We start from the raw sequence: 57,671 nt of genomic DNA, 5'->3' as shown, positions 1-57,671 counted from the left end.
AGTAGTGAGAATAATGGTAACGCCTTGCTGATTTATCTCTTTTAAAAATTCCCACATCGAACGGCGCAGTTCAATATCAACACCTGCCGTGGGTTCATCTAAAATCAGCAGCTGTGGTTTATGCATTAACGCACGTGCAATCATTAAACGGCGCTTCATACCACCTGATAAGGTACGCGCTTGCTTATCTTTTTTATCTGCAAGGCCAAGTTGTGCAAGCAATTCATCAGCACGCTTATGTGCTTCTGCGCGTGGCACGCCATAGTAACCGGCTTGGTTCACTAAAATTTGGTTAAGTGTTTCAAACTGACTAAAGTTAAATTCCTGTGGTACTAACCCTAAATTAGTTTTAGCCTTGCCAAGGTCAGTATCAATATCATGACCAAATACTTTTACCGTGCCTTTAGTTTTATTAACAAGTGAAGAAATCACGCCAATTGTGGTTGATTTGCCAGCACCATTTGCACCTAACAGTGCAAAAAAGTCGCCTTTTTCAACCGTTAAATCAATTCCTTTAACAGCTTGAACACCGTTACTGTAGGTTTTTTCTAAACCAACAATTTCGAGAGCTTTTGTCATTGTGTTTTGCGTTCCAATTTTGGATGGGTTAATTAGCAGCCGTAGCCCCAACGTTTAGCTAACGTATGCTCAATAGATAAATGATCTAAAATGCGCGCCACCATAAAGTTAACCAAGTCTTCAATTGAACTTGGGTTATGATAAAACCCAGGTGCTGCAGGCATAATAGTTACACCGAGTTGCGCCAACTTATGCATATTTTCAAGGTGAATAGCACTAAGCGGTGTTTCACGCACCACCAGCATTAATTGGCCTTTTTCTTTGATCACCACGTCCGCGGCACGCTCTAATAAGTTGTCAGATGCGCCATGACTAATCGCCGACACCGTACCTGCGCTGCATGGGCAGACAATCATCTTTTTAGGTGCAGCACTACCGGATGCTACAGGGCTAAACCAGTTATCTTTACCAAAGGCTTTAAGTTGATTTGGCTTAGCATTGAATAAATTAGATAGTTGCTCAGTTGCCTTTTCTTCATTGCCCGATAATTTCACATCTGATTCCGTATCAAGCACCACACGGGCAGCACTTGATACCAAAACAAATACTTGGTGATTTAACGAAATGAGCGTTTCAATTAGTTTTAAGCCATATGGCATGCCTGAAGCACCGCTAAGTGCAACGGTTATGGTTTCATTAAATTCATGGTTTTGCGTCATAAAAAGCCTATTTGTTGGCGAGCGCATCTAAAATACGATTATGAATATTTTCAAAGCCACCGTTACTCATTACCAATATATGGTCGCCGACAGTTGCTTTTTCAAGTAGCGTTTTAATGATCTCATCTGTGCTGTTAAAACATAGAGCACCAGCGTTATTGGCAGCCTCTTTGAGTGACCAGCTTAGGTTCTCTGGCTCAAATAAAATCACATCGTCGGCATTTTCAAGCGACGCTAATAATGTATTTTGGTGCACGCCCATTTTCATTGTATTGGAACGTGGTTCTAATACGGCAAAAATACGCGCTTGGCCCACTTTTGCTCTGAGACCTGCCAAAGTCGTTTTAATAGCAGTTGGGTGATGAGCGAAATCATCGTAGAGCTTAATGCCCGCAACCTCGCCTTTTAATTCCATACGGCGCTTTGGCGAAATAAACTCAGCCAGGGCCGCAATTGATGTTTCAACAGGAATACCTACATGACGTGCTGCTGCAATCGTCATTAAAGCGTTTTTAACATTATGTTCGCCAATTGCTTGCCAACTCACACGGCCAACGATATCGCCACCAAGCAGTACATCAAACTCACTGCCATCTGCGTTTATAAGTTGATAATCCCAGTCATTGCCAAGTTGTTCTTGCTCACTCCAACAACCTTTATCTATCACTTGCTGAATATTCGTATCATCACTTGGCCAAATTACTTTACCTTGCCCAGGTACAATGCGTAATAAGTGGTGGAACTGCTTTTGAATTGCCGCTAAATTTTCAAAAATATCAGCGTGGTCAAATTCAAGGTTATTCAAAATTAAGGTGCGCGGCAGATAGTGCACAAACTTGCTGCGCTTATCAAAAAACGCGGTGTCGTATTCGTCAGCTTCAATGACAAAAAACGGTGTTTTACCTATGCGCGCCGACAGGCCAAAGTTTTGTACTACACCACCAATTAAAAAACTTGGATCAAGACCTGCGTATTCTAATACCCATGCAAGCATACTTGCAGTGGTAGTTTTACCATGGGTGCCCGACACCGCTAGTACCCACGCATCTTGCAGTACATTTTGCTTTAACCACTCAGGGCCCGAAGTATATGGAATACGATTTTCAAGCACATATTCAACGCATGGATTACCACGGCTCATAGCATTGCCAATCACCACAATATCTGGTTGTGGTTTTAACTGAGCAACATCGTAACCTTGAATTAGCTCAATGCCTAAAGACTCAAGTTGAGTACTCATTGGTGGGTAAACGTTTTGATCTGAGCCTGTAACTTTATGGCCCAAGGATTTTGCAATGGCTGCGATGCCCCCCATAAAGGTGCCGCAAATACCTAAAATATGAATATGCATTGTTGTTGATTCTTGTCGTATAAATTCGATATGAGCTTTAAATAGATTAACAGTTCAATAAAAAAGCCCATTAGATTTCGCTAATGGGCTTAGTATGCCATAACTTACTATTTAGGTGTTAAATAGGTGAGCCCGGCGGCATCGGCAATGGCTTAAAGTGACCTTGCCACTTACCCTCTTCTAACGATTTAAATAAGATATTCGCAAGATATTTCTTAAAGTTATCATTAGAACGGGCAAATTTACGGGCTATAAATTCAATTTGCCCTGCTAGTTCAGCCTGTACTTCAGGGTCAGTTTTATCACTTAATGCAGTTTTTACTAAATGATATGCCGTTACCATTTGAATGCGCAGTGCAACTTGATGCAACATGCCTTGCTTTTGGTTACTGAAAAACACTTGCTCACTAAGTTGAAATAACACATTGCGCGCGCTCAACTGTTTACTATCTCGCATCGATTGGAAATGTAAACGATTTAGACGCTGTGAATTTAACAGTAAAGACAGTGAATGATTTGCTGAAACTTCCGGTAATGCTAATGGGTCAAGTGTTAAACCGGTGCGGCCAATTAAGCTTTCGCGGGTTTTGTATTCTCCATACGCTTTTGGTGTAATCACATTGAGTACGTGCTCAGGCACCACTAACTGGTCCGCTTCAAGCGTTGTTAATAGGGCACTTAGTGCTTCTTTTTGTTTAGCAACATCAACAAGCTTGTTACCATTAAAAGTATCACCACTTCGTAATTCGTAGTCGTAATCAACACCCGCAATCAATTTAACTGCTGCTTCTGTTTGATAACGATGGAATAAATAAAGTGGAATAAACACCTCTTCTAGCTGCGATAGCGCCGTGCCATTTTTAATATTATGAATGCCAAACTTCGATATCGCTTTTTCGCGAATAGAAAGCACTCGTTGTAGTTCAACGCTTGGGTTTTCACCGTTATCCCATAAATGTGCTGTTGGATGGGCACCACCTTTCGCGCGTGCATCGCTATCGGAAATAAACTCAAGGCCCAATGATTTATTTTCCGCTAAGATTTTTGCAAGCTCTTTTGCTTCGCTCAAAATTGGAAAATCTGAGTAGCCATATTTTACAACTTGAATATCCCACACACCTAAGCCTTTGCCATAGCCGTTTTCAGTATTAAAGCTGCCATCATCATTAAAGCTCACTAACGGATGCGGATAATCCATCACCGATGCGCGGTCTTTTACTGATGCAGAGAAGTTATGCGCAATACCTAAAGTATGACCTACTTCATGGGCACTCAACTGGCGAATACGGTCAAGCGCCATCGCATGTAATTTTTCTACTGTTTCATCGCCTTTTAAATAAGGTGCAGCAAGCGCTTCTGCAATCAAAATATCTTGGCGTACACGGAGTGAACCAAGAGTTACATGACCTTTAATAATTTCACCTGTGCGTGGGTCGATAACACTTGAACCATATGACCAACCACGGGTTGCACGATGCACCCATTGGATTACGTTATAACGAATATCCATCGGATCTGCATTTTCAGGTAGCATTTTTACTTGGTATGCATTTTTATAACCTGCCGCTTCAAAGGCTGCTTGCCACCATTTTGCACCATCTAGTAAAGCTGTTTTTACCGGATCGGGCACACCAGGATCGAGGTAGTAAACAATCGGTTTAACGGCTTCTGAAATTTCAGCCGTAGGGTCTTTTTTCGCTAAACGATGTTTTGGAATATAACGCACATACATAGACTCTGATAAGGGCGCTGCATAGTCTTTGTATTCTTCGCTCCAAAAACCCGATTGCGGGTGGAATTTACGTGGTTTAAAGCCATCGTCCGGTAGCTCTATAAACGAGTGGTGTAAGTGGACTGAAATTGAATACGGATCGGGTGCAACCTGTTTTACATATTTACCCGGCTTTGTGCCATTAAAGCTAACAATCGCTTCTAACTCGGTATTTTTAGCAAACGACTTTGAACGCGGCATATAAACAGCACTTTTACTTTTATCTAAGCTAAAGTTACCTTGATTTCGACCCGCTAAAGTTCTTGAAACGCCATGTACATCGGATAATAAATACGGTGTGTAATCAATTAAAGCGCGCTCATTGCTCGCAGCTTTAATTTCAAAACCGTGCAATACGCTTGAAGCAAATGCTTCACGAATACTTTGCAGCTCAGCTTTGTTAGTACTGTTTGCACGGTAGTAAGTATTATTTTGTTTTAATAAAAGTTTGTTACCATGCTTTTCGAACTGCACAATTTTAGTATCGCCCAGCTGACCGCGATCAAGACCAATATCATTTGACCCCAGGCCGTAAGGCATGCTTAATTGCAGCAGAAATTCATGGTTTAATTTATTTACTTCTAAGTAAACCTTGCCCGAAGCATTATCGTAATAAAAGGTAAAATAACCCGGATATCGATTCATTTCGCGAGTAAATGATTCAATGGGTTTCAGGGTTGCCTGCGCTTTTGGTATACTTAACAGTAACAAAGCACAGATCAGCAGAAATGGTTGTACTAATCTTTGCATCTTTCTTTGTTATTTCATTATCAATGGTGCATGGTGCTTAAATCATACACAAGCTAATGCACAATTGTATACAAATTTAACTGAGCGCTGCCGAAAGGTTGCCTGTTGCCACCCTCTCACTTTATGTGGCAATAAGCTATTAGTCAGGAATATAAAATGCGTAGACTTCCACCAGTATTGATCGAAGACGGCTGTCCTCGTGATCTTTTATCATTGATCAGAACGATTCTTGCTGCTTGTAAAGAAATTTCATTCCGCGTAAGCCAAGGTGAATTATCAGGTGTTTTAGGTTCAACCTTAGACGAAAACATTCAAGGTGAAACACAAAAGAAGCTTGATGTTTTATCGAACCAATTACTTAAAGATATTCTACTTGAATCTGGCTATGTAAAAGCCATTGCATCTGAAGAAGAAGATTATACTGTTGCTGGCAACCCAGATGCTGAGTATATAGTTGCATTTGACCCACTTGATGGTTCTTCAAATACCGATATTAACTCGTTAGTTGGCACTATCTTCTCAATTATGAAAGCGCCAAAAGACAAAGCTGCTGATGATCAAAGCATTTTCATGCAAGCGGGCAAGCACCAAGTGGCTGCAGGTTATGTACTCTACGGCCCTTCAACTATGTTGGCGCTCACCATTGGTAAAGGTACGCGTTTATTCACATTAGATAGAACGCACGGCAGTTTCTTACTTACTGAAGATAAAGTAGCTATTCCTGAAGATACTAAAGAATTCGCAATTAATGCATCAAATCAACGCCATTGGCTAACACCAATGCAAAACTATATTGCTGATTGCCTTGCAGGCGAAGAAGGCCCACGCAAGAAAAACTTCAATATGCGTTGGATTGCCTGCATGGTAGGTGATGTGCATCGTTTATTATGTCGCGGCGGTTTATTTACTTACCCTGAAGACACGAAAAATCCAGAAAAGCCATTCAAGCTGCGCTTACTTTATGAGGCAAACCCAATGGCAATGCTAGTAGAGCAAGCAGGCGGTGTTGCGTATGCTGGCCTTGATCGTATTTTAGATATTGAACCGCAAGAAATTCACCAGCGCGTTGCTGTTACTATGGGTTCAAAAAATGAAGTGGAGATTTGCTTGGATTATCACAAGTAAGCACTCTTTATTTTGAGTAATAAAAACCGCGATTTACGCGGTTTTTTTAATTTAGAAATCTCATATTTTGAATCAAGCTACTTTTTGGCAGCTGGTGTAATCAACACTTACTTTAATAGCTAATTCTTGCTGTGATTGTGTGATGACATCTTTTGCATGACATACACATTTACCACATTGACTACCTACACCTAAACAGCCACGCACATCACGGATAGAATCCATACCATCGGTTACGGCCTGTTTAATCTGTTTTTCAGTAACTGCATGACAAATACAAACGTACATAATAAGTGAGTGCTTTCAAAGTTAATTACACCACAAATTTTAATGCTATTGAGAATAATTTTCAATAATATTAATAACTGTAAAAACAGCTATTTACAAAAAAGCATTAATAACTCTCTTTTTTCCCTTCAAATTTGCCCATGCTCGGCAAACGAATGAGTATTACCGGCAGCAATTATAATGTGATCTAAAATACTCACATCAATCAAACCAAGCGCATCTGAAAGTCGCTTTGTAATTAATTTATCCGCCTCGGAGGGCTCAGCAATACCACTTGGGTGGTTATGTGCCAAAATCACATTTGCCGCATTGTATTTAAGCACTGTGGTAACGACCTCTCTTGGGTAGACAGAAGCTGCATTAATAGTACCTTGAAACAGATTAACCGATTTAATAAGCCGGTTTTGGCTATCAAGCAGCAGCAAGTAAAAAAATTCTTTGTGCTCTTTTTGTAATTCGCATTTTAAATAGTTAATTACCGAATAAGGCGAATCAAATACAGCTTCTCGCTGAAGTTGCTCAGCAAAAAAACGCTTACTTAATTCAAGCACAGCTTGCAACTGTACATATTTTGCGGGCCCCAGCCCTAATTGTTGGCAGAATGAATCACATTCCAATGAAAAGAGCTGACCAAGTGAGCCTTGTTGTTTAAGTAACATATCGGCTAACTCAATGGCGTTCAGCCCTTTAATGCCAGTACGTAAGAAAATCGCCAGCAGCTCGGCGTCGGTTAAACTAGTAGCGCCTTTACTTAATAACTTTTCTCTTGGTCTTGCCTCAATGGGCATTTGATTTATTTGCATTTAACGGTCCATGTTAACGTTTGAAATCATTTTATTAGTATAGCCAGCCTCGCCAAAAATTATGGAAAATGGTATGGTTTAGCTAATTTAAAACATGTCATTAAATATTATGTCGAAGAAAATTGTATTGGGAATTACGGGCGGTATTGCTGCTTATAAATGTGCCGAATTAACAAGACGTTTAACCGAAAACGGTGCACAAGTTAAGGTAGTAATGACTGACTCTGCACAACAGTTTATTACCCCACTCACCATGCAAGCAGTATCCGGCAACCCAGTTTCGACATCTTTACTTGACCCTGCAGCAGAAGCGGCGATGGGTCACATTGAATTTGCTAAATGGGCTGACCTTATTTTAATTGCACCAGCCAGTGCTAACACCATCGCCAAAATGGCGCATGGTATGGCCGACGATCTTTTAACCACCTTAGTACTGGCAACACCAGCTAAAGTCGCGATTGCACCGGCAATGAATCAGCAAATGTACGCACATCCTGCAACACAACAAAACCTACAAAAACTTAGTGAATATGGTGTCTCTATTTGGGGACCTGCCAGCGGCGAACAAGCTTGTGGCGATGTAGGTAAAGGCCGAATGCTTGAGCCAAATGACCTAGTTGAATTGTGTTTAATGCGTGAAGATACACTACTGCTTGCAGGTAAAACGGTGACTATCACAGCCGGCCCTACCCGTGAAGCGCTTGATCCTGTGCGTTTTATCTCAAATCACAGTTCAGGAAAAATGGGCTTTTCACTGGCGCGTGCAGCAAAAGCGATGGGGGCCAAGGTAAACCTAATTAGTGGTCCTGTTAATTTAACCACACCAAGTGAAGTTAATCGTTTTGATGTTGGAAGTGCACAACAGATGCATGATGCTGCCATGGAGTTAGCTGTTAATTCAGATGTATTTATAGGCTGTGCTGCAGTTGCCGATTACAAGGCAACGACAACTGCAAATAATAAAATTAAAAAACAGGCCGATACCATGACTATTGAGCTCAGCAAAAACCCTGACATTATCGCGTCAGTTGCAGCGCTTGAAGAAAACCGCCCGTTTACAGTCGGTTTTGCCGCCGAAACAAATGATGTTGCTAACTACGCTAAAGGCAAACTAAAAAATAAAAATCTCGACATGATTTGTGCCAACGATGTGTCTGATTCTAGCATTGGTTTTAATAGTGAAAACAACGCGATGACACTCTTTTGGCCGGAGGGCGAACGCCATTTATCGCTGCAATCAAAACAGCAAATTAGCCATTTAATATTAAAAGAAATCGCATCAAAACTGGCGGCAAAAAAGTAAAAAAGCTGGCATCTAAAATCAGAAGTAATTAAGATAAACGGCTCTTGAGGTTGATAATAATGATAAGAAGTAAGGGATAAAAATGCCTGCCACAAAACGTAGTAATCGCAAGGAAGAAATTTTACAAGCACTTGCGCAAATGCTTGAAACCAGTCCGGGACAACGCATCACCACGGCAAAACTAGCATCTGAGGTAGGTGTTTCTGAAGCGGCGCTATACCGCCACTTCCCAAGCAAAGCACGTATGTTTGAAGGATTAATCGAATTCATTGAAAACGCGCTGCTTTCAAATATCAATATTATCTTAGAAAAAGAAAAAGACACCCATAGCCGTATTCACAATATTTTATTGCTACTTCTCAGTTTTGCTGAAAAAAACCCTGGTATTACACGTATTCTTACTGGTGATGCACTGCAAGGTGAGCAAGAACGGTTACGCGAGCGTATTCAAGGCTTATTTGAAAAGCTAGAAACACAACTTAAACAAGTGTTACGCGAACGCAAATTACGCGAAGGTAAAACGTTTACCCTTGCAGAAGAGCAACTTGCTAACCTTTTGCTTGCTTACGTTGAAGGTAAAATGAACCAATTTGTGCGTTCTGATTTTAAAGCAAAACCAACCGCGCAATTTGACGCGCAGTGGTCACTTTTCACCTTAGCTTGGCACTAATACCCTCGCGTTGAAGTAAACGTTTTACTTCAACGCACTATTTTGCGACTTATCGCATTCCCTTTCTTCTTTTTGGTTTCTGTTTACACTAGAGCTAACAATTAGCACTAGGTAATCATTAATGAAACTCGCGTTTACACTTTCAAGCTTAGCGTTAGCAACCAGTTTTGCATTAAACGCCAGCGAACCTCTTCAATTTAAAGACGTATTTGATTTTAAATACGCAAAATCAACCCAACTTTCAGAGCAAGGGAATTTACTCGCGTTTAGCGCAAGCCCTTATCGTGGTAACAGCGAAGGACAGGTTTATACGCTTAACAACAAGGCACTGCTCGCAACCGTCGAACGCGGCACATCTCCAGTGATTAATAAAAATGAGAAATGGGTCGCATTTACTGTTAAACCAGACTTACTTGCCAGTGAAAGTGCATCAAAAGATAAAAAGAAAAAGCTCAAAAATGATTTATCGTTAGTAAATAGCGAAACAGGCAAGGTTATCACCTTTGAACGTGTTGAAGATTTCGTTATTTCAAATGATGGTAACTGGCTGGCTTATCGCACCGAAGTTAAGAAAAAAGATGAAGCCAAAAACGATAAAAAAGAAGATAAAAATTCAAAAAGCAAAGACGATAAAGACGCGAAATTAAAAGCGGATAAAAAAGATAAAGTTTACACTCTTAACATTGTGAACTTAACAAACGATAAAACGCATTCAATTGAAAACGTGCTTACTTACGCCATTGCACCAAGTAGCACGCAACTTGTTGTGAGCCAAGTAAGCAAAGAAGGCGATAAAAACGCCATTAGCCAAATCGCTCTGCCAAATTTTGAAATGAGCAGCTTATTTACTGAGCCTGGCGTTGTAGCTAACAAACTCGCATGGCATCCAACCAATGATGTTCTAGCGCTTTCGGTAGGTAATTACGTTAATGATGATAAGCGTCGTCGTGAACATTCACTTTACTTATGGCACAGTGAAAACAACCAGTTAAAACAAATCGAAACGCCTATCGAGAATTGGTTTATCGGTAAAACGGCTAAATTAAAATGGTCTGAAACTGGCGAGCGCCTTTATTTTGAGACGCGCCCAATGCTTTCGGCCAAAATTGAAAAGAAAAAATACAAAGCGCAAAACGACCTTTATGATTACGATGTAATTCGTGACCAAAAAGGTTTAAAAGTATGGCACCACAAAGATGCCGAAATAAAGCCGCGTGAAATTAAGCAATGGAATGAAAAGAATAAAAATCGCCATTACCAAGCGGTATTTCATTTAAACAGCGATAAAGCCGTACAGCTCGAAACTGAGATTGTAAGGGATGTAAGCCTGCATACAGAAAAGCAATTTTTACTTGGATACAGTAATAAACCGCATCTTCACAAAATTATGTATGACGGTTTCTTTGCGGATTACTATGCAGTAGATACTAAAACCGGCAACAGCGTTAAAATTAACGAAAATACCCGCGCACGTCCGACGCTTTCACCTAATGGTCAATTTGCTGCTTACTTCGATAAAGGCCAAGTTCAGCTTAAATCACTCAAAGACGCCAAGCTTAATGCGATAACCAAAGGCATTCGTGCAACGTTTGGTGACGACCAACATGATTATCCAAGTGAACAACCTGGCTATGGTTTTGCAGGCTGGAGCAGCGATAACAGTACCCTTTATGTCTATGACAAATATGACATTTGGGCATTTGATGTAAACACGCAGCAAGGCGCGCGTTTAACTCATGGTTATAAAAGCGAAACACGTTATCGCGTTAAAAACTTAGATAAAAACAAACTATCTTTTGATTTAAACGATACGTTATTGCTTTCAAGCTTTAACCTAAATAACAAACAAACAGGGGTCGCTAAACTTAATTTAGCCAACAACCAGCTTGAGCAACTTTTAGCTGGTGAAGCGCGTTTTGACCTAGTAAAGAAAGCTAAAAATGCTGATACACTAATTTATACACGGCAGAGCTACCATGAATTTCCTGATTTTTGGTTAAGTGACACATCGCTTTCTTCATCAACAAAATTAACTAACCTGAACCCACAAAAAGATAATTTTGCATGGGCAAGTAAACCAGAACTTGTAAAGTACAAAGGCTACAACGGTGAAGATTTACAAGGCGTGTTAATCAAACCTGCTGGCTATAAAAAAGGCGATAAAGTGCCTGTGGTAATTTATTTCTACCGCTATATGAGCCAACGCATGTATGACTTCCCGAAAATGGAGTTAAACCACAGACCGAACTTCCCAATGTTTACTTCAAACGGGTACGCTATTTTCTTACCGGATATCCGTTTTGAGATTGGGCACCCAGGTAAATCATCAACTCAGACCATGATTAACGCAGCACAAAAACTGATTGATATCGGTGTAGCTGACAAAGACAAAATTGGTTTACAAGGTCACTCATGGGCCGGTTATCAAAGCGCCTTTATGGTAACGCAAACAGATATGTTTAAAGCGGTTGTATCGGGTGCACCAGTATCAAACATGACCAGTGCATACAGCGGCATTCGTTTAAAATCGGGTCTTGCACGTCAATTCCAGTACGAAACAGGACAAAGCCGCATTGGCAAAGACTTGTTTGAAGGCTTAGATCTCTATATTGAAAACTCACCGGTATTCTTCGCCGATAAAGTTAATACACCTATTATGATTATGTTTGGTGACAAAGATGGCGCAGTGCCTTGGCAGGAAGGTATTCAATACTACCTTGCGCTTCGTCGTGCAGGTAAAGATGTAATTTTCTTACAATACGAAGGTGAACCACACCACCTGAAGAAGTTTCCCAACCAAGTGGATTTCTCGATTCGTATGATGGAATACTTTGATCACCACCTTAAAGGAAAGCCTGCACCAAGATGGATGCAAAATGGCGTGCCATTTGAGAAAGAGTAATCACAACCAACTGATGCTAAAAACTAATACCAATTCTGTTAAGTATGTGATCAGGGATAGTGCTGGATAAATGAAATGGTAACAAGGCGGAATTTTTTTATGTAGTTGTTTTACATTGATAAATTCTAACGCAGTTAGCATGATATTTAGCCCACTAGGATGATCAGCTACTTAAGTGAATTGGTATAAAATGGCGAGTTTATAACTCGCCATTTTATTTTGCTCACTCATTCAGTTTAGCTTAAGCTAAAAACCGTATAGTTGTTTTCAGGAAGGGAATTCCGATTGAGTAAAGTAACATTCAAAAGCCAACTCTTACGAGCTGGCTTTTTTTCTGCTCTTACTAAAGTTTGCAGATTTACCACCTCGTGACTTATTGCCACCCACCTTAGGCTTTGTATTTGCTTTATTAAACTGACCAAACCCCGTATGGCGTGATAATGCAGGCCTACCACCTTTACCCTGACCAGACTTACGCTGCTCATCTCTTGATTCTGAAGGCACTAAACAGTTAGGAGCATTACCAATAAGATTGGCTTTGCCCATTTTCTTTAACGCTTCACGGATAATTGGCCAACCGGCAGGATCGTGATAGCGCAAAATGGCCTTATGCAAGCGACGCTGACGCGCGCCTTTTGGCACACTGACAACTTCCGTGTTGTTTTTAATATTCTTAAGCGAATTCATCTCGGTATGGTAAATCGTCGTAGCATTTGCCATAGGCGATGGGTAAAAGTTTTGCACTTGATCTAATTTGAAATCATGACGCTTTAACCATAATGCCATATTCACCATGTCCAAATCTGTTGTACCTGGGTGAGCAGAGATAAAATACGGTATTAAATACTGTTTTTTACCCGCTTCTTTTGAGTACTTTTCGAAAAGCTCTTTAAAGCGATCATACGTGCCCATGCCCGGTTTCATCATTTTAGATAATGGACCATTTTCGGTATGTTCTGGCGCAATTTTTAAGTAGCCACCCACATGGTGAGTTACTAACTCTTTAACATAGTTTGGGTCTTCAATTGCTAAGTCATAACGCACACCTGATGCAATTAACACTTTCTTCACCCCTTCAACGTCACGCGCTTTGCGGTACAGGTTTACCGTTGGCGTTTGGTCAGTATCCATATGCTTACAAATATCAGGGAAAACACACGATAAACGACGGCAAGTGCTTTCTGCTTTTTTGCTTTTACAGCGCAATTTGTACATATTTGCCGTTGGGCCGCCGAGATCTGAAATGACGCCAGTAAAACCCGGTACTTTGTCGCGAATTTGTTCAATTTCGTCAATAATTGATTGCTCTGAACGGCTTTGAATAATGCGCCCTTCGTGTTCTGTAATTGAACAGAATGAACAGCCACCAAAACACCCTCGCATTATATTGACCGAGGTTTTAATCATATCGTAAGCAGGAATTTTCTCATCACCATAGCTTGGGTGAGGAACACGCTGATATGGTAAACCAAATACATCATCCATCTCTTGTGTTTCAAGTGGAAACGCCGGAGGGTTCACCCAAACCGAACGGTCACCATGGCGCTGGAAAAGCGCTCGAGCACAACCTGGGTTGGTTTCTTGGTGTAAAATACGCGACGCATGTGCATACAAAGGTTTATTTACACTCACCTGCTCATAAGCTGGAAGTTTTACATACACTTTTTCCCACGGCTTTAAGCGCGGCGGTTGAATGGTTATTGGCTTAGCTTCAACGCCCAGCTCAATACCCGATTGTTTAAATTCTGACTTACTACAACCTACGTCATCTGCACCATAAGGGTTTGGAATTGGGTCTATCTTGCCAATTTTATCAATAGCAGTGGAATCTGAACCGCGCCAGCCTGGTAATGGCTCTTTACGAATAACGGCTGTACCGCGAATGTCATGCATTTCATCCATGGTTTTACCCGCAGCAATGCCATGTGCTACTTCAACAAGCGGTCTCTCTGCATTTCCGTAAATGAGGATATCTGCTTTGGCATCAAAAATAACGCTACGACGCACCTTTTCAGACCAATAATCAAAATGTGCAATACGGCGTAAGCTTGCTTCAATACCACCAATAACCACAGGTACGTCTTTATAAGCTTCTTTACAACGCTGGCTATATACGATTACAGCACGATCAGGGCGTTTACCTCCAACATTACCGGCCGTATACGCATCATCATGGCGTAAACGCTTTTCTGCGGTATACCGGTTGATCATAGAGTCCATATTACCGGCGGTTACACCGTAAAATAAATTTGGTTTACCGAGCGACATAAAGGCATCTTTTGATGACCAGTCTGGCTGTGAAATAATACCGACACGAAAGCCTTGCGCTTCAAGCACACGGCCAATTACAGCCATGCCAAAGCTTGGGTGATCAACATAAGCATCACCCGTTACAATGATAATGTCACACGAATCCCAACCAAGGGCATCCATTTCTTCTCTGCTGGTTGGTAAAAAAGGCGATGGACCGTAACACTCGGCCCAATATTTTGGATATGAAAAAAGACTACGCTCTGCTGATAAAGCAGCCATAAAATGCCCCTAGAATAAAATGGCCGCAAATTATAGCTGAGTTTACCGCTAGCCTCTAGTGTTTATTTTTTAGCCAGCAAAAATTGTTTGAGTTCTTCATATGGCATTGGCTTTGCAAACATAAAGCCCTGCGCCTCTTCACAGCCCATTAGGCGCAAACAACTCGCCTGTTCTTCATTCTCAATCCCTTCAGCAATGGTGTTTAAACCAAGCTTTTTACCCAATGATACAATTAACTCAGCAATAGCCCCACTGTCTTCAGGAATGTCTTTTACAAAAGCTCTGTCTATTTTAATGCGGTTAAGCGGCAGCTTTTTAAGGTATGACAATGATGAAAAGCCTGTGCCAAAATCATCAATCGCAATTTCTAAACCATGCTCTTTTAGCTCTGTTAGTGCTTCAATCACAATTTCAGGTTCATCCATCACAATGCTTTCGGTTACTTCTAACTCAATTTTCTGAGGGTTTATTTGGTGATCTGCTAATGTGTTTTTTACTTTGCTCACAAACTGAGGATCACGAAACTGCGGCACCGAAACATTCACTGCAATACGCATATCAAAACCAAGTTCTAATAGCTGCTTTTGCGTTATACAAGCTTGCTCTAACACCCATTGACCAATTGGTAAAATTAACCCTGATTGCTCCGCTAAGGGCACAAAAATCGCCGGAGAAATAAAACTGCCCTGCTCGTTTGGCCATCTTAATAATGCTTCGCAGCCAATTACTTCACGTGTTGCTAAACAAATTTGCGGTTGATACCACACAGCCAATTTATGTTCGCTAAAATCATGACGCAGTTCTTTTAACACCCCAAGCTGCCACGCCATTTTCTCTTCCATTTCTGGCAGATAATATTCGTAGTTAAATCTTAAGTGTTTTTTACCTAAATTAAGGGCGATATAACAAGACTTGAGTGTTTCTTTTCCATCTTTATAGAAGTACTGCTGCTCGCAGACGCCTAAGTGAAAGTTAACCGGTAATAAATGTTCACCGGCATGAAAAGGCAAAGACAATATATGATTGAGTGACTCAGGTGTCACTTTGTCGGACTCAACTAATGCTGCAAACACATCCGCACCAATGCGCGCAAAATAACGAATGCCAATTACATCTTCTTGAATTCGCGTTGCTACCGCTTGTAAGAGTAAATCGCCGACATCTTGCCCTAAACCATTATTAATTGATGAAAAGTCAGCTATATCAATAAAGTAAAGAGAGAAATCGTTATTACTACCTGAGTAAAAACGGCCAATTTGATTTATAAAGTCGTTACGATTTGGTAGTTTGGTGAGCTTATCTTTATAAGCTGCGTCGCGCAGCTCACTGAGCATTCTGACGTTTTTAAATGCGGATGATACATTCTGCAAAAAGATTTCAATAAGTTTAATCTGCTGCTCATGCACCATTTCTTTGGTTTCAAGATAAATTGCAAACTGCGATTTGTCATCCTCGACAAAAAAGCAGCTGTCGTGCTCGTCAATTTGGTGAGTTTTACGTGCCAATGTTTGTTGCAATACACCGAGCGCTCGGCTGTTATCTATTTGTTCTATACCTTGCCAAACAGCTCCTTTGTATTCAGCACTGCCACCAAGCACAGCTGAGCGACCGCCCTCAGCACTCACTATCACACCGTCACCCGTGCCATCCAATAACTTAGCTATTTGCTCAATAACTTGTGACGCAAAAGCACTTAAATCTTCTAAACCATTTATCGACTTTGCGGCATCAAGCACTCTCTCTAAACCTGTATTGTGTTCAGATAATTCACACAGCTGCTGATAGGAGCGGAGCGCTGACACTAATGACGTTACTAACTTAGCGCGTGTTAGTTCGGTTTTTGTTTTGTAGTCATTAATATCATATTCGCGAATGATATTTTCTTCCGGTGCGTAACCCGGTTGACCTGTACGTAATATAATTCTTAATTGTGAATTATTTAACTCTTCGCGAATACGTTTAACCGTTACTAATCCGGCGTCGTCGGTTTCCATTACCACGTCGAGCAAAACCACTGAAATATTGGGGATTTCAGTTAGCTTTTTAACAGCTTCTTCACCACTGTAAGCGTGATGAAACCTGAGTTGTTTATTCCAAAACGATAAACCAGACAGTGCCAGCTGTGTAACGGAGTGCACTTCTGGCTCGTCATCTACTATCAAAACATCCCAAAAACCAGAGTACTGCTCGGGGGTTTCGTTATCACCTTCATTCAAGAATAAAAACTGTTCTTCGGCAGGTTGTGTCATGAAACCTCTACGTCGTCACAAGACCTTTGAACTCTTTCTCTGGTCACTATATATTTTTTCTTATTGGTTAAACTTGCTATCCACTAGCCAGTTGTTCTCATTACTAAAGCAACGTTAGCATCAGCCACTTACCTAGTATAGACTATTAATTAGAATGTTTAAAAATACTATGATAACTATAGTGTTTTCTGAAAATACGGAGCCAAATGCGGTACTTAATTCGCACCTTATTTAGCATAGTTTTGGTAATTGCAATAACCAGCGCTTTATTGCCAAATCGCTATACCATTGAAAAAACCATAACGAGCCATTGTCAGCAACCGCAATTTCATAGCTGGGTGTTGGATTTAGCTAATTGGCACTTGTGGACACCGTGGGCAACGTACGAAAAAACATGGCAAGAGTTAGAGCTTGCTAACAGCAATAAGATTGGCGCCTATTTAAAGTGGCAAAGCGGCGAGCGCATTGGTGAAATGACGGTAACAGCAATTAGTAATAACAGCATTTCTTACACCAGTATTATTGACCACCATACTAATATTGGTCACTTTGTTGCCAAGCCATTTGCCAATAAATTACAAATAACTTGGGCAATTGAAGGTGGCATTAATACCCCGCTAGTGGGTAGTTTATTAACTCAATACCACAAATATAAAGTGCAGGACGCGATTGATTTAGGGTTACGAAATTTAAACTCGCTTTGCAAAAGTCAAAAGATGGAACAACAAGATGCCAATTAAACCGATTACGGCACAACAACACCTTGCAAAGATAATTAAAAGCAAAGTGGGTGTAGAACACAATAAAGTAAACACAGAGCAAGCATCAAAACGCCTTGAGCAAGACAGTGTTTCTAAGACCCTTAATCCACTACCAAATTACAATAGCACCGAAAGCACACTGCAACGCGCACAAAAACGCCGTAAGCTTGCACTCGTTCGAAAACAAACAAATATTGAATCGATTCTTGGATTAGCGCAACATTACTGCCCGCCTGTAACCTCACAAGGTGAGCCGGACCCTGATTGGATTGAGCGCTTTTTAGAACTGGCCGAAGATACCAGCAATAGCAATATTCAAAAGCTATGGGCGAAAGTACTTGCTGGTGAAGTGATTAATCCGGGATCATTTTCGTATAAGAGTTTGATCACGCTTAAACACATTACACCAAAAGAAGCTGACGTATTACAATTGGCAACAGGGTGTGCGGGTAAATCGGCAAGCGATGGGTTTCACCAAATAATTACGGGAAGCTACCTTGCACCCAGTTTGCTTAACTTTTTAAATCCGCATAAAAAAAACTACGTGAACTTAAGTAGCGCCGGACTCAACTATCCCGATATTTTAACACTTATCGACGTTGAGTTAATTTATCAGCAAGAGATTGAATCTAAAGCATTTGAACGTGGCGAAAGCCAAACATTAAGCTTTGCCAACGGTACCTTAACCCTAACAGCTAAGCGTCAAGGCTGCATTTTAACTTACTATAAATTTACCCAAACAGGGTTTTCGCTAGCGCGATTAACCAGCAATAAACTCAGTAATCAATATTTAGAGTGCCTGAAAAAAGCATTAGATAAGAGCTTTGATGTGAGTTTTGCCAACAGTTAATGCTGGCAAAACTATAGTATTGACTTGGTAAACCTAGCTGTTTACTAGCGTACACCAAATTCAGATACGGGTATTCTATTAGAAGTGGATTTGCAAGCCCGCAAATACCCCATCAACGTCGATATCTGTGTAAATATCATCAACGTCATCTAGTTCAAGTAACATTGCACGGTAACCTGCTTTAATAGCAACATCCACCGCCATATTATCGATAAACTCCCACGCAACACCTACTTGATAATCTTGAATTTTGCTATCACCAATTGCTAACAGCTGGCCTTCAGCAAATGCGCTTAATCCCGTAAACGGTAAACCAAACTGCACAGCACCATAAGCCATAGGAATAAAACCGTTAAAATCAACCGACTCTTCACCAAAGTTTGAACCTTGCTGGTCGCCTTTAACCGCTACATAGCCATCAAACTGTTTAGCAGATAAACCTAAATCAATCGACACCAAGTCGTTGTCGAAAATTTCGTAGTAAAGTACGTAATCAACATGGCTTAAATCACTATCGCCTGTAACTGTTGAGTTAACTTTAAATACTTTATCACCAAAGCCAAACGAGGTATTTAAATTTGCATCGGCTGCTAATTCTAATTGGGTATATTTTAATTTTACATTTGGTACTAGCGGGATTGGGTGCTCAAGCGCTGCATAATAACTCCCGTATTCTTTATCTTCAAAATTGAAGCTTTGCATATCGCTCGACGTACCTAACGCACCATCGGTTTGTGCAGCCCAATAATCACCACCAACATACAGGCCTAACAAAGTGTCTGCTTTCGCCTGTGGTACCATTGCGGCAGCAATTAGTGCTGCACCAAACATCATTTTTTTCATTAAGTTATCCCTGAGAGAGTAATTCTGATAATTCAATAATCGCCGCATTCGCGCGCGATAAATAATTTGCCATTACCAATGAGTGATTTGCGACAAAGCCAAAGCCACTGCCGTTTAACACCATTGGGCTCCAAACAGTTTCTTGTGTTGCTTCCAATTCGCGCATAATTTGCTTAACGCTAACACGTGCATTTTTCTTTTCTAACACATCGGCAAAGTCGGTTTCAATGGCCGCAAAAAAATGTAACAGCGCCCAACTCGCACCGCGCGCTTCATATAATACATTATCGATTTCTAACCAAGGCGTTTTAACCAATTGGTGTGAAGGCGCATAACTTGCGCGACGCGCAGCTGTATCACCGGCAAGATCAGTGTTAATTTTATCTTGCCCTACGCTGCTGCTTAGACGCATGCTTAAACTACCTAAACGCTTTTCAACCTCTTTCAGGTATGCACGTAAATTGTCAGCTCGTGCATAAAATTGCGCGCTAGAATCTACCGGATTGGCGATATCTTTACGGTAACGAATTAATGCATCTATGCCCTTTTGATACTCATCTTCCGCACTTGGTAAAATCCATGCGGTTGAATTGATATTAAACTGCGGCTGCGCAGCTTTAAGCTCAGGGTGTTCCGTTGATTGAGACTGAGAGCGACTAAAATCTTTACGCATTGCCAACGTGATATCACGGGTCATTTCCAACACGCCAAATTCCCATGACGGCATGTTATCCATCATTACTGACGGTGGCATTACATCGTTAGTTAAATAGCCACCTGGCTTATTTAACAATGTGCTGGCCACTTCAATTACTGCAGTTGTAGTAACATAACCAGTAACCACTTGCTGCTGTTCTTGTTTAGCCGCATTTTCAGCACGCTCTTGAACGTTAAATATATCGGGTTCAATACTCCAATAAACCGCGATTAGATAAAAAAATAAGAAAATAAATGCAACCGCAGCTGCAATTTTACCTTTATGTTGCATATCCCCTCCTAGTGATGGTGGTGATGCTGATGCGCATTCTCAACGCTTTCATTAATGCCAACAACCGTCGCTTTACCGTTTACCGTTAAACCAGATGCAAAATTAAATGTAGCACTTAGCGATTCACCTTTAATTAATTTAGATTTAGGTGAAAACAGCATAAGGTGCAAACCACCTGATTGAAACATCGCTGTTGAATGTGCATCGATGGCCAATTTTTCTAGTTTAACCATACTCATCATGCCATTTTTCTGCACATGATTATGGATCTCAACACGCCCTAATTTTTCAATGCTAACTGAAGTAAGCACTTGTTCTTGGTTCGTGTGATTAGCAAGCTGAAAATACCCAACGCTTGATGGCGCTCCGGGAATAAACTCGCGAACAGTAAAGTCAGATACTGTAATTTGATTGGCTGCAAGTGAAAAAGAAAAAACTGAAATAATAATTAATAGATAGCGCTTAAACATCAAAATCCCTCCATGCTTTGATTCAGTATACTACAGAGGAAGATGCAAAAAGTACCTGAAAATTATTAATTATTGTAAATTTTAGGGGAGCGGTTAGGTCCAGCTCCCCTAAGTAAAAAATTAATAATAGCGTGCTGGCAGTACTGTTGCTGCAACAAAATAAGCGAGCAAAGTTGCAACAGGAAATGTCAGCAACGCTGCCACTGCGGCTAATCTTACGCTCCAGATTGGTAAACTATTACCAAGAGCAAGACCTGCGCACAAACCCGACACTTTTTTGTTTAGTCTGTCTTTATAGAAACTGCCGTTATGTATATGAGATTTCATAACCCCTCCTACGCTGCTTTTTTAGCAACTTGTGCTTTCAATGCCGCTAGCTCTTCATCTAGTGCGTCGTCTTTTTCTAACTCGTCAAACTGCGTTTTAAGGCTCGAACTCTGAGTTACTTCGTAAGACTCAATTTGTGCTTCAATGCGGTCCACTTTGTATTCGATTTCGTTAAAACGCTCTAGCGCCCGGTCAATTTGCTCACTATGAAGCTGTGATTTAGCTTTCACTCTAACTTCTGCTGACTGCGAACGAATTTGGTACTCTTTTAGTTTACCCTTTGCTTGCGTTAGTTTTTGATGCAATGAATTACTATCTTGTGCAACTTTACTTAGCACTTCATCAATCCGATCAATTTCTGGTTGAATCGCATCGATTTCTTTATTTGCTTTTTGCTTTTCAGCAAGTGCTGCTTTCGCAAGATCTTCACGCTCTTTTTGCAATGCTTTTTCAGCTTGAGCATGCCAATAGTCTGCTGATGATTGCTGTTTGGTTAACTTGCGCTGCAGTGTTTTCTTTTCAGCTATCAAGCTTGCCGATGTAGTGCGTAACTCTACTAGCGCTTCTTCCATTTCTTGTACCATTAAACGCACTAGTTTTTCTGGATCTTCAGCACGGTCTAAGGCTGCTGATACGTTCGCTTGAATAATGTCGGTTAATCGAGTAAAAATGCCCATAACTCTCTCCTGTTGATATTCGTCTATTTTTTCTCTTGTGCATTCTGTTATTCCAATCATTGTGCCAAAACACATAAAACCAACAAATACAGATACTTATAGACAATCAAAGTTTGTAGGAAATTTTAAAGTAGTTAAATTAACCACAACATTGGTTAATTTAACTAATAATTAAATTTTATTTAGCTAGCATTTTACGAAGATTTAAACGCGTTATTTTAAAGCTAGCGCTAAGTAGACATCAAATTAAAAAGAACACAAGGCACTGTTTTAAGATAACAGTCAATTAAAAATTACGACCGCAACTAAGTAAATAACGCACTATTGATAACGCTATTGAATGCATCAACAACGGGATTAATTGCAAACAAGCTTATATAGAGAAGGCATATGTAATGGCTAAAACGTCAGGTGTAATTCCAAACGTATTACAGCTGCCCCAAAAGGGGAGAAATTCGCAGATTAAGGATTAAAAAAAGATTACAAGCTTAAATATGAAATAAAGCTGCTGGTGAATTATTTAAAAATAGTTTGGCCACGCTGCCCAATAAATCCGTGCCACACACCCACTGTCACTAATAAACTAACAACTGGTAATAAAAACAGGCTAAATAAATCAAGTAAGTCCAACATTTTAAGCTCCTTTTTCGCACTTCAATTGCAATAAGTTAGCCACACTCGGTACTTGCTCACACACCTGCTCAAGCTGCGCTTGTTGCTCTGCTTGCGTTGCAAGTACAGATTGCAGAAGTAAACTGATAAGTAACAACGCTGTAGTAACTATTTTTGCTAACATAACGTTCGGTTAAATATTAAGAATCGTACGTAATACTTAACAAAGAGCATGCCAAAAACATAACTCATTGATTAAAATAAAAATAATAAAAAACACTAACCTGACAAATAAAAAAAAAGCCAAACACTGGTTAATTTAACCAATATTTAGCTTTTAATTTTCCCAAATACGGAATTGGGGTTTCCCTATTTCGGGATATTACTCAGGAACAAACGCCAGCGCTTCTTCAAGTAATGAAATTTGAGCATCTTTCTTATGACCATTTTCAGAAAGATGACGACGGTATGAACGTGCTCCTGGCTGACCTTGGAAAATACCCAGCATATGCCTTACAACATGCCAAAAGTTTGCACCTTGTGTCATTTCTGATTCTATATAATCAAACATATTGCGCACCACTTGGTGGCGAGTCAACGTTGTACTTTGCTCATCACCATAAATTAGCTTATCAACTTCAGCCAGCATATAGGGATTGGCATATGCTTCACGTCCAACCATTACACCGTCAATATGCTGTAAATGCGTTAAACATTCATCAATGGTTTTTACACCACCGTTTAGTGAAATGTGACAATCACTAAAATCACGCTTAAGTTGGTAAACACGCTCATAATCGAGCGGCGGGATTTCACGGTTTTCTTTCGGGCTTAAACCTTGCAACCACGCTTTGCGTGCATGGATTATAAAATCACGACAACCCACATTATAATTAGCATCAATTAATGCCGTTAAGAACTCGTATGAGTCTTGCTCGTCGATTCCAATACGCGTTTTAACGGTAACAGGTACGTCTGTTTCAGCTTTCATCGCCGCAATACATTCAGCCACCAACTGAGGCTCGGCCATTAAACAGGCGCCAAAGCGACCATTTTGCACACGATCAGATGGGCACCCGACGTTTAAATTAATTTCTTGATAGCCATATTGGTCAGCACGTTTTGCGCATTCTGCTAATGCTTTCGGATCGGAACCACCCAATTGCAGTGCCACCGGTTGCTCATGTTGGCCAAAATGTAAATAGTCACCTTTGCCAAAAATAATTGCACCAGTTGTAATCATTTCAGTGTATAACACTGAATGCTTTGTTAATTGTCGATGGAAAGTACGACAATGCCTATCCGTCCAATCGAGCATTGGGGCTACAGAAAAACGTCTATTCACGCTACACCTCAGTAAATATGGGGTCGCGATTCTACTCGATTTTTTGTCTTTGCTCAATTTATATTCATAAAAGAGGGATTTGCTTAAAGACTTAACTACAAATAGTTAAATTGATTGTGGTAAGATGACTTTGATATCGAGGAACAATTTTATGACAGTTGAAGCATTAACAGAAAAAGCAAAAGTCGTTTGCAACGACAAAGGGGTTCGCTTTACGACAATTCGCGAGAAAGTTTTTCGCTTATTGGCTGGCACTCAATCAGGTGTTGGCGCTTATGATTTGCTAGAGCAATTAAAGCAAACTGAGCCTAATGCAAAACCTGCTACAATCTATAGAGCGCTCGATTTCTTAGCCGAAATGGGCTTTATTCACAAAATTGAAAGCACTAATGCATTTATGCTGTGCCATCATTTTGAACATACTCATCCAGTTCAGTTACTCATTTGCGAAAAATGCGGCCATGTTGAAGAGCTTCATTCTCACGCAATTGCGCACGAGCTGAACAATCAAGCGACAGATTTGGGTTTTAAAGTTGTAACTCAAACAATTGAAGCGCGTGGTATTTGCGCTAAGTGTCAATAAATATCAGAATTAGTTTGCAAAAATCGCAACTTCATTCTTGAATTATAGATGATATACGCCTAAAAAACGGAACCGGACTAAAACATGAATGTAGAATTCATAAACCCATTTATTTCTTCTTTACTCAATGTGTTATCAACAATGGCACAAACAGATCTGACGCCGGGCAAGCCCAAAATAAAGAAAACAGAAGTGGCTGTTGGCGATGTATCAGGCTTAATCGGTATGGTTGGCCCACAAACTAAAGGTTCTTTGTCTATTACCTTTGATGGCGAACTCGCCATGACCATTATGGAGCGCATGCTCGGTGAACGCCCTGAGAAAATAAACGAAGAAGTCACCGACATGGTTGGTGAAATTACCAATATGGTTGCCGGTGGTGCTAAAAACTTACTAGGCGACAAGGGCTACGAATTTGATATGGCAACGCCCGTTGTTGTATCAGGTAAAGACCACACTATTACTCATAAATGTGAAGGTCCGAAACTAATTATGCCGTTTACATCGGATTTCGGTGCTGCACATATTGAGGTTTGTTTCGACAAACTATAATCATGAGTTGGCAACAAAAAAGCTTTCAATTAAAACCTCGTGCGCGAGGTTTTCATTTAATAGACGCTGAAATTACGCGTCACCTTGCTGAACTGCGCAATTACCGTATTGGCATACTGCACCTATTTATACAGCATACATCTGCTAGTTTAACGATTAACGAAAACGCCGATCCAACCGTGCGTATTGATATGGAAACTCATTTCAATAAATTTGTACCGCAAGGTCAAAGTTATTATCAGCATGATTACGAAGGTGATGATGATATGCCAGCGCACATTAAGGCAAGCACTCTGGGTTCAAGTATCTCAATTCCCATTGCTAATGGTCAGCTTAATATGGGCACGTGGCAAGGTATTTATCTTGGTGAACACAGAGACTACGGAGGTGCTCGCACCTTAGTCGCTACAATACAGGGCGAGGTATTCTAAACCTCGCGCTTGGCTGCAAAACAAAACTATTCTTGGATATACTTATATTCAACCCGAGGGGTTATGTTGCACAGAAGCTCGTAAGGAATGGTCGTTGCAAACTGCGCAATTTGCTCAACTGGCAAATTTGGTCCCCATAACTCTACTTCATCACCTAGCGCCACTGAGTCGTCATCGCCAAGTTCTATGGTGATCATATCCATCGACACACGACCAACAATCGCAAAGCGCTTACCTTGAATCATCACTGGCGTGCCATTTGGCGCATGTCTTGGGTAACCGTCGCCATAACCCATAGCCACCACGCCAATTCGAGTATCGCTCGCTGCACGCCAGGCACTGCCATAACCAACCGTTTCACCCGCTTTTACATCACGAATAGCAATAATGCTGCTGGTTAATCGCATTACTGCGGTTAATTGATGATCTTGCCCTGTTGAGTCGATCATTGGTGATACACCATAAAGCATTAAGCCTGGTCTAACCCAATCACAATGACTATTTGGCCAACCAACAATACCTGCTGAATTTGCCAAGCACAATTCGTTATTTTTGCCTTTAATACTATCGAAAAAGAGCGCCATTTGCTCAGTCGTTTTACCATCATCAAGATCGTCTGCGCAGGCAAAATGGGTCATTAACTTAATATTTTCAGCCACACTATTACAGCGCTCTAAACGCATGTACATATCATTACACTGATTAGGCTCAATGCCTAAACGGTGCATGCCGGTATCAAGTTTTAACCATGCGCTTATTGGGCTTGCAAGCTTTGCGTTTTCAAGCATAACCAGCTGTGCTTCATCATGTACCACAACATTAAAGTTACTGGTTGCTGCAATCGCTAAATCTTCCGCGCGAAAAACCCCTTCAAGCAGCACGATTGGTTTAATTACACCACCGGCACGCAACGCCAAGGCTTCGTCGATTCTGGCAACCGCAAAAGCATCTGCGTCAACTAGGCTTTGTGCAATAGTTACCAAACCATGCCCGTAAGCATTGGCTTTTAGCACAGCCATAATGCTCGCGCCCGGCGCAAGCTCTTTTACTCGCGTTAGATTATGATTTAACGCTGTTAAATTGATTTCGGCGCAAGCGAGTCGCATTAATACTCATCATCCACTGCTGGTCCCGCGTAGTTGTCAAATCGCGAGAATTGACCTTGGAAGGTTAAGCGTACTTTACCAATTGGACCATTACGCTGCTTACCAATAATAATTTCAGCGACGCCTTTATCGGTTGAATCCTCGTTATAAACTTCATCACGATAAATAAACATGATTAAGTCGGCATCCTGCTCGATTGAACCCGATTCACGTAAGTCGGAGTTGATTGGACGCTTATCAGCACGTTGCTCTAGTGTACGGTTAAGCTGAGAGAGTGCAATAACCGGACATTCAAGCTCTTTTGCTAAGGCTTTGAGAGAGCGTGAAATTTCGGCGATTTCTAATGTTCGGTTGTCTTGTAAGCTTGGCACTCGCATAAGCTGAAGGTAATCCACCATAATCATGCTAATACCGCCATGATCACGCGCAATACGACGCGCACGTGAACGCAATTCGGTAGGTGTTAGGCCTGATGAGTCATCGACAAACATTTTGCCTTTTTCAATTAACAACCCCATAGTTGACGATAAACGCGCCCAATCATCATCATCAAGCTGACCGGTGCGCACTTTGGTTTGGTTAATACGACCAAGGGATGCCAGCATCCTCATCATAATCTGCTCTGACGGCATCTCTAACGAGAAAATAAGCGTTGGCTTGTCTTGCGTCATAGCAGCATGTTCTGCAAGGTTCATAGCAAAGGTGGTTTTACCCATTGAAGGACGCGCGGCAACGATAATTAAGTCTGAAGGTTGCATACCAGCCGTCATTTTGTCTAAATCACTGTAGCCAGTACTTACCCCTGTCACACCGTCTTGCGGTGATTGATATAACTCTTCAATTTTGTCGATGGTTTTTTCAAGAATATTATGAATATTCTGCGGACCATCTGAGCTTTTTGTGCGTTGCTCAGCAATTTTAAATACTTTGGTTTCAGCTAAATCGAGTAAGTCGTGACTATCTCGCCCTTCAGGGTTATAACCTGCATCAGCAATTTCATTGGCCACATGGATCATTTCACGAACTACTGCACGCTCGCGTACAATTTCAGCGTAAGCATTGATGTTCGCTGCACTTGGCGTGTTTTTAGCAATTTCGCCCAGATACGCAAATCCACCAATAGAATCCAGCTCGTTGGTTTTTTCTAATGTTTCAGAAATAGTAATTAAATCGATGGGGTGACCGCTTTCAACTAGCTTTTCCATCGCTTCAAAAATAAGCTTGTGCGTACGGGTATAAAAATCTTGCGCTACAACACGCTCGGCAACACGGTCCCATGCTTCATTATCAAGCATTAGACCGCCCAACACCGACTGTTCAGCTTCAATTGAATGCGGAGGGACTTTTAAGGTATCTAATTGTTTATCTGCTTTTGCCATGACTGGATTTAACTCGAAGAGAATCTAGCTATTCTAACCAGAACCAATAAAAAAACCCAGCATTGAGCCGGGCTTTATTAAATATGCGCGATGATTAATTGTATTTTAGCTCGATACGACCATTTACTGTGTCGATTTCGATTTCAACATCACCGTCTTTCAGTTGAAATTCAAGTGAGCTTGATGGGCCATATTTTGCTTTTTTAGGTTTATCTTTTGATAGACCATTTCTAATTTTACCGCCAGCGTGAGCGGCTATTTCAACATCTGCTGATAAGTCACGCGGTAATTTAAACAAAATATCACCATTAACCGTTTCAGCTTGAATATTGGCGCCACGGCTAAGTGCTTGCATTGTCACTTCCACTTCACCGCCTACTGTCGTAATTTCAAAGTCTTTAATCATATCTGCGTTAATTTCTACATCGCCATTAACGCTTTCAATGCGAATGTCTTTACTCTTGGTATCACTTGTTAAATCACCATTAACTGCCTCAACACGCATACTGCCTTGCGAATTGGTATCACGAATATCACCATTAACCGTTTCAATACGAATTTGACCATTCAGATTGTGCGATTTAATGTCGCCATTTACGGTATCAAGATTGATACGACCCGTAACATCTTGAATATCAATATCACCATTTACCGTATCCAGTACAATGCCTGCGCTAAGCTCTGCGATATCCATGTCGGCGTTTACACTTTCGATATTGATAAAATGTGTTTTTGGCACAAAGATGGTGAGCTTAGAACCTTTACCGTCTTTACGACTGTAATGATTTGGCATTTCCACAATAAACTCGGTACGTCCGCCTTTTTTGTTACGGAAGATATAACCATCCGCTCGGTCATCAAGGGTACCCGAAACTTGCATTTGCTGTTTATCCCAACCTTTTAGGATAATTTCGCCTTGATCATTTTCAATATATATTTTGTTATTGCTTGGTACATCAATGGTTTTATCGATAAGCTCGCCGGCCATCAATGAAAACGATAATAAACTACTACAAACAAAAGCTAATAATTTCATAACACTTCCTCTTAAATTCGTTGCCAGCTAGGCTCATGAACCTTGTTTATTAAATCGAGTTGCTGCTGGTAAACCTGCGACAACATTCTTAGTAATGTGGCGTTTTCGGGCTCATTTTCTAACGCTAACTTAATCGCTTTTTCTGCTTCTTCTAACTCTGCTAATTGCGCTTGCCAATTATCAGCAAGGGCTTTTTGATCGCTGTACTTTACAAGCAAGGCTTGCTTTTCATGTTTAAAGGTTTGCGTCATCGCTTTTAAGCCCGCCTCATATTGGCTGCTTTGTTGGTTAAAGAACACTTGATAACTCAATAAACCTAAACACATACACGCAGCTAACGCGGTAACTTGCTGCCAAACATGAGACTTTTTACTCGTCTGTGTTGGCTGATTAGCAATCGCGTTTTCCACGCCCTGCCATAAATCTTTTTTAGGGCTAACCTCAGTTGGCAATTGAGCAACTGCTTCATCTAGCATTTTGTCTAAATTAGTCTGTTTCATTACTCATCCACTCTTTTAATAAACTACGTGCTCTGTGGTACTGCGCTTTAGAAGAGCCCACAGCCATATTTAACTGTTCTGCAATTTCTTCGTGGCGATACCCTTCTACCGCAAACAGTACAAATACAAGTCGCGCTTTTTCTGGTAGCCGCACTATGTATTTATCTAACCCGTTTAAACCGTGGCACATATCCACTTCTTGTTCTGGCATACCCGCCTGTTCAAAACTGACAACTTTTTGCAACCAATTGGTTTGTCGACGTAAATAACTAATAGTGATATTTGCCGCTACACTGTGTAACCAGGTAGTAAATTTTGCTTTGCCATCAAAACTTGATAGCTTTTGCCATAGTTGAACAAACACTTCTTGAAGTGCTTCCTCAGCAAGGCTTTCATTTGCGGTTAAACGTAAAGTAAGTGCAAAAACGCGTTTATAGTGGCGGTTATACAAGTCATGGAATGCTTGCCTATCGCCCATATTCACTCTTTCGATTAACTGCAGATCAAAGTTCGCTTCTTGTTCTTTTACAAAACGCTGCTCTGCATCAATTAACACATTTACTTCCCTAGTGTTGTTTTCTTGTTGATTACTTTATTAGACGTAAGAAGGGTTTGGAAAGGTTTAAATGAAAATAATTTTTTTTGAGAAAAGTAAAAGATCCACCTTCTAAAGAAGGTGGCTTTGTGTTGACCCCCTAAAAGGGGGCTTTCAATCCATTAACCGCATTTGTGAACCTTCTTCCTGGCGTTCACGTTTTTCTTGATGCCTAACATAACGTCTTATTATTTCTTCATTAATCCCTACTGAATCAACAAAGTAACCTCTTTGCCAAAAGTGATTACCCCATAACTTGTTTTTCCGTAAATGCGGATATTTATTGAATAACTTTAAGGCTATTTTTCCTTTCAGAGCTCCCATTAACTGAGAAATTGAAAGCTTCGGAGGAACTTTCACTACTAAATGGACATGGTCAACTTGTACATTTAACTCTAAAACAATACACCCTAACTGCTTACAATAAACGTGAATACTACGATAAACATCCTTACCAAGCTTATTTTTCAAAATACGAAACCTATATTTCGGAGTCCAAACTATATGATATTGACACCGCCAAAATACATGCGATGCTTGTTCATATCTACTCATGTTTTATCCTCTATGACTTCGCTAAAAATCACTTTGGATTTAACATGAGTAGCATTTACAGGCAAAGCCCTTTAAATGATAACCACCTACTGATGTAGGTGGTTTAGGGCTGAAAATAAAACGCCCTTTCAAAAAGAGCGTTTAAATAGATAGTTATCTTAGATTATAAGTAGCGCCAGCCTTTGAAGACGAGCTTTGTTGCACCACAACAGGTAGATACATTACCAATTTCACCTAATTTCGTATCGTAGTGAAACCCTCCTGCGCCATCAATAGATACCGTTTTGGCGCGAATTGATCCCATTGTTGAACCACTTGCTTTTATCAACGCATCTGTTTTTGGCGCGTAAATAGCAGCATAAAAATCACCTGTAGCATTGACCTTAACTCCATCTTCACCTTGGTAAGAAGAGTAGATTGAAAATACAGGGTTACCTGAATCAGTTAGTCCTTCAGTCTGAACCACACCTTTTTGAATATGAACTTTGCCCGTTACGAATAAAGTAAGGCTAGCGCCATCTTCAATTTCTAATTTTGAAGACCCACTTGTAGTCAAGGTAAAGTCACCATCTACAAATAAATAAACATCATTATTTGCAGCAACTTTTAATGCTCCACCATTAAGTAGTAGATCCTTAACTTTGAACATTGGCACGCTTTCACCAGTAGGTAATTGTTCATTTCTTGCTGATAAACTGGGAAATGATTCCCCCCAAACTGGCGCTTGTGATGGGGCTGTATATGACCTGTCATACAGCATATAAATTGAATTTTCACTTCTCAAAGCAAGCGATTCTAAACCAAGCTCTTTGTATTCACTCATATTGTTATCAATACCAATTGGATCACAGTTTTTTGCTGGATCTGTAGTATCAAAGTTCTCATCAATTTCACTATCAGGCAGACGTGATGGCACTGTTGGCACATTTGGAAGTACATTAAATGTAGGGTCGGTATATAACAAACCATCTTGATGGTATTGTGAAGGCAAAGAATTGGGAGTCGTAAGTATTCCTCCGTACATAATATCTTTACCGTTATTATCTCGGTTTAGCACTTCATTTAAGCGACCGCTGCCTAGCGTTAGATTTTTTTCAGCCCGAATAACACCACCTATTTGAGTTTGTGCAAGAGTAACGTCCCCGTTTGACAAAACATCTCCAGATACAGAAATGTAAATAGTCTCTCCTTCAGGCATTTCATCACTTTTTCGGCCATTTTGCGGGCCTACATCAATGGTTATATTGCCATTTGCATGTACATCACCATAAACTGTTGCACCGCCAGACAATTTAATATTGCCAGTTGCGCTCACATCGCCCCAAACACTGGCGCCACCACTCAGCGTCACATGACTATCTTGATGAATAGTAGTAGTCGCTGATGCAGGGATCGACGTTTCACGAGAATAAGCCCCTAAACTGGAGTTATAAGCATCTATTCGACCACCCGCAGTAGATGTAACACCTTCACAACCAATTAAACCAGAAGAAAAAGCAGACGCAGCACCTTTATTTACCAGTTCAAAAAGTGCAACTGTATTATTGGCACCTTCAAAGCGCTTACCGTCACTGCTTAACTCCAATAAGCCATCACTGTTAACACCTAACTGAGCAGCATAAGACATATTATCGGTTTCTGCACTGCCAGTGATATAAGGATTTTCACCTAAGGTATCGTTTATTAACTCCGCAATGGTTGCATCTGGATTTATACTCAATTCTTCGATTACACGTTTATGTGTCTCAAAAATCCCTTTCTCAGACACTAAGCGGGCATTCATTTTCTTTTGATAGTTGCCAGTTAAACGTTCTTGAATAAAGTTATCACGCAATGAACTCAATACGATAATGCTCGTCATTGTTGTTAATATCATTACAGAAAGTAAGGTAAAACCTTTTTGTCTATTCATTAATTCAATGCCTCTTCTAGTATCTTGCCGCTAAGAGCAATATCTATTCGAAACCCATTTGCGAGCATATCCACATTTAAATTCTCAGGTACTAATGTGATCTCTACCAAATTACCATTTATGCGATAACTAATGTCTTGTAGGCCAGTTAATAAGATTTGTTCATCGGCAGCATTTACCTGGCAGCGTAATTGACTATCAACCAAAGTAAATGTCTCGAGAAAAGGCACTGCTGGCTTAGTACTATTGCATGCGGTCGCACCTGAAGTTGCTTGCTCAACTACAATGGTATTTGCATTAGGAATTGTGGGTATCGTTTTAGTTTGTTTTAAACTTCGGGTAAATACTTCCGAGCTATACCTTAAAACTTCTTGTGCGTTTTCAAGCTCTTTCGAAGTGTCTACTGATTGGCTAATCGCGATATACACATAGGAAATACCAGCCATCAAAAAACTACTTACCGCTAAAGCTACGATCAGCTCAACAAGCGTGAATCCATTTTTTACATATTTAATCATTGCTAGCAGCTCCCAGAAATATCAGGAAAACTAGCTTCAATTTCGACGCGATTTGCCAAATTATTATCATTGATTCGCTTGTCAGACCAACTCACGCCAACGCGAAAAAAATCGCTGTTGAAGTTATTCTCAAAATCAATTGTATATTTGTTAAATTGAGCATCAGGAGTTACATCAGCAAATACAACATTGCCCTTTTGTAAATCGCATAAATTCACCCAAGTTTGCTCTACCGCGTTATTTGCTTGCAGAAGTGACAAAGTGTAATCAAATGAGTTAGAGGCATATTTTAGTGATTGCAATTGACCAGCAGCCATTCCTAATAAAGCAAAACTAGAAACAATCAGTGCAACCATTACCTCAACAAGCGAAAACCCGACTTGGTTTGTGTATTTTTGTATTTGGCTCATTAACAATTCCCTTTTTCAATCTTACTTTGTCCACTGGCATATACACGGAAACAGCGATCTGTTGTGTCACCGTCACGATCACTAATATCAATACTAGTGACTGGAAATTCACCCAACGGTGTGATTGATTGTGTAGTAATACCAGATACCAAGACCCCTGTATGATCATTATCAAAAACAACAAACGTTTGATTATCAATACTGGCTAACCACTTAGAGCCTTGTGCTGTTAAGGTGACTATTTTTTCACGCTTGATCGCTTCACTTCGCGCCATTTTAAACGTACTCATAAGCTCATTAGCCGTGCTTACTAAACGGTCTTGTTTGATATATTGAATAAAAATTGGTGTCGCAACGGCAGATAAAATACCCACAATTCCAACCACAGTCATAACTTCAATAAGTGTAAAACCTGACTGACGTTTCATAATTATTGCCAACATGATGCTAAGGCAGCAGATGTAACACCTTGCTGATTAATAGAGAGTGAACCGCATTTATCACCAACTTGCGCCCCTTTTGGTGCAGCTGTTAATGAAAACTCGGTATCATTTTCAGGCTTATAACTGTAGGCATAATAATCTGATGCTTTAAATGTGATATTTTGTTCATTAGGGTATCGACCTAAGCGTGTATAATTGCGCTCTAATATGCCAGCTTGTTGCATAAGATATTGCTGCGCTTCGGCACGTCGACCATCTTTCACATAATCACCATAAGCTGGCAACGCAATCGCTAGCAAAATACCAATAATGGTAACAGTTATCATTACTTCAACTAGGGTAAACCCAGCCTCTTTGAATAAATGTCTTTTTCTCACTTTGTATCCCCCTAAAATACACACCAAAACATGACAACGCTGTCATTATCGCGCAATATTCATGCAAATCAATACCTTTCAGTTATATGTTAATTTCTTTTTGTAAATTTAAGTGAACACTTAGGCGTGATAAAGGAGTCAGCAAGGAGGGAATTACAGGCATAAAAAAACCGAGCAAATGCTCGGTTTTTTACTAATCAAGAAACTTGATTAAGCTTCAGCGATAACAATTACTTTAATAGTAGTTGTTACTTCTGAGTGAAGCTGGATAGCTACATCGAATTCACCTGTTTCACGGATAGTACCGTTAGGTAGACGAACTTCTGATTTAGCAACTTCTAGGCCTACAGCTGTGATAGCATCAGCAATATCGCGAGTACCGATAGAACCGAATAGCTTACCTTCGTCACCAGCTTTAGATACAAGAGTAACTTCAGCTAACGCTTCTAGTTTCTCTGCACGAGCTTGTGATGCTGCTAGTTCTTCAGCTACTTTAGCTTCTAACTCAGCACGACGTGCTTCGAAAGATTCAATGTTAGCTTTAGTTGCTGGAACTGCTTTGCCTTTAGGGAAAAGGAAGTTACGTGCGTAACCTGCTTTTACAGAAACTTGGTCGCCAAGCGCACCAAGGTTACCGATTTTATCTAGTAGAATAACTTGCATGTCTCTACACCTTTTAAAAACTAGTTAAACCGCTGCTTACTTATGTAAGTCAGTGTATGGAAGAAGGGCTAAGTAGCGTGCGCGCTTGATAGCTGCAGCTAGTTGACGCTGGTATTTAGCGCTAGTACCTGTGATACGGCTAGGTACGATTTTGCCACTTTCTGTGATGTAGTTTTTAAGAGTAGCTAGATCTTTATAATCGATTTGTTGTACGCCTTCCGCTTTGAAGCGGCAGAACTTACGACGTCTGAAGTAACGTGCCATGAGATAAATCTCCAATAGTAATTCTTTCAATATGATGAGCATGTAACACTAACTGACTCACGCCGTTTCGGCCTTCGTGACGGTTAATAAAACCGCGTACAGTAAGTTGCGTGCCCATATCAATATCTTGAGTTTGTTGTTTTAAGCCTTCGCCACTGGCAACCACTTGAATGCGAACATAACTACTACGATTAAGTCCTGCTTCCATTTGCGTTGATTTGTGTTCTAACACAAAAATGCAGTGTGGTATTCCGGCTGGGCTTTGACTGAATTTAGGTTTTTTACAAACCGTGCCAGACAAAACGAACTGGTTATCAGTCATACAAGTCTCAAAAACGATTAAGCTTCTGCAGCTTCTTTCTTCTCTTCTTTAGCAAGAGGAGAAGCTTCAGTTACAGCATTTTTAGTACGCATAACTAGGTTACGTAGTACTGCATCGTTGTAGCGGAAAGAAGTTTCAAGCTCGTTGATTACTTCAGTTGGTGCTTCAACGTTCATTAGAACATAGTGTGCTTTGTGAAGCTTTTCGATTGGGTAAGCCAGTTGACGACGACCCCAGTCTTCTAAACGGTGAATTTGACCACCAGCTTCAGTGATAGAACCAGTATAACGCTCGATCATACCAGGAACTTGCTCACTTTGGTCTGGGTGAACCATGAATACGATTTCGTAATGACGCATGGGTATTCCTTACGGTTAATTTAGCCTCGTACCGTTTCGACCGGTCGGTTTAAGGCAAGGAAAACAAAGTTTAATTGGTCGAAAGAGCGCACATTTTACGCACATTGATTGAAGAGTGCAAATAGATTTTTTAAGAGAATTTCAGGGTTCAGGGTTCAGGGTTCAGGGTTCAGGGTTCAGGGTTCAGGGTTCAGGGTTCAGGGTTCAGGGTTCAGGGTTCAGCAAAGCTTCTGAAACCTTCCCCCCTATAACAACAGACTTATTAAGCGCCTGGTTCCATAATTGAAGTAGTGCCTTTTTTCGCAAGCTCAGCAAGATCTTTATCAATCCAGAATAATGCTTTACCGTCTTCGCCTACTAATTCAATTTTGTCTAAAATACCTTTAAACAGTTTTTCTTCTTCATGTTGTTCAGCAACATACCACTGTAAAAAGTTAAATGTTGAATAGTCATGGGTGGTAAACGCAACGTGCGTTAATTCATTAATTGCTTTGGTGATTTGACACTCGTGCTCCAGTGTTTCGCGAAACACATCACCTAACGACGCAAACTCATGTGGTGGCGCAGCAATCGAACCTAAAATTGGCATCGCGCCAGTTTCACTCACATAAGTGAACAAGCGATTCATATGATCCATTTCTTCTAACGCATGCTTACGCAGTAATTCTGCCGCGCCTTCAAACCCTTTATCTTCACACCATGCACTCATTTGTAAATAAAGGTTTGATGAATAAAACTCTAAATTGATTTGCTCGTTTAATTTTTCAACCATTGTAGGTGCTAACATAACTGACTCCACGACGAAATAGATTAACTAATACCAATTCATTTAATTGCTAAGAACTAACAGATTGAATAAATACTAACCGCCCTAAACTTATCGATGTTAAATAACACCATAAGAGCAATATCGCTTTGTTAGTATTTCATTTATGCTGCGCTGTATTTAATTACACACGTAACAGAATTGGTTTAAAAGTCCGCATTGTAAGCGTTAAGCAGCCAAATGCAAGGCATTTAACTGCTTAATTTAATTAAAGAAAAACGTGAATAAAAGGGTAATAAAAACAAGTCTTATTTGTTTCAAAGATTCGTTAGAACAGCCTCTGCACTCGAAATTTCAAATGCTTTAGGCTCTTCTAGCCACAATTGAGTAACAGTTTGATTTTCAACAAGCATGGCGTAACGCTGTGAACGATAACCACCAAATACACCTGTCTCTTTACCTAGCCCTAACGCTTTAGTGAACGCGCCATCACCATCTGCCAGCATATCAATATTCGCAGCGCTTTGTGCATCACCCCACGCCTTCATTACAAACGCATCATTAACTGAGATACAAATAATGCGGTCAATTCCTTTTTCTTTAAATGCATCAAAATTCTCAACAAAACCCGGTAAATGCCTTGCTGAACAGGTTGGAGTAAATGCCCCCGGTACTGCAAACATCACTACTTTTTGATTTGCGAATAAATCAGCAGTCGATGGCGTAGTCATACCATTTTCAGTTAATAGGTTAAATGTATGGTTTGGCAGTGTTTGGTTCGTTTCAATCATATTTGTGTCTTCCAATTGTTGGCGAATACCCGCTATTGTAGACCTAAAGAATGACGAATTTGAACCATCTTCTGCTCTAAATCACTTTGTATTCCTTGTACTTGCGTATTTGATTGTTGTACACGCGTTTTAAGCTGTGCCATCGCGCGCGAAAACTCATTCAAATAATTACTTTGTTCAAGGGCAAAACTACTTGCTTGATTTGCCACTTCAGAGGCGGATAGCGCATTATCCGCAACACTACTCGCGGTTTCTTTGAGTTGTGTTGCCGATTTTGTTTGCAGGCTTGCATTGTCTGCTAGCTCGCCCATTTGTTGCGAAACCTGCTGTGAACTTAACGTTAAGCCATCTAACTGTTGTTTTATGCTTTGCAATGAGCTTTGCGTTTGCTTCGCGAGCTGCCTTACTTCATCGGCGACCACGGCAAATCCTCGTCCATGTTCGCCCGCGCGAGCTGACTCAATCGCAGCATTAAGCGCAAGTAAATTGGTTTGCTCGGCAATGGAGTTGATAACTTCGAGAACAGACGCCACATCGCTTACACCTTTTAATAACTGATCCATCGAATCCATACCCGATTGCACTTGTTGTTGGGTCTTGTTACTCGCCACCAGCATCGACTCAGATTGACTTACACTGGTTTCCATTGCACTGAATGTTAGTTCCGCATTGTTTTTTACCGTGCCGTTAATATCATTAACTTGCTCGCCAATTTCTGTCACTTGACTCAACAGACTTTCACTTTGCACAACTTCATCTATCGATTGCTCTGACGCCGTTAGCATTACCTTTAGCTGCTCACTCATATTTGCTAAAAAGTCGCTCACTAATTGCAAGGTTTCAGCGCGTTCTTGTGCTTCTAATTTTTGTTTTTCAATCAACTGATTAAAGTACTGCGCAATTTCACCCATTTCGGTTTTTGGGTTATCTGTATGAATATGCTCTAAGTTATCGTTTTCAATTAATTTAGAAAACGCATTTCTAAGCGCTCTTACTGGCGTAAGCACTTGCTTCCTCTGCATAAAATAAACCATAGCAGCAATCACAAACAGCCCCATCACGGCGGCTAACAAGGTATAGAACACTTGCTTTTCAATTAATGTTTGTTCATCACGTAGCTGTTTTTCAGCAATTAAAATGCTGTTAGTTAACGTGCTAATTTCTTCTCGAAGTGATGAGATTCCCAACTCTCGTTGTTCATTTAAACGCTTGGTATTTGCCAACTCTTTTGGCAAACGATTGGGTAAACTAACAAGTTCAGCTTGGATCTCTTCACCAAGATCTTCTGGCTCATCGCCCGTTAGCATTAGTTCGTCTTCATCAATATTAGGGTCAAAAACACCTAATAGGGGCAGGTTTTCAATCTCTTTTGCAATACGGGTAAGCTCTTTAAGTACTAGATTAGTGCTCTCTAAGTTATTTTCTTTCAATGCGATAACCAGTTGTACAACATTTGTTTGATAGGCATTTGCCAATACATAAAAACGTGTTTGGCCACTTGAGCTTTGCGCTTTTTGCGCATACTGACTTAAAGCACTGGCATAATCCGCCATTTCATTGAGCGCATGGTCAATCAATGCATTTTTATTACCGCTTAACTTACCCAGTGCCAAGTATTTTCCGTCAATGCCGCTTTGTAGCTGTGTTAATTGTGCTTGCAAAGAGGACGAAATAGAGGCAGGTAAAATCGTTAATTTTTGTTCAACCGATTCAATATGTGACTTTGCCAAAGTTAAGTACTGGTTATCACCATAAGTTAAATAATCTTGCAGGCTATTCGCTAAGTCGACTACAACCGTATTTTTAAGCTGGTTGTACGAAACGGTTTGTTGATTAAGGGTGTTTATTGTTTGGCTTGCCCACAAAAGTACAGTAGCAAGCGCAATACTGATGGCACTTAAAACGACTAAAAGTAATCGTGTAAAACTTGAAACGCGCATAGGGCACTCTAAATCTATTAACTTGCCCTGCGAGTATATGACTTAATTATGACGTTTTTGTTTCAGTCATCGCTGCTTTGACATAAACGTCAAAGCGATTTTTCTTAGTTTTGATTTGCATCGACGGCGTTTTTTCAGCTAAAAAGGGCGCGTAATCAGGGCGTTTTACCACAACGCGTTTCGATGCTAATTGGTACGCTGGCGCTAACAATTCATCGGCATCTAAATCAGAACCAACTAACGATTGAAACACCCGCATTTCTTTTTTCACTGCCGCTGATTTTTCACGGTGTGGAAACATGGGGTCAAGGTACACTACGTCAATTTCGCTATGAGTATCTGGCAACAACTGGTGACTCGAACCGAATGCCATTTTCATACGCTCGCTCATCCAACTGCCAATTTCGGCATCAAGATACGCGCGCTCTAAGCCATCAAATAGAAGTGCAGCAACAACTGGGTGACGTTCATGTAACGTCACTGTACAGCCAAGCGATGCCAACACAAAACCATCACGCCCCAATCCGGCTGTACCATCTAGCACATGCGGTGTGATGCCTTTGCCTTTGTTTAAACCAATTGCTTTAGCGATAGCCTGCCCTTTACCACCACCAAATTTGCGTCTGTGTGCAGCAGCACCTGTTACAAAATCAACGCGAATAGCACCCAATTTGGGCTCATCATTTTTGCTTAATGCCAGCCCATCATGATCATAGTGAAGGGAAAATAACGGATTGTTCGATAACCACTCAGATAACGCAAAACGCTTATCAAGCTGTTCAAGGTAGTCTTTTTGTTCAGGAATGCTGTTAGCAATTAACACAGAAAATCCATTGCTAAATATTGAGATGACAACATTATAGTGATTAGCAAAGTATTTTTATACGCGAATAATGCAAACTTGTTAAAATAGCTCAATATCGTCCTGCGACGTAATTTCGTTAATTTCTTCTCTTTGTTGTTCTTGTTCGAGTCTTTCAAGTATTTTTTCACGCTCTTTCATAATGTGATCAAGGTATGTCATCACTTCATTAAATGAGCTTTGAATTTCATCACCAACCGTTAAGTGATGGCGCAAACTTTCGACAGTCTCTTCCACTGAGCCTAAAATATACTCTTCTTGATCTGACTCTAACGCCAAGCGCGGCACAGTATCACAAAAGCGCTGATATAAGGTTTCTATCAATTCAACCGACACTTTACTATTGTTATACAAGCTTTGTAGCTGTGCACGCAGTGTACTGTCTACCAGTTCAAACGTTTTAGTGATTTGTTGCGCTTGCTCCGATAACTGATTATGCAATTCGAGTGTACCAAGCTTGGCGTTTGTTGCTTCCAAAATATGTGGAAACAAATCTTTATAACGACCATACAGTGGCGCATCATCCACAGGCATATTTTTTACTAACAAAGAGACATTCGGGTAATTAATAATTGTGCGCGAACCAAAGTCGATAAACCGCTCACCTTCTTTTGCGTTTAGCATCAGCTCCTTTTCAAGAGGGCATACTGCACTATTGTTGGAGAAAAACTCATTACCACTTTCAAACCAAAACGCTGTGACAACATTTAAATTAAGCGGTGAAAAAAATTCAAATAAACACTCAGAAAGGCGAGTTAGTGACTTAACACCATAAGTTTGACTTACATACCGCATAGCGCGCCCCATATCGCTGTAATCAGTCATTGCGATTGCAGCGGTATTTTGCGCTTGTTCTATATCTTGCTTTAATGATTGTGATTGCTTTTTATATTGGTGAAGTACTTTAATGCGCGCTAATAACTCTTCTGTTTCAAATGGTTTAACGATGTAATCATCTGCACCAGAATTATAGCCTTTGATGCGCTCTTCAAGAGAGCTCCGCGACGATAAGAACATGATTGGAATATCTTGCGTAGCACGTTGTTGTTTTAACTTGCTACATACTTCAAACCCATTAATACCTGGCATTTCAACATCGAGCAAAATGATATCGGGATGAGTATCCCTTGCCATTTTAATGCCCTCTTCACCATTATATGCATGACTTACTTGGTTATTATCGGTGAGCGTTTTTTCGATTATTTGGTGGATTAGCTTGTCATCATCAATAGCAAGTACACTGGTTAACATGCCTAAACCTATATTATTTATTAGCTAAAATTAAGCATAGACTTAACCAAATCAAATGCATAAAAAAAGCCGCTAAATTTTAGCGGCTTATTAGATTCTGGTTAGATTTTATTGAATACCGCTATGGCGCAGCAAGGCATCCACATTTGGCTCTCGCCCTCTAAATGCAACAAATAGTTCCATAGGCTCTTTTGAACCGCCCATTTCTAATACATTATTTAAGAATGATTGGCCTGTTGTTGCATTAAAAATGCCTTCTTCTTCAAAACGAGAGAACGCATCAGCTGAAAGTACTTCAGCCCATTTATATGAATAATATCCTGCTGAGTAACCACCAGCAAAAATATGACTAAAGCCATGTTGAAAACGATTAAACTCCGGCGCTTTAACAACTGATACTTGGTCACGCACCTTATTTAAAATCGTTTGGATTTCATCGCCATTTGCTGGGTTGTAATCTGCATGAATATGAAAATCAAATAATGAGAACTCTAATTGACGAATCATCATCATTGCTGATTGATAGTTTTTAGCCGCGAGTAATTTTTCAAGTAAATCCTTAGGAAGCGGCTCACCTGTTTCATAGTGACCCGAAATAAAGGCAAGTGCATCTTCTTCATAACACCAGTTTTCTAAAAATTGACTTGGTAATTCAACCGCATCCCACGCCACACCATTTATGCCCGAAACAGCACCCACATCTACTTGCGTTAGCATGTGGTGAATACCATGACCAAATTCATGGAATAGAGTGGTTACTTCGTAGTGTGTAAATAACGCTGGTTTGTCACCAACCGGTTTATTGAAGTTACATACCAAATAAGCCACAGGCAATTGTACGTCACCATTAGCACGCACTTTACGGCCAATACAGTCGTCCATCCACGCGCCACCGCGCTTATGGTCGCGCGCATATAAGTCTAAATAGAATGAACCGCGTTTCGCGCCGCTGCTATCAAAAATTTCAAAAAAGCGAACATCTTTATGCCAAGTATCAACACCTTGTACTTCTTTAACCGTAATACCAAATAAACGGTTTACGGTTTCAAACAAACCACTTAGCACTTTGTTTTCAGGGAAGTATGGGCGCAAAATTTCATCTGAAATGGCGTATTTTTCCTGTTTTAGCTTTTCACTGTAATAGGTGTAATCCCAGGCTTCTAACTTGCTAATACCGTGTTTTTCGTTTGCGTAGGCCGTCAGTTCAGCAAGCTCTGTTTGTGCTTGTGGTTTTGATTTTGCTGCAAGATCATTTAAAAAGTCGAAAACTTGTTGTGGCGATTCTGCCATTTTGGTTGCCAGTGATTTATCAGCAAAGTTTTCAAAATCGAGTAATTGCGCCAGCTCATGTCTAAGCGCAAGCTCTTCGGCCATAATAGCGCTGTTATCAAACTCAACGGCATTAGGCCCTTGATCAGATGCTCTGGTGCTAAATGCAATATAAGTTTCTTTACGTAATTTACGGTTATCCGCATGGGTCATAACAGGTAAATACGATGGGAAATCTAGCGTAAATAACCAGCCTTCTAGCTCTTTACTTTCAGCTGTGTGTTTTGCAAGAGCGATAGCTGATTCTGGTAAACCCGCTAAATCCGCTTCATCTGTAATATGTTTTTGCCAAGCAAGCGTAGCATCCATCACATTATTGCCAAACTTAGCTGCAAGCTCAGAAAGACGAGCAACAATCTCGCCGTAACGTTTTTGTTTTTCTTCAGGCAATGCAATGCCTGAAAGTTTAAAATCACGTAAGCTATTATTAATCGCTTTTTGCTGTGCCTCAGATAGGTTTGCAAACTCATCGCTTTCTGCAATCGCTTTTGTTGCTAAAAAAAGCCCCTGATGTTGACCTACAAAAGTAGAGTATTCAGAGATAAGCGGTAAACACTCATCATAAGCAGCGCGTAGTTCTTCGCTGTTTACCACTGAATGCATATGCGAAACTGGTGACCAAAGTCGCGTTAATTTATCGTCTACTTCATCCAATGGCACAATAAAGTTATCCCAAGTATACGACTCTTGCGCTAATACTTGCTCAATCGTTTGCTTACAATCCGCAATACCCTGTTTTAATGCAGGCACAATGTGCTCAGGTTTAATTTGTGAAAATGGTGGTAACCCTTCAAGGCCAATTAATGGATTAGTCATAAAACGCTTCTTATTAATTTGTCATTGTTAATTTAGATTGGGGCAATCGATAAAAATTGCAAGTTAGGCTATTGTGTTATCGGTTAGAATACCTATATCTGATAAAACAAAGATTTAAAAAATTAAGGAACTTCAAATGGCAAAGCATTTTGATTATATCGCTATCGGCGGTGGCAGTGGTGGTATTGCATCAGCAAACCGAGCAGCAATGCGCGGTGCAAACGTCGCCCTAGTAGAAGCAGGCCCGCTAGGTGGTACATGTGTAAATGTTGGCTGTGTTCCTAAAAAAGTAATGTGGCATGGCGCGCAAGTTGCTGAAGCAATTAAACTATACGCACCAGACTATGGTTTTGATGTTGAAATAAAAGAGTTTAATTGGTCAAAATTACTTGAAAGCCGCGAGGCTTACATTGGCCGAATTCACAACGGCTATGATAATTACCTAGCAAAAAATGGCGTTACCGTAATTCAAGGTTTCGCTAAATTTGTAGATAACAAAACCATTGAAGTAAATGGTGAGCACTACACTGCCGACCATATTCTAGTTGCTGTTGGCGGTCGCCCGAGCATTCCAAATATTCCAGGTGCTGAATACGGTATCGACTCAAATGGCTTTTTTGAATTAAAAGAGCAGCCTAAACGTGTAGCAGTAGTAGGTGCAGGTTATATTGCTGTTGAACTCGCAGGCGTAATGCACGGTTTAGGCACTGAAACGCATTTATGCGTTCGCCGTGACACACCGCTTCGTACATTCGACCCACTTATTGTTGATACTTTAATGGAAGTGATTGAGTCAGAAGGCCCAACTCTTCACACTAACGCAACGCCAAAAGAAGTTACTAAAGAGTCAGACGATTCGTTAACACTGCATTTTGAAAATGGTAACAGCGTTAATGTTGACCAAGTTATTTGGGCGATTGGTCGTCAGCCAACTACCGATAAAATCAATATTGCAGCAGCTGGTGTTGAGTTAACAGAATCAGGCCACGTAAAAGTGGATGAATTCCAAAATACTTCAGCTCAAGGCGTATACGCCGTAGGTGATATTATTGAAAACGGTATTGAGCTTACCCCTGTGGCTGTTAAAGCTGGCCGTTTATTGTCTGAGCGCTTGTTTAACCCTGAAATGCCAAATGCCAAAATGGACTACAACTTAGTACCAACAGTAGTATTTAGCCACCCACCAATTGGCACCATAGGTTTAACTGAAACAGAGGCCCGTGAACAGTTTGGTGATGATGACATTAAAGTATACACATCAAGCTTTACCGCAATGTATACCGCAGTAACGCAGCACCGCCAACCATGTAAAATGAAACTAGTGTGCCAAGGCCCTAACGAGAAAATTGTTGGTTTGCACGGCATTGGTTTTGCTGTTGATGAAATGATCCAAGGTTTTGGTGTTGCCATGAAGATGGGTGCAACAAAGGCTGATTTTGATTCAGTTGTGGCGATACACCCTACTGGTTCAGAAGAATTTGTGACAATGCGTTAAGAGCTGAGTGGGAAGTCGTCCTGACGATAATCGAAAAACAAAAAAGGGTATCACTTGATACCCTTTTGGTTTTCACATCAAATGAAATTATCCAGTAAATAAATAGCCTTTAGAACGCACAGTTTTAATTATGCTTGGCTGATTTGGGTCGCTTTCTAACTTACTGCGAATTGATGAAATATAAATATCTACTTGGCGATTTTGACCATCATAATCAATGCCCCAAAGCGTTTTGAAGATAGTATCTCGCGTTATTACTTCACCACTATGCTCCACCAGCAAAAGCAATAAATCATACTCAGGAGCCGCGAATTCCAATACGCAATTCCCCTTTTTAACTTCACGCTTATGCTTATTGATAGTGATATCGTTAAATGAAATGCCCTGCTCTTTCGTTACTTCAACACCCACTTCTCGGCGCAATAAGGCGCGACACTTTGCTAATAATAAACGCGGCTCGATTGGCTTAGAAATATAGTCGTCAGCACCAAATTCTAAACCTAGCACCTGATCAATGGTGTCACCTCGCGCAGTTAACATAGCTACTTTACCAGTGTAAGCTGGTTTTATTTGTTGGAATACTTGCATACCATCGATATCTGGCAGCATTAAATCCAGTAATACTAAATCTGGTTGCTCGGCAATAATCTGTTGTACTGCGGTTTGTCCTTCGCTTATCACAGTACAATTAAACTCGAACTGCTGAAAAAACGACTGTGTTAAACTCGCCAACTCCGCATCATCTTCAACAATTATCAGATTATATTTTTCCATTTAATGCCACTTTAAAATTCGAAGTTAAACCCTAGCTTTGCTCGCACTGTATTACTTTGCACACCCCAGTAAATATCTGACGAGCGCTCGCCCCAATCTGCTGAAACAAATACTGAGAGCTGTTGATTAATTTGATAATCAACTTTAGAACCAATACGTAAGCTTTTATCAATGGTTGCCAGTTCGCTATTTTCATCCAACCCGTAAGCTTCGACTAAATCACTTTTACTGTAATCTTGCTGAAAAAAATTCGCATAACCCGCAACACTCCATTTATCATCTAACTGATAAACTAACGCAGTTTTTAAAATAGCGCCTAAATAATTAAGCCCATCGCTTGCGTCATTGCTCTTTAATTCAAATTGTACTTTAGCTAACAATTGATTGTTGTAAAAAAGTTTATTCCATTCAACACCAGCCGCCCAAGACTTATTATCAAAACCATAATTGGTATATGAAAAGTCCCCAAACTGCACTTCTATGGTTTTAAAACTTCTGTCCATATACTGGCCATACATGTACCACTCACTACTTTTTGAAAATAGACGGTAGCCTAATGTTAATGCGCTCGACGTAATTTGTGGCTCGCCACCTCTAAACTGATTTCGCTGTTCAAATTGCAAGGCGATTTCTTTATCACTTGCTAGCGGCCATGCTAGTTCGGAATCAAGTTTAAATAACAGTTTATCGTAATCACTAAAATCAGCATTATCGATATTACGGATCAGCAGATTGTTTTTCCAACTTACCTGCTCGCCTAAATAGCTGTAATTTATGATGGCCGCCGATTCAACAAACATTGAATTTGGCTTTTCAAGAAATGGGGAAATGTCTATACCGAGTTCTTCAGGCATTACAATTTCGCCATCCAAACTATACAAATAGCCTTTTTGAGAAATAAAATATTCTTTGCCATTAGGTAATACAAAGTAAAAACTATCTAAGTATGGATCATCATCTAAAAAATAGTCTCCAAAGCTAAAGCGAACGTTGTCATCGTATCCGGTAGCAAGTGTGCCAATAAGTCCCCATTGGCTTTGTGATGGTTCAACCTCGGTAAGCTGCGATTTAGCGTTAATCTCGTTAAGCATAATATCGATATTAAAGCGTACGTTTTCGGGCAATTCAGTTACTTGTTTTAAACTTAATAAATGCTCTTTTGCCACGTCAAATTTGCCCAATTGCATTTGCGTTAATGCCAATTCTAAACGCACGCGATGCTGCATCGGATTTTGCGATAATTGATAGCTAAGCAGTGTTTCAGCTTCAAGCCATTCACCGCGCTCATTGTGCAGCATTGCTTGCTCGAACGCACTAAGCCCTTGATTTTTATCGTTTGCAAAACACGGATTAATTATCTGTGCCAATAATAGGTGAGCAATCGCAAACTTAAATAATTTAATAGTCTTCATCGCTTTCAATCTCTTGTTTTACTTTTTCTTCAAGCGCCTTGAGTTCTTGCTTCATTTTCTTGATGTCTTTTCGCTTTTTATTTTTATCAGTGGGCGTTTTCGGCGTACTTGATACACCGCTTGTATCATTAAGTAAGTTACTTTTATCTAACTCACTGATCGCATTTTGTAATTTGCCTTTAATGCCAACACCATAACGCTGTTGAGGTTGAAATTTTTTATCCCAATCACCCCAGTCAATTGCATTTTTACTGTCGCTTTGTGGTTTAAGCGCTTTGTTACTCGGTGTATTTTCCGGCTCTTTTTTAGGCGGTTGCGCAGCAAATACGAAAGATGCATTAAGCAGACAGAAAAGGAAAAATAGCGTTCTCATTATTCACTCCCTTTAAGCTGGAAGTGAATGCTAAAGTGAGCGCCCACTTGCGTATCAATCAAGCTGATATCGGCATCATGTTGTGAGGCAATTTGCTGTACGATGGCCAAACCCAATCCATACCCGGAAGTTTTATTACTGCGGCTTTGATCTTGTTGGTAAAACGGCTCAAAGATATGCTGTTTACTTTGCTCATCAACACCGGGGCCATCATCAATTACATCTAACACGATATTTTGCTGATGATTTGTTAGTTGAACCGTTACCGATTCTTTTGCAAAGCGCGCGGCATTATTAAGTAAATTTTCGAGCATGCGTGTAAAAAGCTGTTTATTGATTTTGAGCGCACACTCTTGCTGTGCTTGAAAGGTGAATTCAATGTGAGGAAAGACTATTTGCATTCCTTGCACAATCGCGAGCACAAACGAATTTAGCGCGACATTTTCTTTAACTATTGCTTTGTTATCAGTAAGCTTTTCATAGCTAAGTAAGTCGCTTATTAATAAGTTAAGCTGATTTAGGTCAGCTTTAGTTTGCGCTATTAAGGCGTTATCGACACCTAATTGAATATTTAATGTTTCGAGCCTAAATTGCGCTTTTGATAAAGGGGTTCGTAAGTCATGGGATACAGCACGCAACATTTGGTGTTTTTGCTCAATTAAACGTGTGATCCGCAGTGCCATTTGATCGATTTTCCAAGTTAACTGGTTAATCACATCAAGGTTTTGTGGTATTTCTTCTGCTTGTATTAACTCAGGTTCGATAGCATCTACTTTATCTTGAATATAAGTTAATCGCTTAACTAACAAACGGATAATGAATAATATCACCACGGCTAATACACTCAGCACGGCAATAAATCCTGAGATTAACAGCCAGTGGGGATATTGCTCAAATACTTTGATTGTGCCTAATTTAAGTAAATCTTGAGAGTTACCCCAAGGCGCATAAATATCAAACGACAAGCTGCTATCAAATTCAGTTTGCCAAACAATGACCATTTCGCCACGTGCTAAACGCTCTAATTGTTCACTATCGAGCAATTGGCTAGCCTCATTAACCCGGTTAATCGGGTAGTGAAATTGATTGCTGATGACATCAAATGCAGCTTGGCGCTGTTGCGCACTGTATAAACCAATTTCGTTAAGTAATAAAAATGCTGTGCCAGTGGCAATTTGCTCACTCACGCCATTTAAATGCATGGTTAATAAATGAGTATCGTTAATTGGGTATTCAACAATGTAGCCATTGTTGGCTTGAACATTGGTAGAGATACTGACTTTATTTAGATTCGGTGGTTTATCGACTAAACTAAGCGATACATTCATAAGCGATGCAACTAACTCGAGCCAACGTTCACGGTTTGCAGTGTTAGTTTGTCGATTAATGCCCTGCTTTAAAAGGTATAAGGTACCAGATAGTTGCTCAGCCAAATGCTGCTGGTAACGGTGTTGGTTCACCGAAGAAAATACAAGGTAGGAAAGCAGTAAGACCAAGCTTACTGCTAAAATAACCGAACCATAAATACGTAAAAATAACGTCTGCAAATGATCTCCTAACGATACCAGCAGGGTGAAATACCAATTTAAATTAGTCTAATGCTATCCTTGCTTACGCGCGCGTTTAGCTGCTTTTTGCGCCTCATTATCATAGCGCGGATTTAAAACTTTAATTAAGTCAATTGAGTCTATCGCCTCAGGTAACTTAAAAGTTACAGGATATGCTCTTGGCATCGCACGACAAAGGTCTGCTTTATTGCGCTTTAGCGCAAACTCGTAAATACCTTTAGCTTCTTGCTGTAATAACTCAAAATCGTCTTTGCTTGTGCAACCAGTAGATTTTACCACAAACGAAATATACTCTGCTTTGGCATTAAAGCTGTATATTTTTTCTAGATTATTGAGCTCTTGTTCAGTCATTGTTTCAGATAATGCCGTACTACTACAGGCTGATGTAAATAGCGTCATTAATAATGCAGAAAGAGTGATATGTAATTGCTTCATAATATAGTCAAGCCAGCTAATCTAGCTGGCTTCTCCAAGTTTAAATGTTTACGCTAATTTTCGACGTGCTGCGAAAGCAAAACCAGCTAATAACAACATAATACCTGTGCTACCGCTACTACGCTTAGGCTTTTTATTAATTGTAACCTGAACCGTTTTACTGCTATTTGCACCAAATTGGTCAGTCACTGTTACTTTAAATGTAAGTGATTTAGCATCTTTGTATGCTGGCGCCGTAAGGTTGATAACGGCTTTTGTCGCATCGGCAATGGCAATTGTTCCTTCGGTCACTTCCCACTTATAAGTTAGTGAGTCGCCCTCTGCATCACTGCTGTCACTAGCATCAAGTACAAAACCTTTCGCCTCTTCCACTGTTATTGTGGCTTGTTTAACTTTGCTTTGTGGCGCGGTATTTTTAAGCACTGTCGACACTTCGTCAATAAATGCTTTATCGTCACCTACCTCATCAAGGTCCGTTTCGTCCTTGGCATAAATAATCGCGATACGATCCACACCTTCTGTTAACGTAACTTCTTGTGCTGTGAATTCTGTATTATCAACACCGGATGCTCGTAAAATGACTTGATTGTTGTGACGAACCGTTAAAAAGTCCCAATCAGTCTCTGACGATACTAAGTGCTTAAAGTTAAACTTCTCAACTCGGTCGTTATCAATCGTTGCAAGTAAAACACTTTGTTGAAAGTGAGTGATATCGCCGCTTGCCATTGCAGAGTCACCTTGCGATGCTTTATTTGTTTGCGCTTGCCACGCTAAATCACCACCACTCCACCATTTAACGCGATCATTATTGCTACCAACAATTTCATTCATATTCGCAGACTCTTGCTCAAGTACATTCGCGCCGTAGAAAATGATTGCTTCTTTGTTAACGGCATCATTTGTGCTTACTCTTAATGCAAAACCCGCATTGCCCGGTGCATTTGTTTTAACACGTACTTTGATATCACAGCTTTGATCGAGCGATAGTGTTTTTCCGTCACATAAGTTTTGTTCAACTTCAGCAAGTTCAACTCCTTCTGCGCCAACAACAGCGGCATTGGTCACCGTAAAGTTATCGTTGCCAACGTTTTTAATATTAAATGTCGCTTGCTCGTTGAAAGTTTGCTCAACAAAACCTTGGCGGTTTATTTGTTTGTATGAAACGCCTGACTTTTTCGCTTCAACCCAATCGTTATAGTTTGCAACACGTGCATATACACCTGGTGCATTTGGAGCTGCACAACCATTACCAAAACTTACAACACCTGCTTGATACCATTGTTCTTCATGTTTAAAGATAAGCGGGCCGCCACTATCACCTTGACACGAATCTTTGCCACCCTCAACAAAGCCGACACAGATCATATTATCCGTAATGCCCGTTTCACCGTCTTGTGTGTAATCGGCAATACATTGTTCACGGTTATAAAGTGGCACTTTTACTTCTTGTAAAATTTCTGGATACTCTGGAGCAGTTTCACTGTTAGGGTTCATATTACCCCAGCCCATAACAGTCAATTCAGAGCCATCTTTTAAAATCGCTTCAATCTCTGGGGTCATTAACTTGATTGGCGTAACGCCCGTTACTTCTTCTGTAAGCTCAATAATTGCAATATCGTTATTAAGACCTATGTCACCGTAGTTTTCATGTTCATAAATTTGAGCAACACTAACACGCTTACCAGACTCAGGTTTAGTTGTGTCATACCCGCCAATCCAAACGTGCATGTTTTCAGCGGCAGAACCTTCAATACAATGCGATGCAGTTAGTACGTATCGACCACCAATAAATGACGCACCACAAAATGGCGAGATACCTTCAGCCTGTGCTGAAATAAGTGAGGTCATAAACGGGTAATCACCTTGAGTTGCAGGCTTACCGTTAATAATACGAGGTGTGTTTTGGTTAAATGATTTTGGCTTAACTAAATTGACTTTCTCTGCAGCAACAACTGGCATATTAAATACTGCCAAGCCTGCAAGTGCGAAAGGTAACGCAACTTTTTTCATAACATTTCCTATACTTTTCATCATGTCTTGAAACTGATTAGAAACCTTTTTGCAACATGACAATATTATAGAAATGTAGTTTTATGTAGGGCTAACTTAAACCTAATTGAATCATTATATTAGTTCTGATAACGCAGTTTTGGTTTGCTTGTAATGGTTAATCCCATCCGTTAATTGTTGGTACTTTCGTTTAAAAAAGTGCTTTTTAATTACTTGGTTTTGACATGCTGCGGTAATTTCGCTGCCCACTTTACCATCTTGCTCAATCAGAAAAGGCATAAGCGAATAAACCGATACGCCCGTTTGCCATGTGCGCTGAATTTGCGTATCAACAGGGCAACCAAATTGCTCGGTAATCGCTAAAAGTTGTTTGGCCGCATGAGAAGCAATCGCTTGCGCACAACAACCTGTTAGCGGCTTCTTATGAAGTACTAGCTCAAATTGCTCATTTACTTGTTTTGTTGCTTTGATAGGTCGGGTACGATTTTGATAAGCGGCAAGTTTTAATAGTTGCCAATCAAATGTTAGCGATTCGATGGTGCTAAATACAGCGCTGAGATCACCCGCTAGCTGAAAGTCATCTTCTAATACAATTGCATATGGCAGCTTTTGCTCAACAATTTTTTGCCACGCCAAGCGATGACTTAAAAAGCAGCCAATCTCACCATAGCCAAGATTGCGGTAATACTGTTTTGAATTTAATTGAGATGAATAATGGGCTTGAATTTCAGCGTTTGTAAATTTTGTGCCGTCAATGGCAGAGATTCGTTCAAATTGAATATTTTGCGCCGCTAATTGCTCACTGCTTTTTTTAAGGCGCTCGGTGCTTTTATCAAGATTAATCAGGAATACTTTAGGTTGGTTTAGCATTGTAAAAACGCCAATCTAACAACTAGGTATTCCTGATTATAGTGAGCTTAGTTTACAGTTTTATTTAATCTCTATACGTGGCGATTTCATAATTACGTCATCGTTTAGATCAATGCCAATACCTGACGCTTCTGATACTTCGAAGAAACCATTTTTTGGCTGCGGATCTTGAATGCATAATTCGCGGTTCCACTTTTTAATTGCATAGGTATGATGCTCATGAATTAAAAAGTTAGGAATGGCTGTTTCAAGGTGCAGTGATGCCGCAGTTGCAACAGGGCCGCCGCATACATGCGCTTGAATACGCACATCAAAAATATCTGCGTAATCACACACTTTTTTGGTTTCGGTAAAACCACCGCACAAACCAATATCAGGTTGTAATACATCAACACTTTGATCTTCAAGGTATGGTCGTACACCCCAACGATTATATAAACGTTCGCCACCGGCAATAGGAACCGCTACTTTGTCGGCTACTTTAGCGTGCAGCGAGTGATTTAAGTAGTTCACTGGCTCTTCGTAATACATGCAATCAAACTCTTCAGCAATTTCACCTAGCTGAATTGCCGTTGTTGCACCTGGTAAGCTATGGCATTCAAAAATGATATCCACTTCATCGCCAACCGCTTCACGAATAGCCGCCATACGTGCGCGATAAAGCTTCATTTCGCCACGTGAAATAATTTTCGTACGGTCATAATACGTATTGCCATCTTTATCGTATTGAATTGGGTCAACTTTAACCGCATCATAACCTTCAGCAATCGCTTTTAATGCGGCTTCTGCGTATTCTTGCGGTTGTACTAGCGCTTTAAACTCATCATCCCAGTCAAACTGTAATTGCGATGCATAAGTGCGAAGTTTGTCATTTACCTTACCGCCTAGTAGTTGATAAACAGGTAAGTTAAGGGCTTTACCTTTGATGTCCCAAAGTGCAGTATCAATCGCACTCATCGCAGCATACACTACTGGGCCTCCACCTAAACCCCAAAAGCTTTCGCGCAGCATACGCGACCATAATTTTTCAGTTTGGAAAGGGTCAAAACCTATTAAAAACGCTTCAGCAAATTCTTTAATCATATTTGCTGCTGCACTGTGGCCTAAATCATAAGCAAGACCTGCTTCACCAACACCTGAAATTCCTTCGTCCGTATGAATACGAACAAAAACGGGGTTCCATTGCGGACGCTCAGGGCAATGGGTATCAAACACTTCGACGCGAGTTACTTTCATATTTGTTGGGCTCCTAATTATTGTTGCCAAACGTTTAATTTTTACTTTGCACTTTGCACTTTGCAAAGGTTTAGAGATTTAAAAAAGTACTTCAAACCTGGAAGTACTTTAATGTTTGTTTGCGAATTATTCTGTAAAGCTAGGATCGATACGATACGCTAAACGACGCATTGCTGGCCAAGATTTTTGACCACCTGTACTACCTGTGTGCACTTTGTTTTGCTGATCTTTTACCGTATCTAGAATTTTCTGATCAATGGCAATAAGAGGCTGACTAGTTGAAAGTGCCATCACTTGAATTTCACAGGCACGTTGTAAATCAGCCCAACGCATAAAAGCTTCACCAATCGAAGGACCTAAGGTTAATGCCCCATGATTAGGCAACATTAACGTATGCGCATTACCTAAATCGGCCTGCAGGCGAGCTTTTTCTTCAGCATTTACCGCGAGGCCTTCGTAACCGTGGTAAGCAATATTACTCAGTGGGAACATTGCATGCTGTGAAATTGGCTTTAAGCCGCCCTCTAAGCTTGAAACCACAATAGTTTCGTTGGTATGCAAGTGAATAACACATTGCGCATCGTGACGCACTTCGTGAATTGCGCTGTGAATGGTAAAACCTGCAGGGTTAATCTCAAACGGTGAATCATCAAGAGTTTTACCTTGTAGGTTCACTTTTACTAGATTTGATGCCGTAATCTCATCAAAGGTTAAACCAAACGCATTTACTAGGTATTCATCTTTACCAGGTAAGCGAGCTGAAATATGGGTATAAATAGTATCGTCCCAACCGTAGTAATGAGCTAAACGATAACAAGCAGCAAGATCGACTCGTAACTGCCATTCTTCATCTGACACTTTGCCTTGGAGGTTTATTTCAGGTAATGCAAACATGGATAAGTCCTAATTCGTTAGATGTATAGAAGTCTAAATTAGCAAGCCATAGGTGGCAATGATCTAAGCCAAAGAATTCTGAGTTTTATGCAAAAAAAAGCGCAAAACAAGTTTGCGCTTTTTCGTATATCAATAATAGTCCTGATTACAGTTTTTTCACACCCATGTTGTAAAGTGTAAAGCCATAAATATCAGCATATTGTTCAATAATTTTGCTTGTAGGCGTACCTGCACCGTGACCTGCATTAGTTTCAATACGGATAAGTGTAGGGTTAGCACCTGCTTGCTTGTCTTGAAGCTCAGCTGCAAACTTAAATGAGTGCGCTGGCACTACGCGGTCATCATGATCGCCTGTTGTTACCATAGTAGCTGGGTATTCAACACCCTCTTTCACATTATGAACAGGTGAATAGGCTTTTAGGTACTCGAACATTTCTTTGCTTTGTTCTGCTGTACCATAGTCATACGCCCAACCAGCACCCGCTGTGAATGTGTGGTAACGAAGCATGTCTAATACACCTACTGCTGGTAACGCAACTTTAAATAGCTCAGGGCGTTGTGTCATAACTGCACCTACAAGTAGACCACCATTAGAGCCACCATTTACCGCTAGCTTTTCGCTCGATGTGTAATTTTCAGCAATTAGATACTCAGCAGCAGCAATAAAGTCATCAAATACATTTTGCTTTTGTAGTTGCGTACCCGCTTTGTGCCATTTCTTACCGTATTCACCGCCACCACGAAGGTTCGCAACCGCGTAAATACCACCTTGCTCTAACCATGCCGCGCGCGTTGGGCTAAAGCGTGGTGTTAAACTTACATTAAAACCACCGTAACCGTACAAAATAGTTGGGTTAGAACCATCAAGCTTTAAGCCTTTCTTATATGTTAAGATCATCGGTACTTCTGTACCATCTTTTGACTTATAGAATACTTGCTTAGATTCAAATTGCGCAGGATCGAAGTCTGCACCTGACTTGCGGTACACTTCGCTCTTACCAGTCTCTACATTAAATTTAAATGTTGTGCCTGGTGTTTTATAGTTAGTGAATGAATAGTACAGCTCTTTATCTTCTTTCTCGCCGCCAAAACCACCTGCAGTACCTACGCCTGGTAGTTCGATATCACGAACAAGCTTACCGCTCTTGTCGTATTGCTGTACTTTAGAAATTGCATCAACCATGTAGCGTGCAAAAATGTAGCCACCACCCGTTGAAACGTTTAACACGTTTTCAGTTTCAGGGATTAAGTCCTTCCAGTTATCTGGTGTTGGCTTAGCAGCATCAACCGTTACAATGCGCTTATTTGGTGCATCTAGGTTAGTTACTAAATAAAGTTTAGAGCCTTCGTTCTCAATAACCTGAGTATCTGAGTTAGTGTGGTCTAAAATGGTTTCTAACTTGCTATCAGGTTTAGATAAATCTTTAATGAAAAGCTTGTTGCCCGACGTTGATACTGCAGCTGAAATCAATAAGTATTTATCGTCTTCAGTTACATAACCACCAACATAACGATGCTTCTGTGTATCTGTACCACCAAATACAACTTTGTCGTCAGCTTGCTTTGTGCCTAACTTATGGAAGTAAAGTTTGTGCTGGTCTGTTTTCGCTGACAGCTCACTGCCTTCTGGCTTATCGTAACTTGAGTAATAAAAGCCTTCATTACCAACCCATGACAGGCCGCTGAATTTAACGTCAACTAAGGTGTCTTCAATTTGCTTCTTAGTTTCAACATCAATAATAATAACTTTGCGCCAGTCACTGCCGCCTTCAGAGATTTGATATGCTGCTAATGAACCATCTTTAGAGAAAGTAATACCCGCTAAAGAAGTTGTACCATCGTCACTGAATGTGTTTGGATCTAAGAATACTTCCGGCTCACCACCTTCAACTTGGCGATAAATAACATATTGGTTTTGTAAGCCATCATTTTTGTAAAAATAAGTGTATTTGCCTTCTTTAAATGGCGCACTTACTTTTTCGTAGTCCATTAACTTAGTTAAACGCTCTTTTAGCTTGTCGCGGTAAGGAATTTGAGCAAGGTAATCAAACGTTACTTTGTTTTGCGTTTTAACCCACTGTGCTGTCTCGTCGCTCATATCATCTTCTAACCAACGGTATGGATCAGCAACTTGCGTATCGAAGTAAGTATCTACAACTTCACCCTTTTTAGTTTCAGGATAAGTCAAAGCTGCTTGTGTTACCGTTTGCTCAGCTTTCGTATCAACCTGAACCGATTCTTCTTTTTCAGCGCCACAGCCAACTAACGCTGTGCACACAGCAAGTGCGAGTGCTTTTTTAATCATGATAATTCCCTAGAGTATATTTAACTCACTAACATATGGAATTATTAGTTTATTGTCCAGCAAACAAGATCAAATCCAATTATATATAAATCAATAAAGTAGAGGATTATCACATCATATTTTTACAATTATTTACTGTTAAACAGCTAATTAGCAATAAAAAAGCCAAGGCGTGAGCCTTGGCTGAAACGAGTCCCCAAACTCGCTGTACATTAATCTTTTTGGCAAGACTTGTTTTTGAGACGTTCAATGTCTTGCTTGATCTGCTCTAAATAAGGATCGTTATAATCAAATTGAGAAAATGTTTCTAGGCAGGCGGTATAAAAGCGAATTCTATTTTCTTCTATACCTTTAATATCTTGTTCGAAATGTTCCATTTGTCAGCCTCTCCCTAGCCTTTCAATATCTTTAGTGTAATTAATCTAGATCAAAGCAAAAGCATTTAAATTCAATAACTAACTGTAACCACTTTGTAATAATTATAAAAAACTAATTGATTCAATAGATTAGATTTTTAATCCAGGAGATTACCAAGAACAAAAAGCCGCTTTCGTGCAACAAAGTAGGAAATATCTTACATCTAATATCGTTAAATGATTCAGGATTCAGGATTCAGGATTCAGGATTCAGGATTCAGGATTCAGGATTCAGGATTCAGGATTCAGCAGTATTTTGAAGTCTGGT

At 40.3% G+C, this 57,671-nt stretch carries 57 protein-coding genes (1 of these 57 running past the window's edge); 10 read left to right on the top strand and 47 right to left on the bottom strand.

The genetic code is table 11. The features are described 5' to 3' along the window. The 4 genes from AN214_RS09740 to AN214_RS09725 form a co-directional block, all read right to left on the bottom strand. Positions 1 to 579, bottom strand: partial view of an ABC transporter ATP-binding protein gene (locus AN214_RS09740; protein ID WP_054979556.1) — the 5' portion only. Its footprint begins 342 nt before the window's first position; the window shows 579 of its 921 coding nt (coding positions 1-579); its start codon is at positions 577 to 579; its stop codon lies beyond the left edge, outside the window. A gap of 32 nt (positions 580 to 611) precedes the next feature. Continuing rightward, positions 612 to 1,238 carry a flavin prenyltransferase UbiX gene (locus tag AN214_RS09735; RefSeq protein WP_054979555.1) on the bottom strand — a complete coding sequence of 209 codons (627 nt, stop codon included), beginning with the start codon at positions 1,236 to 1,238 and terminating at the stop codon, positions 612 to 614. A 7-nt stretch (positions 1,239 to 1,245) separates the two neighbouring features. Continuing rightward, positions 1,246 to 2,589 (bottom strand): UDP-N-acetylmuramate:L-alanyl-gamma-D-glutamyl-meso-diaminopimelate ligase, encoded by a 1,344-nt coding sequence (gene mpl / locus AN214_RS09730; protein WP_054979554.1) that lies wholly within the window; start codon positions 2,587 to 2,589, stop codon positions 1,246 to 1,248. Between the two features lie 118 nt (positions 2,590 to 2,707). Further along, positions 2,708 to 5,110: a zinc-dependent metalloprotease gene (locus AN214_RS09725; RefSeq protein WP_054979553.1), complete on the bottom strand. Its 2,403-nt coding sequence runs from the start codon at positions 5,108 to 5,110 to the stop codon at positions 2,708 to 2,710. A gap of 156 nt (positions 5,111 to 5,266) precedes the next feature. Here AN214_RS09725 and AN214_RS09720 point away from each other — a divergent pair, with 156 nt between their 5' ends. Further along, entirely contained in the window at positions 5,267 to 6,235 is a 969-nt protein-coding gene (locus AN214_RS09720) for a class 1 fructose-bisphosphatase (RefSeq protein ID WP_010561923.1), read from the top strand. A 72-nt stretch (positions 6,236 to 6,307) separates the two neighbouring features. Here AN214_RS09720 and AN214_RS09715 read toward each other — a convergent pair whose 3' ends face one another. Continuing rightward, entirely contained in the window at positions 6,308 to 6,523 is a 216-nt protein-coding gene (locus AN214_RS09715; RefSeq protein WP_054979552.1) for a bacterioferritin-associated ferredoxin, read from the bottom strand. Between the two features lie 128 nt (positions 6,524 to 6,651). Further along, on the bottom strand, positions 6,652 to 7,326 hold the full coding sequence (gene radC, locus AN214_RS09710; protein WP_054979551.1) for a DNA repair protein RadC: 675 nt from the start codon (positions 7,324 to 7,326) through the stop codon (positions 6,652 to 6,654). A gap of 94 nt (positions 7,327 to 7,420) precedes the next feature. On the opposite strand from radC, the gene coaBC reads away from it, so the two are divergent. The 3 genes from coaBC to AN214_RS09695 all read left to right on the top strand — a co-directional run bounded on the left by coaBC (position 7,421) and on the right by AN214_RS09695 (position 12,201). Continuing rightward, on the top strand, positions 7,421 to 8,629 hold the full coding sequence (coaBC, locus tag AN214_RS09705; protein WP_054979550.1) for a bifunctional phosphopantothenoylcysteine decarboxylase/phosphopantothenate--cysteine ligase CoaBC: 1,209 nt from the start codon (positions 7,421 to 7,423) through the stop codon (positions 8,627 to 8,629). An 82-nt stretch (positions 8,630 to 8,711) separates the two neighbouring features. Then, complete coding sequence (gene slmA / locus AN214_RS09700; protein ID WP_038637297.1) at positions 8,712 to 9,299, top strand: nucleoid occlusion factor SlmA; 588 nt, start codon at positions 8,712 to 8,714, stop codon at positions 9,297 to 9,299. Positions 9,300 to 9,420: 121 nt separating this feature from the next. After that, the gene (locus AN214_RS09695; RefSeq protein ID WP_054979549.1) at positions 9,421 to 12,201 is read left to right on the top strand and encodes a prolyl oligopeptidase family serine peptidase; all 2,781 of its coding nucleotides are present in this window, start codon (positions 9,421 to 9,423) and stop codon (positions 12,199 to 12,201) included. A gap of 315 nt (positions 12,202 to 12,516) precedes the next feature. Here the strand turns inward: AN214_RS09695 and AN214_RS09690 are convergent, their stop codons facing one another. Further along, complete coding sequence (locus AN214_RS09690; protein ID WP_054979548.1) at positions 12,517 to 14,733, bottom strand: YgiQ family radical SAM protein; 2,217 nt, start codon at positions 14,731 to 14,733, stop codon at positions 12,517 to 12,519. Positions 14,734 to 14,795: 62 nt separating this feature from the next. Continuing rightward, positions 14,796 to 16,982 carry an EAL domain-containing protein gene (locus AN214_RS09685; RefSeq protein ID WP_054979547.1) on the bottom strand — a complete coding sequence of 729 codons (2,187 nt, stop codon included), beginning with the start codon at positions 16,980 to 16,982 and terminating at the stop codon, positions 14,796 to 14,798. A gap of 206 nt (positions 16,983 to 17,188) precedes the next feature. Here AN214_RS09685 and AN214_RS09680 point away from each other — a divergent pair, with 206 nt between their 5' ends. Together AN214_RS09680 and AN214_RS09675 are read left to right on the top strand one after the other, a co-directional pair. Continuing rightward, positions 17,189 to 17,722, top strand: a complete 534-nt coding sequence (locus AN214_RS09680; RefSeq protein ID WP_054979546.1) for a hypothetical protein — start codon at positions 17,189 to 17,191, stop codon at positions 17,720 to 17,722. After that, positions 17,712 to 18,593, top strand: coding sequence for a TIGR03899 family protein (locus tag AN214_RS09675; RefSeq protein ID WP_054979545.1), 882 nt, complete (start codon positions 17,712 to 17,714; stop codon positions 18,591 to 18,593). The genes AN214_RS09680 and AN214_RS09675 overlap by 11 nt, the downstream gene beginning before the upstream one ends. Positions 18,594 to 18,671: 78 nt before the next feature. Here AN214_RS09675 and AN214_RS09670 read toward each other — a convergent pair whose 3' ends face one another. The 7 genes from AN214_RS09670 to dusA form a co-directional block, all read right to left on the bottom strand. Next, positions 18,672 to 19,436 (bottom strand): TIGR04219 family outer membrane beta-barrel protein, encoded by a 765-nt coding sequence (locus tag AN214_RS09670; protein ID WP_054979544.1) that lies wholly within the window; start codon positions 19,434 to 19,436, stop codon positions 18,672 to 18,674. A 4-nt stretch (positions 19,437 to 19,440) separates the two neighbouring features. Beyond that, a complete protein-coding gene (locus AN214_RS09665) occupies positions 19,441 to 20,424 on the bottom strand; it encodes a DUF2333 family protein (RefSeq protein ID WP_010561934.1) in 984 nt (327 codons plus the stop codon). Positions 20,425 to 20,432: 8 nt separating this feature from the next. Further along, a complete protein-coding gene (locus tag AN214_RS09660) occupies positions 20,433 to 20,894 on the bottom strand; it encodes a copper chaperone PCu(A)C (protein WP_054979543.1) in 462 nt (153 codons plus the stop codon). 120 nt (positions 20,895 to 21,014) lie between these two features. Continuing rightward, a complete protein-coding gene (locus tag AN214_RS09655; RefSeq protein WP_054979542.1) occupies positions 21,015 to 21,221 on the bottom strand; it encodes a PspC domain-containing protein in 207 nt (68 codons plus the stop codon). A gap of 8 nt (positions 21,222 to 21,229) precedes the next feature. Further along, positions 21,230 to 21,898 (bottom strand): phage shock protein PspA, encoded by a 669-nt coding sequence (gene pspA / locus AN214_RS09650; RefSeq protein WP_054979541.1) that lies wholly within the window; start codon positions 21,896 to 21,898, stop codon positions 21,230 to 21,232. 634 nt (positions 21,899 to 22,532) lie between these two features. After that, a complete protein-coding gene (locus AN214_RS22680) occupies positions 22,533 to 22,694 on the bottom strand; it encodes a hypothetical protein (RefSeq protein WP_157813504.1) in 162 nt (53 codons plus the stop codon). Between the two features lie 198 nt (positions 22,695 to 22,892). After that, positions 22,893 to 23,855, bottom strand: coding sequence for a tRNA dihydrouridine(20/20a) synthase DusA (gene dusA, locus AN214_RS09645; RefSeq protein WP_268795495.1), 963 nt, complete (start codon positions 23,853 to 23,855; stop codon positions 22,893 to 22,895). Positions 23,856 to 24,006: 151 nt separating this feature from the next. Between dusA and AN214_RS09640 the strand changes: the two genes are divergently transcribed. The 3 genes from AN214_RS09640 (at position 24,007) to AN214_RS09630 (ending at position 25,421) form a co-directional block, all read left to right on the top strand. Then, positions 24,007 to 24,438 carry a transcriptional repressor gene (locus AN214_RS09640; RefSeq protein WP_010561939.1) on the top strand — a complete coding sequence of 144 codons (432 nt, stop codon included), beginning with the start codon at positions 24,007 to 24,009 and terminating at the stop codon, positions 24,436 to 24,438. A gap of 84 nt (positions 24,439 to 24,522) precedes the next feature. Further along, positions 24,523 to 24,990, top strand: a complete 468-nt coding sequence (locus tag AN214_RS09635) for a chemotaxis protein CheX (RefSeq protein ID WP_054979540.1) — start codon at positions 24,523 to 24,525, stop codon at positions 24,988 to 24,990. Positions 24,991 to 24,992: 2 nt separating this feature from the next. Next, on the top strand, positions 24,993 to 25,421 hold the full coding sequence (locus AN214_RS09630) for a secondary thiamine-phosphate synthase enzyme YjbQ (RefSeq protein WP_054979539.1): 429 nt from the start codon (positions 24,993 to 24,995) through the stop codon (positions 25,419 to 25,421). A gap of 26 nt (positions 25,422 to 25,447) precedes the next feature. Here the strand turns inward: AN214_RS09630 and alr are convergent, their stop codons facing one another. From alr to prlC, 21 genes are all read right to left on the bottom strand, one after another. Further along, positions 25,448 to 26,527: an alanine racemase gene (gene alr / locus AN214_RS09625; protein WP_054979538.1), complete on the bottom strand. Its 1,080-nt coding sequence runs from the start codon at positions 26,525 to 26,527 to the stop codon at positions 25,448 to 25,450. Continuing rightward, entirely contained in the window at positions 26,527 to 27,906 is a 1,380-nt protein-coding gene (gene dnaB / locus AN214_RS09620) for a replicative DNA helicase (RefSeq protein WP_054979537.1), read from the bottom strand. Before dnaB ends, alr begins: the two co-directional genes overlap by 1 nt. 94 nt (positions 27,907 to 28,000) lie before the next feature. Continuing rightward, positions 28,001 to 28,942: a DUF4097 family beta strand repeat-containing protein gene (locus AN214_RS09615; protein WP_054979536.1), complete on the bottom strand. Its 942-nt coding sequence runs from the start codon at positions 28,940 to 28,942 to the stop codon at positions 28,001 to 28,003. Positions 28,943 to 28,953: 11 nt separating this feature from the next. Beyond that, positions 28,954 to 29,442 (bottom strand): hypothetical protein, encoded by a 489-nt coding sequence (locus tag AN214_RS09610; protein WP_010561945.1) that lies wholly within the window; start codon positions 29,440 to 29,442, stop codon positions 28,954 to 28,956. Beyond that, positions 29,429 to 29,998 carry an RNA polymerase sigma factor gene (locus tag AN214_RS09605; RefSeq protein ID WP_054979535.1) on the bottom strand — a complete coding sequence of 190 codons (570 nt, stop codon included), beginning with the start codon at positions 29,996 to 29,998 and terminating at the stop codon, positions 29,429 to 29,431. Before AN214_RS09605 ends, AN214_RS09610 begins: the two co-directional genes overlap by 14 nt. A gap of 153 nt (positions 29,999 to 30,151) precedes the next feature. Beyond that, positions 30,152 to 30,592 (bottom strand): IS200/IS605 family transposase, encoded by a 441-nt coding sequence (tnpA, locus tag AN214_RS09600; protein WP_054979534.1) that lies wholly within the window; start codon positions 30,590 to 30,592, stop codon positions 30,152 to 30,154. Positions 30,593 to 30,755: 163 nt separating this feature from the next. Then, on the bottom strand, positions 30,756 to 32,504 hold the full coding sequence (locus AN214_RS09595) for a hypothetical protein (RefSeq protein ID WP_054979533.1): 1,749 nt from the start codon (positions 32,502 to 32,504) through the stop codon (positions 30,756 to 30,758). Then, positions 32,504 to 33,022 (bottom strand): prepilin-type N-terminal cleavage/methylation domain-containing protein, encoded by a 519-nt coding sequence (locus AN214_RS09590; protein WP_054979532.1) that lies wholly within the window; start codon positions 33,020 to 33,022, stop codon positions 32,504 to 32,506. The genes AN214_RS09595 and AN214_RS09590 overlap by 1 nt, the downstream gene beginning before the upstream one ends. A gap of 2 nt (positions 33,023 to 33,024) precedes the next feature. Beyond that, a complete protein-coding gene (locus AN214_RS09585; protein WP_054979531.1) occupies positions 33,025 to 33,432 on the bottom strand; it encodes a prepilin-type N-terminal cleavage/methylation domain-containing protein in 408 nt (135 codons plus the stop codon). After that, positions 33,432 to 33,860 carry a GspH/FimT family pseudopilin gene (locus tag AN214_RS23000; RefSeq protein WP_054979530.1) on the bottom strand — a complete coding sequence of 143 codons (429 nt, stop codon included), beginning with the start codon at positions 33,858 to 33,860 and terminating at the stop codon, positions 33,432 to 33,434. Before AN214_RS23000 ends, AN214_RS09585 begins: the two co-directional genes overlap by 1 nt. 2 nt (positions 33,861 to 33,862) lie before the next feature. Further along, the gene (locus AN214_RS09575; protein ID WP_082428543.1) at positions 33,863 to 34,252 is read right to left on the bottom strand and encodes a type IV pilin protein; all 390 of its coding nucleotides are present in this window, start codon (positions 34,250 to 34,252) and stop codon (positions 33,863 to 33,865) included. Positions 34,253 to 34,462: 210 nt separating this feature from the next. After that, entirely contained in the window at positions 34,463 to 34,915 is a 453-nt protein-coding gene (rplI, locus tag AN214_RS09570; protein ID WP_010561952.1) for a 50S ribosomal protein L9, read from the bottom strand. A gap of 36 nt (positions 34,916 to 34,951) precedes the next feature. Then, positions 34,952 to 35,179, bottom strand: a complete 228-nt coding sequence (gene rpsR / locus AN214_RS09565; protein WP_010561953.1) for a 30S ribosomal protein S18 — start codon at positions 35,177 to 35,179, stop codon at positions 34,952 to 34,954. Further along, positions 35,154 to 35,501, bottom strand: coding sequence for a primosomal replication protein N (gene priB, locus AN214_RS09560; RefSeq protein WP_038637364.1), 348 nt, complete (start codon positions 35,499 to 35,501; stop codon positions 35,154 to 35,156). The genes rpsR and priB overlap by 26 nt, the downstream gene beginning before the upstream one ends. 17 nt (positions 35,502 to 35,518) lie before the next feature. Continuing rightward, a complete protein-coding gene (rpsF, locus tag AN214_RS09555) occupies positions 35,519 to 35,860 on the bottom strand; it encodes a 30S ribosomal protein S6 (RefSeq protein WP_010561955.1) in 342 nt (113 codons plus the stop codon). A 262-nt stretch (positions 35,861 to 36,122) separates the two neighbouring features. Next, positions 36,123 to 36,647 (bottom strand): non-heme ferritin, encoded by a 525-nt coding sequence (gene ftnA, locus AN214_RS09550; RefSeq protein ID WP_054979528.1) that lies wholly within the window; start codon positions 36,645 to 36,647, stop codon positions 36,123 to 36,125. A gap of 296 nt (positions 36,648 to 36,943) precedes the next feature. Beyond that, positions 36,944 to 37,417, bottom strand: a complete 474-nt coding sequence (locus AN214_RS09545; RefSeq protein WP_054979527.1) for a peroxiredoxin — start codon at positions 37,415 to 37,417, stop codon at positions 36,944 to 36,946. Between the two features lie 32 nt (positions 37,418 to 37,449). Continuing rightward, on the bottom strand, positions 37,450 to 39,357 hold the full coding sequence (locus AN214_RS09540; RefSeq protein ID WP_054979526.1) for a methyl-accepting chemotaxis protein: 1,908 nt from the start codon (positions 39,355 to 39,357) through the stop codon (positions 37,450 to 37,452). Positions 39,358 to 39,403: 46 nt separating this feature from the next. Continuing rightward, positions 39,404 to 40,180: a class I SAM-dependent methyltransferase gene (locus AN214_RS09535; protein WP_054979525.1), complete on the bottom strand. Its 777-nt coding sequence runs from the start codon at positions 40,178 to 40,180 to the stop codon at positions 39,404 to 39,406. An 81-nt stretch (positions 40,181 to 40,261) separates the two neighbouring features. Continuing rightward, entirely contained in the window at positions 40,262 to 41,470 is a 1,209-nt protein-coding gene (locus tag AN214_RS09530) for a PleD family two-component system response regulator (protein ID WP_054979524.1), read from the bottom strand. Between the two features lie 108 nt (positions 41,471 to 41,578). Next, positions 41,579 to 43,615, bottom strand: a complete 2,037-nt coding sequence (prlC, locus tag AN214_RS09525) for an oligopeptidase A (protein ID WP_054979523.1) — start codon at positions 43,613 to 43,615, stop codon at positions 41,579 to 41,581. Positions 43,616 to 43,751: 136 nt separating this feature from the next. Between prlC and gorA the strand changes: the two genes are divergently transcribed. Next, positions 43,752 to 45,110, top strand: coding sequence for a glutathione-disulfide reductase (gene gorA, locus AN214_RS09520; RefSeq protein WP_054979522.1), 1,359 nt, complete (start codon positions 43,752 to 43,754; stop codon positions 45,108 to 45,110). Positions 45,111 to 45,197: 87 nt separating this feature from the next. Here gorA and AN214_RS09515 read toward each other — a convergent pair whose 3' ends face one another. The 11 genes from AN214_RS09515 to AN214_RS22675 all read right to left on the bottom strand — a co-directional run bounded on the left by AN214_RS09515 (position 45,198) and on the right by AN214_RS22675 (position 57,364). Further along, positions 45,198 to 45,884 carry a response regulator transcription factor gene (locus AN214_RS09515; RefSeq protein ID WP_054979521.1) on the bottom strand — a complete coding sequence of 229 codons (687 nt, stop codon included), beginning with the start codon at positions 45,882 to 45,884 and terminating at the stop codon, positions 45,198 to 45,200. Positions 45,885 to 45,895: 11 nt separating this feature from the next. Next, the gene (locus AN214_RS09510; RefSeq protein ID WP_054979520.1) at positions 45,896 to 47,296 is read right to left on the bottom strand and encodes a hypothetical protein; all 1,401 of its coding nucleotides are present in this window, start codon (positions 47,294 to 47,296) and stop codon (positions 45,896 to 45,898) included. Continuing rightward, positions 47,283 to 47,669: a hypothetical protein gene (locus AN214_RS09505; RefSeq protein ID WP_054979519.1), complete on the bottom strand. Its 387-nt coding sequence runs from the start codon at positions 47,667 to 47,669 to the stop codon at positions 47,283 to 47,285. The genes AN214_RS09510 and AN214_RS09505 overlap by 14 nt, the downstream gene beginning before the upstream one ends. After that, positions 47,669 to 49,216, bottom strand: a complete 1,548-nt coding sequence (locus AN214_RS09500) for a cell wall metabolism sensor histidine kinase WalK (RefSeq protein WP_054979518.1) — start codon at positions 49,214 to 49,216, stop codon at positions 47,669 to 47,671. Before AN214_RS09500 ends, AN214_RS09505 begins: the two co-directional genes overlap by 1 nt. A gap of 54 nt (positions 49,217 to 49,270) precedes the next feature. Further along, on the bottom strand, positions 49,271 to 49,672 hold the full coding sequence (locus AN214_RS09495) for a hypothetical protein (protein ID WP_054979517.1): 402 nt from the start codon (positions 49,670 to 49,672) through the stop codon (positions 49,271 to 49,273). Between the two features lie 48 nt (positions 49,673 to 49,720). Next, positions 49,721 to 51,682 carry a serine protease gene (locus AN214_RS09490; RefSeq protein ID WP_054979516.1) on the bottom strand — a complete coding sequence of 654 codons (1,962 nt, stop codon included), beginning with the start codon at positions 51,680 to 51,682 and terminating at the stop codon, positions 49,721 to 49,723. Between the two features lie 114 nt (positions 51,683 to 51,796). Next, complete coding sequence (locus tag AN214_RS09485; RefSeq protein WP_054979515.1) at positions 51,797 to 52,552, bottom strand: glycosyltransferase family 25 protein; 756 nt, start codon at positions 52,550 to 52,552, stop codon at positions 51,797 to 51,799. 60 nt (positions 52,553 to 52,612) lie between these two features. Further along, entirely contained in the window at positions 52,613 to 53,788 is a 1,176-nt protein-coding gene (locus tag AN214_RS09480) for a mandelate racemase/muconate lactonizing enzyme family protein (protein WP_054979514.1), read from the bottom strand. Positions 53,789 to 53,914: 126 nt separating this feature from the next. Continuing rightward, on the bottom strand, positions 53,915 to 54,682 hold the full coding sequence (locus AN214_RS09475; protein ID WP_054979513.1) for a class II aldolase/adducin family protein: 768 nt from the start codon (positions 54,680 to 54,682) through the stop codon (positions 53,915 to 53,917). A gap of 145 nt (positions 54,683 to 54,827) precedes the next feature. After that, positions 54,828 to 56,870 (bottom strand): prolyl oligopeptidase family serine peptidase, encoded by a 2,043-nt coding sequence (locus tag AN214_RS09470; RefSeq protein ID WP_408002959.1) that lies wholly within the window; start codon positions 56,868 to 56,870, stop codon positions 54,828 to 54,830. 329 nt (positions 56,871 to 57,199) lie between these two features. After that, positions 57,200 to 57,364 (bottom strand): hypothetical protein, encoded by a 165-nt coding sequence (locus AN214_RS22675; protein WP_158523446.1) that lies wholly within the window; start codon positions 57,362 to 57,364, stop codon positions 57,200 to 57,202. Between the last annotated feature and the right edge of the window lie 307 nt (positions 57,365 to 57,671).

Origin of the sequence: Pseudoalteromonas sp. P1-9 (genome assembly GCF_001399975.1) — a bacterium.
In the GTDB taxonomy this organism is placed as follows: domain Bacteria; phylum Pseudomonadota; class Gammaproteobacteria; order Enterobacterales; family Alteromonadaceae; genus Pseudoalteromonas.
Note: the sequence above shows the minus strand (reverse complement) of the source record. Positions and strands in the feature narration are given on the sequence as shown.

Coding starts and splice junctions, on each gene's coding strand:
- AN214_RS22675 (WP_158523446.1), bottom strand. CDS start 57,364: ATGGAACATTTCGAACAAGATATTAAAGGTATAGAAGAAAATAGAATT.
- AN214_RS09640 (WP_010561939.1), top strand. CDS start 24,007: ATGACAGTTGAAGCATTAACAGAAAAAGCAAAAGTCGTTTGCAACGAC.
- AN214_RS09530 (WP_054979524.1), bottom strand. CDS start 41,470: ATGTTAACCAGTGTACTTGCTATTGATGATGACAAGCTAATCCACCAA.
- AN214_RS09685 (WP_054979547.1), bottom strand. CDS start 16,982: ATGACACAACCTGCCGAAGAACAGTTTTTATTCTTGAATGAAGGTGAT.
- AN214_RS09695 (WP_054979549.1), top strand. CDS start 9,421: ATGAAACTCGCGTTTACACTTTCAAGCTTAGCGTTAGCAACCAGTTTT.
- radC (WP_054979551.1), bottom strand. CDS start 7,326: ATGCAAATAAATCAAATGCCCATTGAGGCAAGACCAAGAGAAAAGTTA.
- AN214_RS09675 (WP_054979545.1), top strand. CDS start 17,712: ATGCCAATTAAACCGATTACGGCACAACAACACCTTGCAAAGATAATT.
- AN214_RS09680 (WP_054979546.1), top strand. CDS start 17,189: ATGCGGTACTTAATTCGCACCTTATTTAGCATAGTTTTGGTAATTGCA.
- dnaB (WP_054979537.1), bottom strand. CDS start 27,906: ATGGCAAAAGCAGATAAACAATTAGATACCTTAAAAGTCCCTCCGCAT.
- AN214_RS09610 (WP_010561945.1), bottom strand. CDS start 29,442: ATGAAACAGACTAATTTAGACAAAATGCTAGATGAAGCAGTTGCTCAA.
- AN214_RS09715 (WP_054979552.1), bottom strand. CDS start 6,523: ATGTACGTTTGTATTTGTCATGCAGTTACTGAAAAACAGATTAAACAG.
- AN214_RS09660 (WP_054979543.1), bottom strand. CDS start 20,894: ATGTTTAAGCGCTATCTATTAATTATTATTTCAGTTTTTTCTTTTTCA.
- AN214_RS09505 (WP_054979519.1), bottom strand. CDS start 47,669: ATGAGAACGCTATTTTTCCTTTTCTGTCTGCTTAATGCATCTTTCGTA.
- mpl (WP_054979554.1), bottom strand. CDS start 2,589: ATGCATATTCATATTTTAGGTATTTGCGGCACCTTTATGGGGGGCATC.
- AN214_RS09670 (WP_054979544.1), bottom strand. CDS start 19,436: ATGAAAAAAATGATGTTTGGTGCAGCACTAATTGCTGCCGCAATGGTA.
- gorA (WP_054979522.1), top strand. CDS start 43,752: ATGGCAAAGCATTTTGATTATATCGCTATCGGCGGTGGCAGTGGTGGT.
- AN214_RS09585 (WP_054979531.1), bottom strand. CDS start 33,432: ATGAGCCAAATACAAAAATACACAAACCAAGTCGGGTTTTCGCTTGTT.
- slmA (WP_038637297.1), top strand. CDS start 8,712: ATGCCTGCCACAAAACGTAGTAATCGCAAGGAAGAAATTTTACAAGCA.
- tnpA (WP_054979534.1), bottom strand. CDS start 30,592: ATGAGTAGATATGAACAAGCATCGCATGTATTTTGGCGGTGTCAATAT.
- priB (WP_038637364.1), bottom strand. CDS start 35,501: ATGACTGATAACCAGTTCGTTTTGTCTGGCACGGTTTGTAAAAAACCT.
- AN214_RS09485 (WP_054979515.1), bottom strand. CDS start 52,552: ATGCTAAACCAACCTAAAGTATTCCTGATTAATCTTGATAAAAGCACC.
- AN214_RS09635 (WP_054979540.1), top strand. CDS start 24,523: ATGAATGTAGAATTCATAAACCCATTTATTTCTTCTTTACTCAATGTG.
- AN214_RS09480 (WP_054979514.1), bottom strand. CDS start 53,788: ATGAAAGTAACTCGCGTCGAAGTGTTTGATACCCATTGCCCTGAGCGT.
- AN214_RS09725 (WP_054979553.1), bottom strand. CDS start 5,110: ATGCAAAGATTAGTACAACCATTTCTGCTGATCTGTGCTTTGTTACTG.
- rpsR (WP_010561953.1), bottom strand. CDS start 35,179: ATGGCACGTTACTTCAGACGTCGTAAGTTCTGCCGCTTCAAAGCGGAA.
- AN214_RS09510 (WP_054979520.1), bottom strand. CDS start 47,296: ATGAAGACTATTAAATTATTTAAGTTTGCGATTGCTCACCTATTATTG.
- AN214_RS09495 (WP_054979517.1), bottom strand. CDS start 49,672: ATGAAGCAATTACATATCACTCTTTCTGCATTATTAATGACGCTATTT.
- AN214_RS09545 (WP_054979527.1), bottom strand. CDS start 37,417: ATGATTGAAACGAACCAAACACTGCCAAACCATACATTTAACCTATTA.
- rpsF (WP_010561955.1), bottom strand. CDS start 35,860: ATGCGTCATTACGAAATCGTATTCATGGTTCACCCAGACCAAAGTGAG.
- AN214_RS09665 (WP_010561934.1), bottom strand. CDS start 20,424: ATGCAACATAAAGGTAAAATTGCAGCTGCGGTTGCATTTATTTTCTTA.
- AN214_RS09615 (WP_054979536.1), bottom strand. CDS start 28,942: ATGAAATTATTAGCTTTTGTTTGTAGTAGTTTATTATCGTTTTCATTG.
- AN214_RS09720 (WP_010561923.1), top strand. CDS start 5,267: ATGCGTAGACTTCCACCAGTATTGATCGAAGACGGCTGTCCTCGTGAT.
- AN214_RS22680 (WP_157813504.1), bottom strand. CDS start 22,694: ATGTTAGCAAAAATAGTTACTACAGCGTTGTTACTTATCAGTTTACTT.
- AN214_RS09540 (WP_054979526.1), bottom strand. CDS start 39,357: ATGCGCGTTTCAAGTTTTACACGATTACTTTTAGTCGTTTTAAGTGCC.
- AN214_RS09490 (WP_054979516.1), bottom strand. CDS start 51,682: ATGAAAAAAGTTGCGTTACCTTTCGCACTTGCAGGCTTGGCAGTATTT.
- AN214_RS09690 (WP_054979548.1), bottom strand. CDS start 14,733: ATGGCTGCTTTATCAGCAGAGCGTAGTCTTTTTTCATATCCAAAATAT.
- prlC (WP_054979523.1), bottom strand. CDS start 43,615: ATGACTAATCCATTAATTGGCCTTGAAGGGTTACCACCATTTTCACAA.
- pspA (WP_054979541.1), bottom strand. CDS start 21,898: ATGGGCATTTTTACTCGATTAACCGACATTATTCAAGCGAACGTATCA.
- AN214_RS09475 (WP_054979513.1), bottom strand. CDS start 54,682: ATGTTTGCATTACCTGAAATAAACCTCCAAGGCAAAGTGTCAGATGAA.
- alr (WP_054979538.1), bottom strand. CDS start 26,527: ATGCGACTCGCTTGCGCCGAAATCAATTTAACAGCGTTAAATCATAAT.
- AN214_RS09515 (WP_054979521.1), bottom strand. CDS start 45,884: ATGGAAAAATATAATCTGATAATTGTTGAAGATGATGCGGAGTTGGCG.
- coaBC (WP_054979550.1), top strand. CDS start 7,421: ATGTCATTAAATATTATGTCGAAGAAAATTGTATTGGGAATTACGGGC.
- rplI (WP_010561952.1), bottom strand. CDS start 34,915: ATGCAAGTTATTCTACTAGATAAAATCGGTAACCTTGGTGCGCTTGGC.
- AN214_RS09590 (WP_054979532.1), bottom strand. CDS start 33,022: ATGATTAAATATGTAAAAAATGGATTCACGCTTGTTGAGCTGATCGTA.
- AN214_RS09655 (WP_054979542.1), bottom strand. CDS start 21,221: ATGAAATCTCATATACATAACGGCAGTTTCTATAAAGACAGACTAAAC.
- AN214_RS23000 (WP_054979530.1), bottom strand. CDS start 33,860: ATGAAACGTCAGTCAGGTTTTACACTTATTGAAGTTATGACTGTGGTT.
- AN214_RS09735 (WP_054979555.1), bottom strand. CDS start 1,238: ATGACGCAAAACCATGAATTTAATGAAACCATAACCGTTGCACTTAGC.
- AN214_RS09595 (WP_054979533.1), bottom strand. CDS start 32,504: ATGAATAGACAAAAAGGTTTTACCTTACTTTCTGTAATGATATTAACA.
- ftnA (WP_054979528.1), bottom strand. CDS start 36,647: ATGTTAGCACCTACAATGGTTGAAAAATTAAACGAGCAAATCAATTTA.
- AN214_RS09630 (WP_054979539.1), top strand. CDS start 24,993: ATGAGTTGGCAACAAAAAAGCTTTCAATTAAAACCTCGTGCGCGAGGT.